The 57,671-nt window shown below is 62.4% G+C and carries 46 protein-coding genes and 10 pseudogenes (2 of these 56 cut by a window edge); 20 read left to right on the forward strand and 36 right to left on the reverse strand.

The features are described from left to right. From L6444_RS07905 to L6444_RS07915, 3 genes are all read right to left on the reverse strand, one after another. Window positions 1–177 carry the beginning of a nitric oxide reductase activation protein NorD gene (locus L6444_RS07905; protein ID WP_370653156.1) on the reverse strand. 1,326 nt of this gene lie to the left of the window's left edge, so only the first 177 of its 1,503 coding nucleotides appear in the window; its start codon is at window positions 175–177; its stop codon lies beyond the left edge, outside the window. Window positions 178–344: 167 nt separating this feature from the next. Further along, window positions 345–1,073 (reverse strand): hypothetical protein, encoded by a 729-nt coding sequence (locus L6444_RS07910; RefSeq protein WP_236981611.1) that lies wholly within the window; start codon window positions 1,071–1,073, stop codon window positions 345–347. Between the two features lie 60 nt (window positions 1,074–1,133). Continuing rightward, window positions 1,134–1,736 (reverse strand): TetR/AcrR family transcriptional regulator, encoded by a 603-nt coding sequence (locus tag L6444_RS07915; RefSeq protein WP_236981612.1) that lies wholly within the window; start codon window positions 1,734–1,736, stop codon window positions 1,134–1,136. 164 nt (window positions 1,737–1,900) lie between these two features. Here L6444_RS07915 and L6444_RS07920 point away from each other — a divergent pair. Both L6444_RS07920 and L6444_RS07925 read left to right on the forward strand, forming a co-directional pair. Beyond that, window positions 1,901–2,912, forward strand: a pseudogene (locus tag L6444_RS07920) (HNH endonuclease signature motif containing protein); the annotation flags it as partial. Window positions 2,913–2,934: 22 nt separating this feature from the next. Continuing rightward, window positions 2,935–4,376 (forward strand): annotated as a pseudogene (locus L6444_RS07925) (recombinase family protein). A 193-nt stretch (window positions 4,377–4,569) separates the two neighbouring features. Here L6444_RS07925 and L6444_RS07930 read toward each other — a convergent pair. The 3 genes from L6444_RS07930 to L6444_RS07940 all read right to left on the reverse strand — a co-directional run bounded on the left by L6444_RS07930 (window position 4,570) and on the right by L6444_RS07940 (window position 8,084). Beyond that, window positions 4,570–6,114 (reverse strand): replication initiator, encoded by a 1,545-nt coding sequence (locus L6444_RS07930; RefSeq protein ID WP_231752682.1) that lies wholly within the window; start codon window positions 6,112–6,114, stop codon window positions 4,570–4,572. An 80-nt stretch (window positions 6,115–6,194) separates the two neighbouring features. Further along, window positions 6,195–7,643 carry an FtsK/SpoIIIE domain-containing protein gene (locus L6444_RS07935; protein WP_055581552.1) on the reverse strand — a complete coding sequence of 483 codons (1,449 nt, stop codon included), beginning with the start codon at window positions 7,641–7,643 and terminating at the stop codon, window positions 6,195–6,197. 99 nt (window positions 7,644–7,742) lie between these two features. Continuing rightward, window positions 7,743–8,084 carry a hypothetical protein gene (locus tag L6444_RS07940; RefSeq protein WP_055581551.1) on the reverse strand — a complete coding sequence of 114 codons (342 nt, stop codon included), beginning with the start codon at window positions 8,082–8,084 and terminating at the stop codon, window positions 7,743–7,745. 94 nt (window positions 8,085–8,178) lie between these two features. Here L6444_RS07940 and L6444_RS07945 point away from each other — a divergent pair, with 94 nt between their 5' ends. Continuing rightward, window positions 8,179–9,450 (forward strand): hypothetical protein, encoded by a 1,272-nt coding sequence (locus tag L6444_RS07945; RefSeq protein ID WP_231752681.1) that lies wholly within the window; start codon window positions 8,179–8,181, stop codon window positions 9,448–9,450. Beyond that, window positions 9,447–10,166, forward strand: coding sequence for a creatininase family protein (locus L6444_RS07950; protein WP_055581550.1), 720 nt, complete (start codon window positions 9,447–9,449; stop codon window positions 10,164–10,166). The genes L6444_RS07945 and L6444_RS07950 overlap by 4 nt, the downstream gene beginning before the upstream one ends. A gap of 1,096 nt (window positions 10,167–11,262) precedes the next feature. On the opposite strand, the gene dapA is transcribed toward L6444_RS07950, so the two are convergent. Continuing rightward, window positions 11,263–12,138, reverse strand: a complete 876-nt coding sequence (dapA, locus tag L6444_RS07955) for a 4-hydroxy-tetrahydrodipicolinate synthase (protein WP_236983909.1) — start codon at window positions 12,136–12,138, stop codon at window positions 11,263–11,265. A 189-nt stretch (window positions 12,139–12,327) separates the two neighbouring features. Here dapA and L6444_RS07960 point away from each other — a divergent pair, with 189 nt between their 5' ends. The 3 genes from L6444_RS07960 (at window position 12,328) to L6444_RS07970 (ending at window position 13,712) form a co-directional block, all read left to right on the forward strand. Next, the gene (locus L6444_RS07960; protein ID WP_236981613.1) at window positions 12,328–12,651 is read left to right on the forward strand and encodes a hypothetical protein; all 324 of its coding nucleotides are present in this window, start codon (window positions 12,328–12,330) and stop codon (window positions 12,649–12,651) included. Window positions 12,652–12,679: 28 nt separating this feature from the next. Next, on the forward strand, window positions 12,680–12,874 hold the full coding sequence (locus L6444_RS07965; protein WP_236981614.1) for a hypothetical protein: 195 nt from the start codon (window positions 12,680–12,682) through the stop codon (window positions 12,872–12,874). Between the two features lie 67 nt (window positions 12,875–12,941). Next, a complete protein-coding gene (locus tag L6444_RS07970; RefSeq protein ID WP_236981615.1) occupies window positions 12,942–13,712 on the forward strand; it encodes a phenylacetate--CoA ligase family protein in 771 nt (256 codons plus the stop codon). 324 nt (window positions 13,713–14,036) lie between these two features. Here the strand turns inward: L6444_RS07970 and L6444_RS07975 are convergent, their stop codons facing one another. The 5 genes from L6444_RS07975 to L6444_RS07995 form a co-directional block, all read right to left on the reverse strand. After that, window positions 14,037–14,639, reverse strand: coding sequence for a proline dehydrogenase family protein (locus L6444_RS07975; RefSeq protein WP_236981616.1), 603 nt, complete (start codon window positions 14,637–14,639; stop codon window positions 14,037–14,039). A 409-nt stretch (window positions 14,640–15,048) separates the two neighbouring features. After that, window positions 15,049–15,702: a cytidylyltransferase domain-containing protein gene (locus L6444_RS07980; RefSeq protein WP_236981617.1), complete on the reverse strand. Its 654-nt coding sequence runs from the start codon at window positions 15,700–15,702 to the stop codon at window positions 15,049–15,051. Continuing rightward, the gene (locus L6444_RS07985; RefSeq protein ID WP_236981618.1) at window positions 15,702–16,532 is read right to left on the reverse strand and encodes a PIG-L deacetylase family protein; all 831 of its coding nucleotides are present in this window, start codon (window positions 16,530–16,532) and stop codon (window positions 15,702–15,704) included. The genes L6444_RS07980 and L6444_RS07985 overlap by 1 nt, the downstream gene beginning before the upstream one ends. Further along, window positions 16,532–17,887: an amidohydrolase family protein gene (locus L6444_RS07990; protein ID WP_236981619.1), complete on the reverse strand. Its 1,356-nt coding sequence runs from the start codon at window positions 17,885–17,887 to the stop codon at window positions 16,532–16,534. Before L6444_RS07990 ends, L6444_RS07985 begins: the two co-directional genes overlap by 1 nt. Before the next feature lie 3 nt (window positions 17,888–17,890). Continuing rightward, window positions 17,891–19,177, reverse strand: coding sequence for a serine hydroxymethyltransferase (locus L6444_RS07995; RefSeq protein ID WP_236981620.1), 1,287 nt, complete (start codon window positions 19,175–19,177; stop codon window positions 17,891–17,893). A gap of 433 nt (window positions 19,178–19,610) precedes the next feature. Here L6444_RS07995 and L6444_RS08000 point away from each other — a divergent pair. After that, window positions 19,611–20,639: pseudogene (locus tag L6444_RS08000) on the forward strand (SDR family oxidoreductase); the annotation flags it as partial. A gap of 51 nt (window positions 20,640–20,690) precedes the next feature. On the opposite strand, the gene L6444_RS08005 reads toward L6444_RS08000, so the two are convergent. The 4 genes from L6444_RS08005 to L6444_RS30475 all read right to left on the reverse strand — a co-directional run bounded on the left by L6444_RS08005 (window position 20,691) and on the right by L6444_RS30475 (window position 25,397). Further along, window positions 20,691–21,521: a class I SAM-dependent methyltransferase gene (locus tag L6444_RS08005; RefSeq protein WP_236981622.1), complete on the reverse strand. Its 831-nt coding sequence runs from the start codon at window positions 21,519–21,521 to the stop codon at window positions 20,691–20,693. 142 nt (window positions 21,522–21,663) lie between these two features. After that, window positions 21,664–22,836: a cystathionine gamma-synthase gene (locus L6444_RS08010; RefSeq protein ID WP_236983911.1), complete on the reverse strand. Its 1,173-nt coding sequence runs from the start codon at window positions 22,834–22,836 to the stop codon at window positions 21,664–21,666. 462 nt (window positions 22,837–23,298) lie between these two features. Next, entirely contained in the window at window positions 23,299–24,486 is a 1,188-nt protein-coding gene (locus L6444_RS08015; protein WP_236981623.1) for an acyl-CoA dehydrogenase family protein, read from the reverse strand. A gap of 413 nt (window positions 24,487–24,899) precedes the next feature. After that, the gene (locus L6444_RS30475) at window positions 24,900–25,397 is read right to left on the reverse strand and encodes a DinB family protein (protein ID WP_373877613.1); all 498 of its coding nucleotides are present in this window, start codon (window positions 25,395–25,397) and stop codon (window positions 24,900–24,902) included. A gap of 113 nt (window positions 25,398–25,510) precedes the next feature. Between L6444_RS30475 and L6444_RS30480 the strand changes: the two are divergent. Next, window positions 25,511–25,753 (forward strand): annotated as a pseudogene (locus L6444_RS30480) (hypothetical protein); the annotation flags it as partial. A 3-nt stretch (window positions 25,754–25,756) separates the two neighbouring features. Beyond that, window positions 25,757–26,164, forward strand: a complete 408-nt coding sequence (locus tag L6444_RS08020) for a hypothetical protein (protein WP_236981624.1) — start codon at window positions 25,757–25,759, stop codon at window positions 26,162–26,164. 551 nt (window positions 26,165–26,715) lie between these two features. Here the strand turns inward: L6444_RS08020 and L6444_RS08025 are convergent. From L6444_RS08025 to L6444_RS08065, 9 genes and pseudogenes are all read right to left on the reverse strand, one after another. Beyond that, window positions 26,716–29,594: pseudogene (locus L6444_RS08025) on the reverse strand (MMPL/RND family transporter). Then, window positions 29,591–30,019 carry an MmpS family transport accessory protein gene (locus L6444_RS08030; RefSeq protein ID WP_236981625.1) on the reverse strand — a complete coding sequence of 143 codons (429 nt, stop codon included), beginning with the start codon at window positions 30,017–30,019 and terminating at the stop codon, window positions 29,591–29,593. The pseudogene L6444_RS08025 and the gene L6444_RS08030 overlap by 4 nt, the downstream one beginning before the upstream one ends. Beyond that, a pseudogene (locus L6444_RS08035) lies at window positions 30,016–30,189 on the reverse strand (acyl-CoA dehydrogenase family protein); the annotation flags it as partial. The gene L6444_RS08030 and the pseudogene L6444_RS08035, both read right to left, overlap by 4 nt. Before the next feature lie 1,078 nt (window positions 30,190–31,267). Continuing rightward, window positions 31,268–32,089: a ThiF family adenylyltransferase gene (locus tag L6444_RS08040; protein WP_236981626.1), complete on the reverse strand. Its 822-nt coding sequence runs from the start codon at window positions 32,087–32,089 to the stop codon at window positions 31,268–31,270. A gap of 10 nt (window positions 32,090–32,099) precedes the next feature. Further along, on the reverse strand, window positions 32,100–33,044 hold the full coding sequence (locus tag L6444_RS08045; RefSeq protein ID WP_236981627.1) for a hypothetical protein: 945 nt from the start codon (window positions 33,042–33,044) through the stop codon (window positions 32,100–32,102). Beyond that, window positions 33,041–34,054: an SMODS domain-containing nucleotidyltransferase gene (locus L6444_RS08050; protein WP_236981628.1), complete on the reverse strand. Its 1,014-nt coding sequence runs from the start codon at window positions 34,052–34,054 to the stop codon at window positions 33,041–33,043. The genes L6444_RS08045 and L6444_RS08050 overlap by 4 nt, the downstream gene beginning before the upstream one ends. Continuing rightward, a complete protein-coding gene (locus tag L6444_RS08055; protein ID WP_236981629.1) occupies window positions 34,041–35,156 on the reverse strand; it encodes a CBASS cGAMP-activated phospholipase in 1,116 nt (371 codons plus the stop codon). The genes L6444_RS08050 and L6444_RS08055 overlap by 14 nt, the downstream gene beginning before the upstream one ends. 196 nt (window positions 35,157–35,352) lie before the next feature. Further along, entirely contained in the window at window positions 35,353–36,096 is a 744-nt protein-coding gene (locus tag L6444_RS08060) for a hypothetical protein (protein ID WP_236981630.1), read from the reverse strand. Next, entirely contained in the window at window positions 36,093–37,004 is a 912-nt protein-coding gene (locus L6444_RS08065) for a hypothetical protein (protein WP_309298752.1), read from the reverse strand. The genes L6444_RS08060 and L6444_RS08065 overlap by 4 nt, the downstream gene beginning before the upstream one ends. 300 nt (window positions 37,005–37,304) lie before the next feature. Between L6444_RS08065 and L6444_RS08070 the strand changes: the two genes are divergently transcribed. The 3 genes and pseudogenes from L6444_RS08070 to L6444_RS08080 form a co-directional block, all read left to right on the forward strand. Continuing rightward, window positions 37,305–37,580 (forward strand): hypothetical protein, encoded by a 276-nt coding sequence (locus tag L6444_RS08070; protein WP_236981632.1) that lies wholly within the window; start codon window positions 37,305–37,307, stop codon window positions 37,578–37,580. A 113-nt stretch (window positions 37,581–37,693) separates the two neighbouring features. Then, entirely contained in the window at window positions 37,694–38,125 is a 432-nt protein-coding gene (locus L6444_RS08075) for a hypothetical protein (RefSeq protein WP_236981633.1), read from the forward strand. 309 nt (window positions 38,126–38,434) lie between these two features. Further along, window positions 38,435–38,682, forward strand: a pseudogene (locus L6444_RS08080) (hypothetical protein); the annotation flags it as partial. A 12-nt stretch (window positions 38,683–38,694) separates the two neighbouring features. Here L6444_RS08080 and L6444_RS08085 read toward each other — a convergent pair. Beyond that, window positions 38,695–39,327 (reverse strand): TetR/AcrR family transcriptional regulator, encoded by a 633-nt coding sequence (locus L6444_RS08085; RefSeq protein WP_236981634.1) that lies wholly within the window; start codon window positions 39,325–39,327, stop codon window positions 38,695–38,697. Window positions 39,328–39,368: 41 nt separating this feature from the next. Here L6444_RS08085 and L6444_RS08090 point away from each other — a divergent pair. The 3 genes and pseudogenes from L6444_RS08090 (at window position 39,369) to glnA (ending at window position 43,612) form a co-directional block, all read left to right on the forward strand. Next, window positions 39,369–40,522: pseudogene (locus tag L6444_RS08090) on the forward strand (ABC transporter substrate-binding protein). Window positions 40,523–40,617: 95 nt separating this feature from the next. Next, window positions 40,618–42,079 (forward strand): annotated as a pseudogene (locus tag L6444_RS08095) (class I adenylate-forming enzyme family protein); the annotation flags it as partial. A gap of 96 nt (window positions 42,080–42,175) precedes the next feature. Further along, window positions 42,176–43,612, forward strand: coding sequence for a type I glutamate--ammonia ligase (glnA, locus tag L6444_RS08100; RefSeq protein WP_236983913.1), 1,437 nt, complete (start codon window positions 42,176–42,178; stop codon window positions 43,610–43,612). A 5-nt stretch (window positions 43,613–43,617) separates the two neighbouring features. Here glnA and L6444_RS08105 read toward each other — a convergent pair whose 3' ends face one another. Further along, entirely contained in the window at window positions 43,618–45,426 is a 1,809-nt protein-coding gene (locus tag L6444_RS08105; protein WP_236981635.1) for an NAD-binding protein, read from the reverse strand. 187 nt (window positions 45,427–45,613) lie between these two features. Next, window positions 45,614–46,783 carry an NDMA-dependent alcohol dehydrogenase gene (locus L6444_RS08110; protein WP_236981636.1) on the reverse strand — a complete coding sequence of 390 codons (1,170 nt, stop codon included), beginning with the start codon at window positions 46,781–46,783 and terminating at the stop codon, window positions 45,614–45,616. Window positions 46,784–46,970: 187 nt separating this feature from the next. Between L6444_RS08110 and L6444_RS08115 the strand changes: the two genes are divergently transcribed. After that, window positions 46,971–47,906, forward strand: coding sequence for a TIGR03619 family F420-dependent LLM class oxidoreductase (locus L6444_RS08115; protein WP_236981637.1), 936 nt, complete (start codon window positions 46,971–46,973; stop codon window positions 47,904–47,906). A 19-nt stretch (window positions 47,907–47,925) separates the two neighbouring features. Here L6444_RS08115 and L6444_RS08120 read toward each other — a convergent pair whose 3' ends face one another. The 4 genes from L6444_RS08120 to L6444_RS08135 form a co-directional block, all read right to left on the reverse strand. Further along, entirely contained in the window at window positions 47,926–48,522 is a 597-nt protein-coding gene (locus L6444_RS08120) for a DUF732 domain-containing protein (protein WP_236981638.1), read from the reverse strand. A gap of 31 nt (window positions 48,523–48,553) precedes the next feature. Continuing rightward, a complete protein-coding gene (locus L6444_RS08125) occupies window positions 48,554–50,272 on the reverse strand; it encodes a patatin-like phospholipase family protein (RefSeq protein ID WP_236981639.1) in 1,719 nt (572 codons plus the stop codon). Window positions 50,273–50,423: 151 nt separating this feature from the next. After that, on the reverse strand, window positions 50,424–51,623 hold the full coding sequence (locus L6444_RS08130) for a cytochrome P450 (RefSeq protein WP_236981640.1): 1,200 nt from the start codon (window positions 51,621–51,623) through the stop codon (window positions 50,424–50,426). Beyond that, complete coding sequence (locus L6444_RS08135) at window positions 51,620–52,453, reverse strand: mycofactocin-coupled SDR family oxidoreductase (RefSeq protein ID WP_236981641.1); 834 nt, start codon at window positions 52,451–52,453, stop codon at window positions 51,620–51,622. The genes L6444_RS08130 and L6444_RS08135 overlap by 4 nt, the downstream gene beginning before the upstream one ends. Window positions 52,454–52,529: 76 nt before the next feature. Here L6444_RS08135 and L6444_RS08140 point away from each other — a divergent pair, with 76 nt between their 5' ends. Next, on the forward strand, window positions 52,530–53,123 hold the full coding sequence (locus L6444_RS08140; protein ID WP_236981642.1) for a TetR family transcriptional regulator: 594 nt from the start codon (window positions 52,530–52,532) through the stop codon (window positions 53,121–53,123). Here the strand turns inward: L6444_RS08140 and L6444_RS08145 are convergent. After that, a complete protein-coding gene (locus L6444_RS08145) occupies window positions 53,104–53,532 on the reverse strand; it encodes a nitroreductase family deazaflavin-dependent oxidoreductase (RefSeq protein WP_236983915.1) in 429 nt (142 codons plus the stop codon). The two genes, L6444_RS08140 and L6444_RS08145, sit on opposite strands and share 20 nt — an antisense overlap. Window positions 53,533–53,636: 104 nt before the next feature. After that, the gene (locus L6444_RS08150) at window positions 53,637–53,870 is read right to left on the reverse strand and encodes a hypothetical protein (protein WP_236981643.1); all 234 of its coding nucleotides are present in this window, start codon (window positions 53,868–53,870) and stop codon (window positions 53,637–53,639) included. Window positions 53,871–54,138: 268 nt separating this feature from the next. Between L6444_RS08150 and L6444_RS08155 the strand changes: the two genes are divergently transcribed. Beyond that, the gene (locus L6444_RS08155) at window positions 54,139–54,603 is read left to right on the forward strand and encodes a DUF5994 family protein (protein ID WP_236981644.1); all 465 of its coding nucleotides are present in this window, start codon (window positions 54,139–54,141) and stop codon (window positions 54,601–54,603) included. Window positions 54,604–54,644: 41 nt separating this feature from the next. Here L6444_RS08155 and L6444_RS08160 read toward each other — a convergent pair. Together L6444_RS08160 and L6444_RS08165 are read right to left on the reverse strand one after the other, a co-directional pair. Beyond that, a pseudogene (locus L6444_RS08160) lies at window positions 54,645–56,446 on the reverse strand (sulfatase-like hydrolase/transferase). Next, complete coding sequence (locus L6444_RS08165; RefSeq protein ID WP_236981645.1) at window positions 56,439–56,888, reverse strand: SRPBCC family protein; 450 nt, start codon at window positions 56,886–56,888, stop codon at window positions 56,439–56,441. The pseudogene L6444_RS08160 and the gene L6444_RS08165 overlap by 8 nt, the downstream one beginning before the upstream one ends. Before the next feature lie 124 nt (window positions 56,889–57,012). Here L6444_RS08165 and L6444_RS08170 point away from each other — a divergent pair, with 124 nt between their 5' ends. Next, window positions 57,013–57,671: the beginning of an aldehyde dehydrogenase family protein gene (locus L6444_RS08170; protein WP_236981646.1), read on the forward strand. 796 nt of this gene lie beyond the right edge of the window; the window shows 659 of its 1,455 coding nt (coding positions 1–659); its start codon is at window positions 57,013–57,015; its stop codon lies off the right edge, out of view.

The raw sequence follows: 57,671 nt of genomic DNA on the forward strand, positions 1-57,671 counted from the left end.
ACATGTCAACGTCCGGCGCGTCCAGTCGTGCACCAGTGGTGGGTAGGGGACGTGCACCAGGTCCAGTGCCGGGCTCACACCGAAGCCGCGTTTGGTCCCCGTCGTCAAGCGGGCGCCACCGCGGCGCCGTTCACTGAGCGCCACTGCGGTCAGCGCGCAACTGCGCTCGATTGCCATCGCCGACGGATTGGTCGTCGCGGTCACGGAATCAGAAGGTTCCGATGTTGGAGAACATCCAGTACCAGAACCAGATGATCAACCCGGTCCCGCCCCAGGCCGCGACGTAGCGCAGCAATTCCCACACCATGTCCATACGTTGCAGCTCCTTTGGAATTGAAAGACGGTCAGTCGGAGAAGATTTCGCGGTTTACGGTGTGCAGGTAGGGAATGGCCAGGAACGGGGTGATGTAGAAGATGTCGTAGAGCCACCAGCCGACGACCGGAACTACGACCCCGGCGAACCGCACGTCGGCGTACATGGTCATGTTGAAGACGTAACCGATCCAGATCACCGCGCCCATCCAGCAGGTCACCACCATCCACTGGTGGCCCCAGCGCTTCATCTGTAGAAAACCGATGCCCGCCGCGATCCGCATGGTGAAGACGGTGAAGATCAGCCCGACCTCCCAGCCCTTCTCGCCGGGGCCGGCGGCACCGCCGATCCAGAGTTCGTTGAAGTGCCAGAAATAGCCGGCATCGAACATGTTTCCCCAGCCCACCAACAACACTCGGCCGAGCAGGGTGTGGTTGCCCACCATGTCCAGTGCCCAGCCGACGGTGTTGATGGCGGCGTCGATGACGACCAGATAGCCCAGCAGGGTGACCAGCATCGGCCGCACCGACAGCCCGGCCCGTTGCGCTCGGCGCAACAGCCAGACCCCGCGCAGGAACAGCGGCAGGCCGAAGACGCCCAACGCGGCGGTGCCGATCAACAGGGAACCCGAGATCAACCACTTGTCCGCCTGTCGCTGCGCGAGCTGCGATTCGTCCAGGTGCTCGTCCAGACCCAGACCATCCCGGGTTGCGGGAGTCTCCCCGGCTGCGCGGCGGAAGTTCACCGTAGGCAGATTCAAATTCGCCTCCCTCGACCCGCCAGTTCTAACCCAGAAACTGACTGAGGTCAATAACGAGGGCTAGCGAGCCGCCAGGCTCCGCATCGTCGTGGTCAGGTAATCATCGAGCATCGCGTCGCGGTTCGGCCAGGTGTTCGTCGTGATCAGCAGCGCATACAACCCGAGTAGGAAGAAGACCGCACTGTTCATCGGGATCACGTCGGCGGCCACTGTCCCGCGTTCTTGCGCTTGCTCGATCTCGCGGGCGACCGCGACGATGATGGGGTGGTCCCGGCCGTCTTCGACCGGCGGCCGGGTTTGGGAAAAATGCAGTGCGAGAAAGTCTTTGAATAACTCTTCGCCCAACCGGCGCTCCAATCCGGCGATCAGCCTCACGGCTTCGCCGAGGGCGTCCGCAAGGTCGGGTTCGGATTCCAGGAACCGGGTGAACTGGCCGGCGATGCGCTGTTCTTCGCGGTGCTCCAATTCGAGGAGCACGTGTTCCTTGGTGGGAAAGTGAAAGAAGAAGGTGCCGTGCGCAACTCCGGCGGCACTGACGATCGCGCCGACATCCGCGTCGGCCATCCCGGACCGCTTGAATTCGGCAACGGCCGCTCCCAGCAGTCGCTCTCGGGTCTGCAGACGTTTTGTCTCGCGCGCGGAGTTCTTGTTGGTTGCCGCCATCATTCCGTTCTGTTTCGTCGATGGGACGTGAGTGCAAAGGGTAGCGCGGCGCGTCCGTCCGGGCCAGGAATCGGCTAGTGCGGACTCGGCCCGTATTTGGATGACTTGAGTCAGTTAAAACGATCCTTGACCGGGTTGTCGGTGGTGGCTGCTTGGATGTTGTTATGTCCTCTTGCACCGTTGAGCCTCGGGCGGTTTCGCCTGGTGAGCGGTTGGAGGGGTTGTTCGAGGAGCTGGCGGAGCTGACCGGTCAGCGCAATGCGATCGATGGGCGGATCGTGGAGATCGTCGCCGAGATCGACCGTGACGAACTGTGGGGGTCCACCGGCGCACGCTCGGTCTCGGCGTTGGTGGCCTGGCGCACCGGCGTGTCCCCGCGCAACGCGAAAAGCATCGCCGCGGTGGCCCATCGCGCGCAGGAGTTCCCGCGCTGCGTGGCCGGTCTGCGCGACGGCCGGCTCTCGCTGGATCAGGTCGGGGTCATTGCCGAACGCGCCGCCGACGGCTCCGATGAGCACTACGCCGAGCTGGCCGCGGTAGCCACCGTCTCCCAGTTGTGCACCGCGATCAAACTCGAACCCCGACCCGAGGACCCCTGCCCCAAGCCACGCCCGGGTCCGCAGCGCTCGATCTCCCAGACCGGCGACGAGCAATCCACCACCTGGCGGATCACCCTGCCCCACGCCGAAGCCGCCCTGTTCGACACCACCCTACAGGCACACCTGGACGCGCTGGTAACCGACTGGAAACGCGACCACGCCGCCACCGCAGCATCCCAGCGCCCCCCCGCTGCCCGACACCGTGGATGCGTTCCTAAGCCTGGTGACCGCCGGCTGGGACACCGAAATCGCGCGCCGCCCGCACGCCCAACACACCACCGTGATCGTGCACCTCGACCTCGACAAACCCGCCGCCGCCCTGCACCTGGGGCCACTCCTGTCGGCGGCCGAACGCCAATACCTGACCTGCGATGCCACCTGGGAAGCCTGGTTTCAGCGCGACGGACAGCTCATCGGCACCGGGCGGGAGACCCGCCAGAACAGCCGCCGGCTGCGCCGCGCCCTAGAACACCGCGACCGCTGCTGCGTGGTACCCGGCTGCGCCGCCACCCGCGGCCTACACGCCCACCACCTGCAGCACTGGGAAGACGGCGGGCCCACCGAACTGCACAAGCTGAAATGTTGCTAATATACCCTCTATGGGAAAAGTGAAACCGGCAGGTCAGCGAGTTGGGGTGCGGTCGGCGGCGGTCTATGCCCGGATCTCGGCGGATGTCGAGGGCGCCGGCTTAGGGGTGGCGCGCGGCAGTTGGAGGATTGCCGCAAGCTGGCGGCCGATCGAGGCTGGCTGGTCGGTGATGAGTATGTCGATAACGATGTGTCGGCCTTTTCGGGAAAGCCGCGCCGGGAGTATGTGCGGATGCTGGCCGATCTGAAATCGGGTGCTCGGGACGGGGTGATCGTCTATAACTTGGACCGGTTGCATCGTCGCCCGGTCGAGTTAGAAGAATTCGTCGCTTTGTGTGAGTTGGTGGGCGTGCGTGACGTGGCCACCGTCACCGCCGATATTGATCTGGGCAATGACGACGGGTTATTCATGGCCCGGATTTTCGCCGCGTTCGCGGCCAAGGAATCCGGCCGCAAATCCGCCCGCATCCGCCGCAAGATGTTGCAGAACGCCGAACGAGGGCTGCCGCACGGCTCGGTGCGCCCGTTCGGCTACGAGCCCGACAAGGTCGCTGTGCGTTGCGATGAGGCCGCGGTGGTGTGCGAGATGGTGGACCGTTATCTGGCGGGAGCGTCGATTCGGTCACTGACGATGTGGCTCAACGACTCCGGTGTGCCTCCGGCGGCGTCGAAGGCGTGGCGGACCTCGACGGTGCGCCAAATCCTGTGCTCGGGCCGCATCGCCGGGCTGCGCGAGCATCACGGCCAGGTGATCGGTGCGGCAGCGTGGCCAGCGATCATCACCCCGGCGCAGCGGGATCAGGTGTTGGCCCGCATGACTGCCCGCGCGCTGACGAAGACCCGCGCACCGCGCACCTACCTCCTGTCGGGGTTGCTGCGCTGCGGGCGGTGCGGCAACCGGTTGTATTCACAAGCCCGCCATGTCAATCCAGACAATCGGGTGCGCCGCTATGTGTGCCTGAGCGGCCCGGATCAGGGCGGCTGCGGGCGACTGACGGTGGTGGCCCGACCCGTCGAGGAGCTGTTGACCGACGCGGTGCTGACCCGGCTGGACTCTCCGCAGCTGGCCGATGCACTGGCGGGAAAGGCCAGCGTCGATGCCGACGTCGCCGCGTTGTCGGCCCAGCTCGATGCCGACACCACCCGCTTGGATGAGTTAGCAGCGCTGTATGCGAATGCAACCGTGACCGCGCGGGAGTGGATCGCCGCGCGCGACCCCATCACCGCCCGTATCGCCGAAACGCGCCGAGCGATCGCGGCTGCCACCGATACCACTGATGTTCAGGAGTTGGTCGGCACCGGGCGTCTGCTACGCGAGCAGTGGGACAGCTTGGACATCGACCGCCAACAAGCGGTCATCAAATCGGTGCTCGATCACGCCGTCATCGCTCCGGGGACCGCGGGGTCGCGCAGCCTTGACATCGACCGGGTGCGACCGCTGTGGCGGGTGTGAACCGGTGGCGTCTTCGGGTTCGCTCCGAGCAGGGTGGCGATGCGTGCGATGACGGTCGGATCGGTCACGGTGACTGGCAAGTTCTGGCGTTCACATGAGGCGGTCAGCCACGCGATGAACTCAGGACCCTCATACAGCGGGACCGCACCAGCATCGTGGTTGCCGGCGGTGCCGTCCTCGGGTGTCGTGGCCATCACCCGGCCCCGCGTGACGCTGGCGGGATGCGCGCACCGACACTCCGGGATTCGGTGATACCGGCGATACGGGCACCGATGTGGCGCAAGGCTGCTGAGATGACCAGGACGCGATCCCCGGCGCTGGTGTGCCCGGCGCGGTCGAACCCCCACAGCATCTCATTGGTGTCGATCGGTTCGTGCCGGCCGGCAATGGCGCCGGTCAAGTGTTGGCCTGGACGGGCAGATTGTGTATCGTTTTGCCGCCCTGAATGTTTGGCCATCTGCTGGCGGGTCCAAACGGCGCGGGCGGTGCGCAGGGCGCCCATTGTGGTCGAGTAGTGCCGGGATTTGGTGGTGATGTGGCCGCGGTAGCCCAAGGTGTGCAGCCAGCGCCCGATCCCCGCCAAAGGTCCTCCCTCCGCGGTGTGTTCGGCGAGTTCGGCGATTGTGGACAGGATGGCGCGCACGTGTTCGCTGACATCCAGGTCGCCGATCGCTTCTGCGGTGAGGCGCCGGGCGGTGATGCCGAAATCGTGTAGGGATTTGGTGACGTATTTCGCCAGGTATGCCGCGACCCGGCGCGGCGAGAGCCGCGTTGCCGTCGTGCGCGCGGAACAGTTGGTTGTGGGATCGTTTGCGGCTGTGGTGGTTTCGGGTGTCAATGGTTGGGTGTCGATCTGGGCGCCGAACCGTAGCGCCCGCACTGCCCCTTGGTCGGGGTCGCTGTCGCCGGTCGCAACATCGATCCTGATGCGGCGGGCGGCCTGCTGGATCAGGGCGGCCAGCTCGGTGGAGGTGATCGGTGACGACCAGTCGGTGTGCTGGTCGACTATCGGGCGGGGCTCCCCACCACCCCACGGGGCGGCGGGGCCGTGACGATCGTGGTCACCTGATGTCGTGGCGTAGGCCGGTGGCGGGTCGAGGCGGATCAGGGCGTGGATGTGGGGGATGGCGCGGGCTTGAAGTTCAACGACTTTGACGAAGCTGACCCGCACCGAACCCGGTGTGACGCCAACGGCTTTCAGGTGTGTTGCGACCGCTCGCCGTAGCGCGATGGTGAACCGTCGCCACAGCTCGGGCAGATGCCAGGTGAACAAGACATGCCCGCGGTAGTCGTAGCACTGCCGGCACAGCGGCTGGCCCACCGCCGGGTCATCAACGGCGTGGGTTATGTTGCAGCGCAGGGCATTTCCATGCCGACACCGGACAGTCGACCCGGCAGGATTGCGCGCGTGGCAGGGTGTGCCGGTCGCGTTGTGCACCGCCCCGTAGCTCGGCGCGGTCAAAGTGGCGAACACCTGCGGACGGCTGGAAACTTCAGCGGCCACATCGTGGTGGCCGCCGGCGGCTCCGGCGTGCACCAGTTGCCAGGTGTCACGGGCGTAGAGGTCTGAGCATGACGGGCACACCGTCGCGCGGCGGTTGTTACAGCGTGTCCACACGGTGTGCCGACGCCCGAAGGTGTCAGCACCGGACAGCTGGATCGGGCTGGCGCAAAAGCCGACCGATTCGGCGCGGTGCCACCACGACCCGAAACTCGGTGAGGAGGCGCGGCGCAACATCTGGGTGATCACCGGCTCGGCATCCACGGTGGTCGGTACCCCCGGCAACACGATCACCGGGCTGTCCGCCACGGCGGTGCTCACCGCTTCCCCTGACCGTCTCGGTTGTCCGTGCCAGGGGCCGTGTTTCGCGCGGTGCCCGGTGTGCTCGGGCGGGGTGCGGGGAATGTTCGGGCCAGCACAGCGATGTCGCGGTCGGTGACGTGAAACGCCCGGACCCGTATCGGGTCGGCGGTGCCGTCGATCATCACGTACCCGACACCGGGTGTGGCATCGGCGATCAGGTCGCATTCGGCGCCGGCATCGCGGGCTCCTTGGCCCAACACCATCGCGGTTTGGGTGGCCTCGGTCATGCGCAGGCCGATCCGCACGGTGAACAACTGCCGCACCGGCAGGGTGTCTTTGGCCGGGTCTTGCACCGCGGCCACCACCGATATCCCGACCGCGCGGCCCTGGGAGAGCAGCAGGCCGAGCAGTTGTTCGATTTCGGTGCGCAGTTTGCGGTCGGTGAGATAAGCGGTCAGCGCGGCGATCTCGTCGATGATCACCACGATCAACGGTTCGGTGGTGCTGGGAGTGTGCAGGCGGGTGTGTCCCCGTAGCCGGTTGGCCCGCGCCTGCATCACCGCCACTAACTGGCGCAGCAGCTCCAGGGTGGGTTCGCCGTTGTGGTGGCAGAACACCGAAAACATCGGTGCGCCGGCGCCCAGTTCCATGCCGCCTTTGGGGTCGATCACGCATAACCGCACCCGCCCGGTCCTGACGTGCGGCGCCAGTCCGGCGATCAGCGACCACAGCACCGAGCCCTTCCCGGCTCCGGTGGCACCGGCGACCAGGATGTGCTGCCCCAAAACGGGTAGCTGCCAACAGGTCCGTGTCTCGGTGATTCCGATCCGCACCGCGGCCAGATCGACCGGGGCTGCGCGTGTCGGCATCGGCAGGGCAATGGGTTGGGCCAGCACGTCACCGCGGCTGATGATGATCCGCAGCTCGCCTGGGATGGTGGCGCGGATCGTCAGCCGATCGGCCCGCCACGCCGCCGCCAGAGCGTCACTTCGTTTCTGCCAATCGTTGATCGACTGGCCTGCCACCACCCGCGCGATGAGCACGTCGGCGGGGCTGCCGATCTGCACCGACCGCAATGCCGGGACCAGTGCGCGTTCACCGAGCCGGGCGGTCAAACCGTGCAGGGTGCACACCGAGGCCCAGTTGCGGTGATACCGCCACCACGCCAGCCAGCGTTGGCGCACCGGCTCGGTCACCCACGCGGTGAACGATGACGGCTCCACGACTGCCCAGCCGGTGTATGCCGCGACGGCCAGGGCGGCGGTCAGCAGGCCCGCGCGGGCGCCGTGGGCGATGGCGACCCAGATCGTGAGAATAGCCGGGACACTGAGCATGGGGAAGAGGATTGCCCACCAGAGCAGCTGCCCGGCGGCTTTGACCAATGCCCAGATCAGCTCGCCGATCCAGTCATCGTCAGAGGACTGACTAGTGTTGTGGTTCTTACGGTTTGAGGTGTTCGACATGATGGCACGCTTTCCAGTGCGACGGGTTATGGTGTTGCCGGGGAGGCTGGCCCGACAGCCACACCGCGCTCATGCGGGTGCTGCCGGGCCAGACCTCGGTTAGCGGGCCTGCTGGCTCGCCTTCGCGGCGGCCGCACCCGGGTCGGCGGCGGTGATGGTTTCGGCGCGATAGGCGATGCCCGAGCGGCCGTCCTGTGACCACGGCAACGCCACCAGACCAGACACCGCAACGGGTTGCCCGACAATCACTTTCGGCTCACCGACCACGGTCACCGCCAGCACCTCGCCACCGGTAGCGTCCAGGGCGATCAACTGCACCTGCCACAACACCTGCCCAGTGGCTTTGTCGATGCGTGGTGCGCCGGTGTCGAAATTGGTGCGCTGCTCGGGAATTCGGGTGCACAGGAACGTCACGCCGGTGGTCTCGATTCGTAACTTCATGGATTGCTGTCCTTCCTTGTGGTGTCACGCGGTCTGTTCGGCCGCAACTCAAGGACAGCGCCACCCCGGCTGCCGCCGATAGTGACAGCCAGTGATGGGGGTGATAACCGGAAACGCGCACGCACAGCTGACCTGCGCCGATGTGTGCGGCATGATCAAAGCCATGGCCGCAGCCGACCCGATCCGGGCACGCAACGCCCAACGGCTGCGCGCTGCCATGGACCAGTACGGTTACAGCCTTCGTGAGCTGGCAATCGAGGCCGAGAATGTTCGCCGGCTGCGCGGCGACGACGACGTCCCTACCCACGACACCCTCAAACGCGAAATCTCTCACGTCTTGGCGACCGGCAAGATCGGCCCGATGTGGCGTGACGACCTGGCCGCAGTGTTCGGCGTCGAACCCGATGAGTTCTTCGTCGTGCCGATCGAGAGCCAGTTGCCGCACCCGCTGTTGCTGCAGCTTCCCATCGACAGCGACGTACTTGACGTCATCCAGGCTCAGCAACATACCCATATCCGGGCCGAGCACGCCTTCGGCCCCCAGCACGCCCGCCCGCTCGTCGAGTCCGATCTGGTCACGATCGAATCCCTCATCGCCCATGCGCCACCACAGCTCAAACCGCAGATGCGGCACGCTGCCGGGACAATCGCCGAGGTGGCGGGGTGGATCGCCCAAGACCTCGGCGATCACACCGCCGCTGAAAAACTCACCAACACCGCGGCCCTGCACCTACGGTCGGCCGGCCCGGAACTGAATGCAATGATCTTGATGCGGCAGTCCAACATTCTCGCCCGCACCAACCCCGACCTCGCCGCTGACCTGGCCGCCGACGCCGCCGAACTCATCGACGGGCAAGACGTGGGTCGCCTGGCCGCAAGCATCGCCCGCCAACAAGCACTCGCTGAACTGGCCAACCACAATGAGCGGGCTTTTCACCGCCACGCCGCCGCAGCGTTAGAACTCAGCGACATCACTCCCACGGCCCACGACCGCGCGATCTACGCCCACGGTGCCTACGTTGCCAGCGAGATCGCCTCCGGGTACCTACGCATCGACCAGCCGGACAAGGCGGTAACCCTGCTTGACGGGCACCATCACGCCTGGACATCAGACCAGCACCGCGACCGGGCGGTGGCCGATATGCGGCTTTTGCACGCCTACATCGCCGTTGGCGAATACCAGCAAGCGCTGGCACTGACCGCCACAGCGATCCCGGGCTACCTGTCCGCACCCTCGCAGCGAGCCCGACTTCATCTCGCCAAAGCAGGCATAATCGTCAGGGACCGTCGACGACGCAACAAAAGCTCTGTCCTGCAACAACTCGCCGGACGCATAAAGAACGCCACCCAAGGAGTCACCGCATGAGCCGCCGTGTCATCCCCGACACCACCACCGCAGACTCCGATACCACCAGCTCCGTCGCGGTCCTGCCGGTCGGATCATTCGAGCAGCACGGCCCCTACCTGCCGTTGGGCACCGACACTCTCATCGCCTGCACTATCGCATCATCAATCAGTGAGCACCACAACGTGTTTCAGCTATCGCCCGTGGCATTCGGCTGCTCCCACGAGCACGCCGCCTATCCCGGCACTGTGAGCATCAGCGCAACCACGCTAGCCGCCGTCGTCGCCGACATCACCGAATCACTTGCCCACCAGAACATCACCGCGTTGATCGTCGTCAACGGTCACGGCGGCAACGCCGTACTCACCAACGTCGTGCAGCAAGCCAACCACCCGCGGGCCCCCATCAAGGTCGGGCTATACCCCAGCCGTGAAGACTGGGCTGAGGCGCGCATCGCCGCAGGAATCCAAACCAGCAACCACGACGACATGCACGCCGGCGAACTAGAAACCTCCCTGCTGCTCGCCGCCTGGCCCGACTACCTGCGCGACGGATGGCAAACCAGCGATCACATGGCCAGTGACCGCCGCTACCTCACCACCCTCGGCGTCCGCGCCTACACGCCCACCGGCGTCATCGGCTCCCCATCGCAGGCCTCCGAAACCAAGGGCAAAAAAGCCCTCGACCACCTCGGCCGCAACGCCGTCACCCTGATCGAACTCCTCACCGGCCAGTAAGCCGAACCAGGCGCCCAGCGGGGCGGCTACCGTCCGCTGGCGCTCCCGTCCGCCGCCCCGCAACACCCCGGCCGGTACACCGCCGAAGCCCACCAGTGACCACATCTCTGACCTGCCACGTGAGAACTTTCTTTACTGGTATCAAGTTCCGAAGAGTCAAATGCTATGCCTGATCGCACTCGTTCCCGCTATGTGCTTGGATTCGCCTATGACAGAGGAGGATTGGTCGACGATTTCTGGGCTGCGAGAGATTAGTCGGCTGCGCAGTGCTCGCATAGCTGGCTGGGTACGGCCGCTTGCGTATGCGGTCGGATACCACAACGGACAAGTCTGGTCTTTTCCATATATCAACCCGCCGGGTCAAGCGCACACGCTCCCAGCAGTGATTCTTGCAGAGACCACCGGATATTCCGGGGGCACCCGCGAATTTCGGATAACGAGTGCTCAGTTAGCGGCTGCAATTAATAGGCTCGCGCCTGCAGAAGTTGTCACGCACGTCGAACATCCCAACATCCAATCGTGGCGGAAGGTGCTTGCCCGACACCCGACCGAGATCGCGGCGGTGTTTATTGCTTCACTTGATGACCCTCCCGCCGGCTCTGCCGACGAAGCGCTGCGCAAACTTCTGGGATCAAGGACGTTATCGTCGGGCGAGTCCCGTTGCTGAGTTCACTCAAACAGAGTCGGGCTGCATGTCCGGGGCCGCGTTGATCTCACAGACGTCTACGTATGCCAGCATGCGCCAGGGTATGGCAGGGGGTCCCCTCGCCTAGCTCGAGTGGCGTTTGCTGACCGGACATGTGTGTCATCACATCTTTCGGCCGACATGAGCTACAGGAACGAAACTCCGCAACCTCAATCACTGGGAGAAAGCCGATTGGACCGCTTGAGTGTCGTCCTTGCGGGCTGAACAGGGATGACGCTATATCGCAACGAAGCACGAAATGCCTCCCATATTCATAGTTATTCATAGTCGAAAGACTTTGTGATCGTCGTCCCAGTCGCCCCTCTTCCGATGCAGCGCGGTTGCTGCGCTGTCGTCGACACTAATCACCGTCAATTGATACGTAGACTTCGAGTCGTCGCGGACAACGCACTAATTGCAATCTCTACGACCCACGATGCCGTCAAGCACCTCAGCAAGTCCCGAAGAGACGCTTGTTAATGGCAGTCTGCATTCCGGCGACCGAAGCAGGCCCAAGCGCCAGAGACAGTATTTGAGGGGGATGGGATTAGACTCCGCAAATAATGACGGTATTATCCCACTGATTTCACGCCAAGACATTCTTGCCCGGACAATTTCCTCTTTGTTAATGGCGTCCGCAACATCGACAAATGTCTCGGTCCGGAGATGGGCTGACGCTAGGATGCCGCCAGCAGCTCCGTTGGCGAGACTGGTGAAGTACAGCGGGTCTTCACCTGTGAGAACGTCCAGCTCGTCCGGCGCCCGGTCAAGAAGGTCCAGGCTTTGCAGGATGTTCCCTGTGGCATCCTTGATCGCCCGCACGTTCGGTACGGTTGCCACAATTTCCAGAAGAGCATCGTTCGGCAAATTTATACCCGTTCGATAGGGAACGTTATAAGCGATAATTGGTCGACTCGTACTTGAGGCGGCGTCACTAAAGTGTTGGATCAAACCGTCGATTGGCGGCCGATTGTAGTACGGCGTAACAAGTAGGTAGCCGGTTAAATCAAAGCGTTCGAATGCCTTGATCGTGTTCCCAACCTCGCGTGTCGAATTTCCGCCAACACCCATGTAAACTGGCAGCGAGCTACCGATAATTTCAATAGCGGCGTCAATAAAAGCTTTTTGTTCACTGAGCTCAACAGTGGGAGCCTCACCTGTAGTGCCTAAGAGGACGAAGCCGGCGATGCCCGTTGCTTTGTAGTGATCGAGGAGCCGGTGCAGCGATTTAAGATCCAGCTCACCATCATAGAATGGCGTGACGAGCGGGAGGTATACACCATTCATCCTGTCCAATGGGTCACCCTCCTTGAGTCGCAGGATCGATAGCGGCCCACCCACGGCGTTCCGCTCCTCTCCGGGAGGCTATCATCAGCCACGAAGCCCCCCCCCGCCGGATGCGGCTCTGCGATGTAGCGGCCGGCTCGACGGATGGTCGCTTCACATCGCCACCCACTACTTCGAGGAGGCACTCCCGTGGATGCGACCGAATGGCGCGACTTTATTGACCGTTGGGATACGGACAAGGTCTCGACTGAAGAGCTCGCAGACTGGCATGAACGATCGCTACGCAACGTCGTTAGGCATGTCAAGGAAAGGTCGCCCTTCTACCGGAAACGTCTGGCGGGGATAGATGCAAACAACTTGACCCTGGCAGATCTTGGCGAGATTCCATACACGACCAAGGACGACCTTCGCGACGCGATGTATGACCTCCTTTGCGGCGGTGTGGGTGATGCAGCGTTCTACTTCACTACCACGGGGACGACCGGCCGCTCGACCCCCTTGCCCCAAGGCTGAGATCGACTTCGACCTCGATGTCCTACCTATGGCGCAGGCTCTTGATAAGGTCGTGAAGGAACACTTCAAGGAAGGTGATCCTCGGCCCGTGTTGGCTGTGATTGCCCCAAACGAACTGCACATGGCTTGCGTATCGATGTCGTTTGCCGCCAAGCAGATCGGTATAACGAAGCTCGACTTATTTCCGATTTCACCCGTTATCGGATTCGACCGCTTTTTTTGAAGTGATGCTCGAGCTAAAGGTAAACATGATCCTATGCTCACCGGGCCTTCTTATGGCGTTGGCGGAAATGAGTGAAACCTACGGGGTTGACGTGCGAGCAGATCTCTCGCTTCGGTGTCTCCTGACGACCGGCGAGATGTGTACGGATAGCATGAAGGCACTCCTTGAGGAGACTTGGGGCGCGACTGCATACGACTTCATGTACGGCTCCCAGGAAGCCGGCGTCTCCATTCGAACGAATCCGGACGGAAGCCTAGTTCCAGTGCAGCCCACTTACCTACTCGAAGTACTCGACCTTGACACGGGGAAGACGCTCGGCTTCGAGGGGTACGGAGAGCTGTGCTTGACGACGCTAATTCCTGGCATCAAGCCCTTGATTAGGTATCGCACCGGCGACCTGGTTGAAATCAGCCGCAGCGGTTCGGGGAGCCTCACGGTCCGTCAATTCGGACGAGCCAAGGACATGGTCGACATCGGCGGACATAAGCGCACCGCCGCGGAAATCGAGAATGAGATTCTCGTCGATCCGACTCTCGTCTATGGGTACGAGTTGGAGATACAGTCCGACGGTGGGCAGGACCGCTTGCTAGTACGCGTAAAAGCAAAGAATGATGCCGACAAAAATAGCCTCAAAGCTTTGATAGCCGGGCGTCTTACTACTGCATTCGGCGTCCCCGCTGATGTCGAGATTCATCCATTGCTCGATATGAGAACCGCTACTGGTGCATGGGTTAGTTGGAAGACTGCCCGCGTAAAGGACGTACGTATTGCGGTCGCCGACGAAATCGAAGACCGATCTGCTGCCGATCTTGCAAGGGCGGCGAATGAAGCGATCTGAGGATACGTCGGTGCCACCATTCGGCATCTCAAGCTTTCGGCTCGAGCCTCAATACGCGGCTTGTTGGTGACACGGCATTTTCCATGTCGACATCGCCGAACGGAACAAGGATCATAGTTTAAGTCTGCCTCGGCACGCGCGCGTGTGAGGACTAAGCTTTATTGAGCGCGTTAATCGCCTCTGCTTTGCGCTCCGTCGTGTCGTCACAAAGGAATAGCAGTCCGAGGGCACCAGACATTATGTCTCTATTAGAGAAATGCACTTGGTTTTGGAGTTGGCTGGCGGTTGATCCGAATCCTGTTGATCTCGCAGACGAAACGACGGTTAAGACAGCAAAGATCTCAGTATGAACTTAAAGTTGGCAGGGCGTTCAGCAAGGCGGCGAACGAGGTATCCATACCAATCCGCTCCATATGGGACATAGGCGCGCACCTTGTGCCCACTGGCTGCCAGGCGTCGCTGTTCGTTGTCCCGAACTCCATACAGCATCTGGATTTCGTATTCACCGGGTCTGCGACCATTTAACGCTGCAAGCCTCTCCGCCGCCTTTAACATACGGGAATCATGGGATGCGACCATCGGGTAGCAATCACTGGCCATGAGGATCTCGACACAGCGGACGTATGAGTCGTCGATCGAAGCCTTGTCTTGATAGGCAACTTCTGCCGATTCTCCATAGGCGCCCTTGACGAGGCGGATTCTCGCCTGTTGAGCAGCCAGATTAGCGACGTCTTCCGCACTGCGGAACAAATACGACTGCACCACCACTCCAGTGCGCGGGTACTCGGAATGCAGCTCGCCAAAAATTTCAAACGTGGAATCTATTGTGGAGTAATCTTCCATATCCAACGTTACGGTTGTACCGATCGCGTCGGCTTTGGCGCAGATCGCACGTACGCCCGACAGAGCAACGTTAGTGCCACTCACCGCAAGTTTTTGCCCGAGAAGCTGACAATTTCACGGACACCTCGGCGCGACTGCCGAGCCCCTCGCGCTCCAGCGCATCGAGCAGCTCTAGGTACGCATCCCGCGTATATCGAGCTGCCGTAACAGTGGAAACATTTTCGCCGAGGTAGCCAATCGTAGAGTCGACTTCATGCTGAGCCAGAGTTCGCGCCACCGCGATCGCTTCAGTGGTGGTTTCCCCAGCTACGAAACGATCGGCGAAAATGTTAAGTGTGCGTGTTGAGGTCGCCAAGCGTCGAAGGTAGCCGCTCCGCGACGCGGAACTCATCGAATGCCGATAAAGTGATCCGAATGGCGTCATCGGTCGAGCCTTAGCACTCGTACGACACAGGACAGTCACGCTTGTTAGGTGACCCTAAGCATATAGGCGTCATCCCGCGGCCAAGTGCTGGTATATCGCTTGGGCGAGCACGAAGTCGGTTTCATCGTCGATGTCCACAGTGCGGTTAGTTGCATGGAACCAAAACGGATTGCCTCCAATAGGGCCGGCAGTTACTGCAGTTTTTCGATGGAGGAGTGAAAGTGTGAATCCCAGCAGGTATCGCGTCGGCAAGAGTTGTGAACGTACATGTCGAGGGCCGAACCCGAAGCCCATCGGACAGTGGTTTTCATCCAATAGGTATCCGCGAAAAGGATAGACCACGACAAGACAATCGTTCTCAAGACGTGCCTGTTCCCAAGCAGTCAAGCAGCTGCCATAGTCATTGAAGAGCGGATCGGTCAAATGACACCACGCGATATCGTCGTCCCCCGGAACCTGCTTGCAAATCTCGCTCACCACATAGGGGTAAGGTGTCTCATTCTTAGCGAGATACGGCTCCCGGATAAGAAAGTTCAGTCCCCATCGCTCTGCGTGTTGCGCCACAGCCGGGTCCTCGCTGCTGACGTAGATCTCGTTCGGTGCGAAACTGAGTAGCAGCTGACTTACCTTGATATCAAATAACGATTGACCCTCATGAAAGGGGCGAAAATTCTTGCTGAGGACACGAGTTGACGAATTCTTTGCTGGAATAACGACTTTCATCAAATACTGCCATGGGCTGCGGGCTCGGCGATGTGAGGAACCGGGCCGGCGGACGCATGGCTATCGGTCACAATACGCTTAAACGACTCGGCATAATCAACGCTGATACCGCGGCCATTATTCCGCATCCGCTCGACAACCCAACTTATCTCAGCGCGCGGGTCACCGGCGCCGACAAACTGGCTACGGTGCTTGAGGATGGCCTGTAATTTGCGTTCCGCGTGCGGCCCTACATCGATAAGGAGATCGGTATGCTCGTGGCCAGGGACCCATACCTCCGTAACTCGGTGCGCGCTCAAGCCTTCCGCCAGAAGCTCTGGAAACGCTCGCGGATTACGGGCGTCTGGATAAACTGCCGCCAAAGCCGCTTCTCCCACTGCTAAATGGTCCGGGTGCGAAGCACCAATCGGAAACGAGAGCGATCGTAAGGGCTGGTGGGTTAGCACCAGATCGGGGCGATAGCGTCGGATCTGACGTGCTAGTTCCCGCCGCAACGGAAGGCTCGCTGTCAGATTCCCGTCAGGAAAGCCAAGAAACACGACTTCACCAACGCCAAGGTATTCAGCGGCGTTCCGTTGTTCCGATTCTCGAATTGCGCCAATCTTTTCGCCTGGCATGGTTGGGTCGTCGCCCCCGAGCCGACCGTCGGTACAGATTGCGTAGGTAACCTCCACACCCTCTGCCGCAAGTCGGCTAACCGTTCCACCGAAGCTGTACTCTGCATCGTCAGGGTGCGCGACGATCACCAGGGTTCGCTCAAACACGTGCGGCAACGGCTCTAGCTCAACGGCCGTTCGCGGATTGTCACGCTGCGGCTCCAAACTTGCCATCAAGTCCCTTTCGGAAAGCGGTCTCGAAAATGATGGGGGCTGCATGGCACGCTGCCATCCGTCTGCCGTGAAGGAAGAATTGGGCCATTCGCGATATCTAGGGCAAGCGCATCCAGATTAATTAAACGGCCACCACGAACCACCGCCACGACTTTGCGGACCGCTGATATGTCATTAAGCGGATTATCGCTGACCATTAGCAGATCGGCGCGCTTTCCCACAGCGATGCTACCCGTCTCGGCGCTAACGCCCCATAGTGCCGCTGCATCACAGGTGGCCATGCGTATGGCCTCGGCCGACGCAACACCTCGCGCCACGTATAGTTCTAATTCGCGCATCAACGAGTCGCCCGGAAACGTATACCATGTCCCTGCGTCGGAACCAGCCACTACCGTTACTCCGGTTTCGACCATTTCCTCCATGCAGCGGAGCGACCCATCGAAAGCCTGGCGGTACAGATGTAGCTGGCCGTTAAGTTCATAGAACGTATTTTGCATTTCGGCGTAATACTGAACGACCTCTGGGGGGGATATCGCTGGAAGAGCCATACGGCTGCGCTCGCGTGATCGTGATTCATATGAGGCAAGCGTGGGAATCATCGCAACATTGCGGTCCACCATTTCGCTGATGAGACCATCGGGAATCTCGTCGACGATTCCATGGCCAAGGATATCGGCGCCGGCCTCGACAGCCGCGATAGCTTGGGCGCCGGTGGCCACGTGCACAGCGGTTCGAAAGCCTCTCTCATGAGCGGCTGTGACGAGATCCCTCAGAAGGTCCTTTGTCAGGTTGGGTAATGTGCCGAAAACATCGTCATAAACGATCTTCATGAAGTTGGGGTTGAGCGCCGCAATGCGGTCGATTTCGCGGTCAACGTCTTCCCGAGTCGCTACTGCGGATGCTGCATCGCCCACGGAGCAATCGCAAAAGCCACCGGGCGCGTTAAGACATCCGTATGATGTCAACATGTAGGGGCCTAGGAATTTTCCGCTATTGACATCGTCACGGATTGCCTCGGGCGATGACCCTGGAAAGTCGCCACCCACCGTGAAGAAGTCCACTACCGTGGTCACTCCATGCAAGAGGAACTGTTTTAGTGTTCGAGTGAAGTCGGCACGCACATCGAGCAAACCATTAAACGCCACATGAACGTGCGAGTCGATCAACCCCGGCAAGAGGAACTTTCCTCGTCCATCTATCCGGGAGATGTCCCGAGTTTCCCCACTCATCTGGGCTTGTGGTGTGATGGCCGCTATCAGGCCCAGCTCATCGATCTCGACAGCACATCCCTCACGGATCGTGCCCGCCTCTACCTCAACGACAGCGACATTGTCGATAATTATCGACGCAGCCATGGCTCAGTCCAGCCCCTCCGCCTCGAGAACGTGGCTCCCGGCATTGACAAATCGATTGCGAATCTCTGCTACCTGTAGCCGAACTTCATTTGCTTTCTCCGGACATCCACCGTTCTGAAGTATGCATGCGATCAGTGCTGCGATTTCCGTAACCTCTGAACGTCCTATGCCAAGTGTAGTGACAGCCGCGGTCCCGAATCGAAGACCACTAGGGCGGCGCGGAGGGTTCGGGTCGTTCGGTATCTGATTCCCATTAGACAAGATACCCGCAGACGCAAGCCAATTGGCTGCGACATCCCCGGTGACATCCATCGATCCGACGTTCAGAAGGCACGCGTGGTTATCAGTCCCACCACTAACAAGGTCAAATCCCCACGAAGCTAACTCGTTGGCCAAACAACGACTGTTTTCGATGACTCGGAGAGTGTATGCCTTAAACGCGTCGGTGAGCGCCTCTCCAAGTGCTGCCGCGACGCCCGCGAGGGTCCTAACATTGGTGCCACCCTGACAAATCGGATACACGGCGCGATCTACCTGTTTTGCGAAACTTTTTGTCGATAGGATTAAACCGGCGCGCGGTCCGCGTAGTGTCTTATATGTAGCTGCCGTAACGATGTCCGCATAGGTTACGGGACTGGGTATCGCACCTCCCGCAATTAGCCCGGCCGACTGGGATATATCAGCAATTAGTACAGCTCCGACATCGTCCGCGATATCGCGCAAAATCTCGAAATTCCATAATCGCGGACAAGACGTGTCACCACAGAATATGGCCCGCGGACGCTCGTCTCGTGCTATAGCCGCAATCTGCTTGTAATCCACCTCGGATGTTTCAAGCGTCACTCCATATGGAATCACACGGAACATACGTCCGATAAGGTGAAGAGGGCCGCCTGTAGAGTAATGCCCTCCGGCTGCGGTCTCCAGTCCAAGCAGCGAATCGTTGGGCTTTAATACGGCCATAGCCGCGGCAAGATTCGCCATGGTGCCACGGTAAGGCTGTACGTTTGCATGTTCCGCGCCGAAGAGTTGGCATGCTCGGTCAATCGCGAGCTGTTCAATTGCATCCGCAGCTGCTTGACCTTCGTGATACCTCTGGCCAGGGTAGCCCTCGCAGTGAACGGATTCGAGCGCTGGATGCATCGCTGCCGCTACGCCCGGACTGAGGTAGTTAGCCGCCGCAATCAGATTTATCGTGTTTGCCTGCCGATCAAGTTCCTCAGTGATCAGGAGGTCGATCGTGCTATCGATGGGCGCATAAGCGCGATGGCCAGTGAATCTCGCAGACATCGCGAACGTTCCTAGCAGCCATCGACATTCGGCACCAGGAGACCATAGATGTCCAAGCTCCCGTTTGCAAGTCATTGAAGGTCGCCTACGCAAGTGCGGCTTACCGAACTGTTCGATTCTCGAGCCGGCGAGACACCCACCAGCCGATTGGTGCCATCAACACCACGCGGTCGGCGCCACCCCGCCAAAGAGTGGCCGCCGCCAGATGTGCTATGTTAACTCGCCTTGTCGCACTGGACCGAACTAGATCGGGCTCTCAAGATTGCGTCTGCCTGACTGATTAGCACCACAAGGAGTGAGCATTCAAGTGGTCGAGAGTAAACATATAGAAGATGGTCGGCGGATCTGCGGATGCGATGATTGGCATCTCGCACGAAGGGCACAGGGGCGGGCCGCAGTATGACAACTCACGTGATGACCGGGGGGCACCGGTTTTGTAGGCAGCCATATGTTGGCACGGTTGCTGAGTGAGCCATCTGACTCAAAACTAGCTGTGTTAGCACGACCCAATTCAGCTTGCTCCTGCGAGGAACGTGTCGGCTGGGCGCTGAAACTTGCTGGACACACGCGCGGCGACCGTGATGGACGGATGTCAATCGTCGAGTCTGAGCTCTCGCAGCCGCTATGCGGTATCGAGCCGGGCTCAATCAGCTTCGGTAGTGAACCCCTCATTTTTTGGCATTTTGCAGCTTCATTGGAGTGGAGCCGCGGCCGTCGAGAGGCCGTATTCGCGACCAATGTCGACGGAACTCGAAACGCACTCGAACTCGCTACGCATGTCAACGCTGATCTATTCATCTATATTTCGACTGCCTATACCTGCGGATCTCTTAATGGCGACCTACCAGAGGCACTGCATGTTCCACCAACGTTTCACAACGCTTACGAGGAAAGCAAATGCGCAGCGGAGCACATCGTAGCGCAATCTAAAGCTTTCAGGACGCTTATTTTACGGCCATCGGTTATCGTCGGAACTTCGCATGACCATAAGCCAAGCGGTAGCTATACTGGCCTATACGGCTTTATCACTGAATTGCGTCGGTTTAAGGACATGCTCGGGGACTCTAAGGACGTAGTTCGTTTCGAAGGTGATCGCGCAGCTCGGATTTCTTTTATACCCGTGGATCATGTTATTGAAGATTCGCTTGCGGTGGTAAATTCAGAAATGCAGACGCCGAGGCAGGATGTATACCACATCAGTGGCGAGTCTTGTTCGGCGGTAGGTGATATTTGCGACTATATCATTGAAAAATTAAGTCTTAGTGACCGCCTAGAAATGGTTGACGAACCACTCACTAACCCGACGCCGCTCGAAAAGTTTTTTGCGAAGAGGCTTGATTTCTTCGCCGGATACATGCGAAACGAGAGACGATTTACCCGTAGCATCGGCCCCAGCCGCTCAATCGTCATTAGCGATCTTTACAAGTTCATCGATGCCGAGATGCAGCAATCCGCGCAATAATATCAAGCGGTTAGTACTAGTCCAAACCTGTCGTCTAATCCAGACCGAGTTTCAGCTCTTGTTCCCTATAGCTAGGATTGCAGGCATCGGTATAGCGACATGCCCGTTGGTGGCCCGAAAAGCTAGTGCCGCATCGCGCACCTGGGTGGCTATAGCCGTGCGAGCAGTATCGTCTTGCGCTTGAAGCAGCCCTCCTGTGCGCGCCGTGCCGTAGAGAAACGCGTCGAATATGTCGTCCACATCCTGCAGATGCCAGGTCAAGTCAATCGGCATAACCTCTATCCGCGTGAATCCGGCCGCGGTGAGCGCCTTGCGGCATTCGCTGCTGCTACTGTAGTGAAAAAAATCTGGACCATGGGGAATCACTGCTGTTCTACCGTACTCAGCCACGGACTGTAGGATCACGGAAAATATTAAAGCCTCTTCGGGCGATGCCCAGACAGTAAAGCCCAACCGTCCATCACGACGCAATACGCGAAAGCTCTCATTGATACAGGCTTGCGGATTGCCGAGATGTAAAATCCCAAAGTTCATAGTTACCCGGTCAAACGTCTCGTCGACAAATGATAGGCTTTCCGCGTCTCCCTCTTCGAATCTGATGTCCGGATATAGATTTCGGGCTTTCTGGATCATTTGCGCAGAAAAATCGATACCAACTACATCGGCACTTCGCTCGTACGCCATTGAAGCCACATAACCTGGTCCAGTCGCTAAATCTAATAGCCGCGCGTTTCTTGTGACACCAACCGCATCGAGCAGCGCGCCTGCCGCTTGCTGGGTAAGCCCTCCCCATGCATCGTGATAGCGGTCCACCGCTCGTTGCCAACCGGCTAGCTCAAATTCCCGGAATGCCTTCGGATCTTGTGCCGCGTGGTCTGACATGATGCTCCATCTAGCTAGATCTGACTAACCGGCCAAACAGGACTGACAATCGCCGCTGGTCCTTCGTACCACGTAGCGCTCCGGTGGTGGAGGGTGATTAAAGCTGACAATTCTCAGGTAGCGAAAGTGAACCCCAAACCAATCACTTTAGCGCCTCTTCAATATCGCATATCAGATCGCCCGCATCTTCGATTCCAACCGACAGCCGCACCAAATTCGCCGGCACTTCAAGTTCTGATCCCGTGTTCGCGGCATGGGTCATCGCAGCGGGGTACTCGACCAACGATTCGACACCCCCGAGAGAGGCGGCCAGCGTAAATATCCTAGTTCGTGAGCAAAAATTGCGTGCAATTTCCGGGCCGCCAACCAATTCAACTGAAATCATTCCACCGAATCGGCGCATCTGCTTAGCCGCCACCTTATGCCCAGGGTGACCGGTTAAGCCAGGGTAAATCACCTTCTCGATTTTCGGGTGCGCAACCAGCATCTCTACCAATCGCTCTGCGTTGGTGCAGTGCTGTTCCATCCGCAAAGCGAGCGTCCGCACGCCACGCAGAGTTAGGAAGCTATCAAATGGTCCCGGCACAGCTCCCGCACCGTTCTGGAGGAAGGCGAATTCCGAGTCAAGCGTCTCGTCGCTAGTGATCAGCGCACCACCAATGACATCAGAATGACCACCGATATACTTGGTAGTGGAATGTATGACAGCATCTGCGCCAAGTCTAAGTGGCTGCTGCAAATACGGCGAGGCGAACGTGTTATCTACGGCCAGTTTAGCTCCACTTGCGTGAGCAAGCTCCGCAAGTGCGGCAATGTCACCAATATTGAGAAGCGGGTTGGTGGGAGTCTCGATCAATAGCAGCTTAGTGGTTGGCCTGACTGCGGCGCGCACATCATCGATATCGCTAATCGAAGCAACGCTGTACTCGACACCCCACCGCTGGAAGATTTTATCGATCAGCCGAAAGGTCCCACCGTAGGCATCGTTTGGGAGCACCAAGTGGTCGCCCGGTTTCAGGACAGCACGAAGAAGACAATCCGTCGCAGCCATGCCCGATCCAAAGGCCCGCGCGTACCCTCCCCCTTCCAGTGCCGCGAGGTTTTGCTCCAGCGCAGATCGTGTAGGGTTCGCCGCCCGCGCATACTGGTAACCCCCGCGCAGTTCACCTACACCATCTTGCGCGAACGTCGAACTCGCATAAATCGGCACGTTCACCGCACCAGTCAGCGGATCCGGAACGAACCCGGCATGGACTGCCTTTGTTGAGAAGCCCTGCCATGACACATTATCCACGTTGCTGCCTCGTTCATTCACAGACAACGACACTAATACATGTTTCGAGAGTCTCCACGCCCGGTCGTTCTGAGGAGCGCAATTTGTCTGAGTGCACTGCATGTCGGATCTGAATGCGGTTGTCCTTGCTCCGGTGGCCGAGCGGCCGAAGGTCGTGGGCAGGCCTGCGAGGTCGTGCGACATCAATCGGACGCGCAGCTACCGGAGCTACTTTCGGTGTCTCGGCGCGGACAGGAGTGTTTGGACGTGCCCAGCCGCGACGATCCATTAGGCGGACGTCCTCGCACGGCCGCCTCGCCGCCGCCCACAACAAACCAGATATCCCCCACCGTTAATGTTGCTTAGGCTCACCCCTGCAAGCACGCCGTTTACCGAAGTACACAATTTCGGTTTAAGGAAGGCTACACCGATCGGGTCATTACGCGGAGCGCGATGTGAGCTCGCGCCTTGGCCGGTCTCGCGTTGCATAGCACAGGCTGGCGGTCAGAAGTACCCATTGGCGGGTAAGGCCGTTCCATTCACGACGTGATCGCCAATGGCAACGGCCTTATAAGACGTTGGATTATGTAAAGTGAGCGTCCGAATATTGCGCCAATGCCTATCCAGATTCTTCGCACGGCTCGCGGACGACGCTCCGCCTACGTTGAAAATCGCGCTAGCTGCGGAGAGTCCGGCCTCGTCCACATGCACTTTTACCTGTGCCGCTGCGAGGGACGCGCGAGCGAACAGTTCGGAATCAGGATTACCAGTACGCTCGCTCGCGTAGGCTGCGTCGATATGCGATGTAGCCGAGAGTACTGCGGCCTCAGCAATATACGCAGTCGAGGCAAGTTTGCCGATTGTTTCCAGGAGCAGAGGGTCTCGCCTTGGACTTTGCGAAGGTGCATGGTCGAATGTACGAGTACGTGACCTGAGCAAATCAGTTGCGTCACTGACCACTGTGCGCAGGATCCCGGCCATGATCGCTTGCAAATACAGCTGCATCAACGGGACGTCAGAGGCAATCCGCTCGACCTTGGGGCTGGTCACATTGAGAAAGTCATCTTCAGTGACCCACACATCGGTGAACTGTGTAGTGCCTGTTCCAGTTCGGTGCTGTCCGATACCATCCCAGTCATCCAGTACTTCGATCCCTGGCCGGTCCAGCGGTAGGTTCACCCGGACGACCTGGTCTTCATCTAGCTGCGCCACCACAGTCACCCAGTCTGCATATGCCGTACCCGTGCTGTAGAACTTCGCACCAGACAATAGCCATCCAGAACCTGACGAGACTAACTTGGTCGCATACTGGTACGTGCCCAGGGCGCCGTCTCTTTCGCTGGTGGCATTACCGAAGATCTTGCCCGCGGCCAGTTCTGCGGCCCACCGATCCCGGATTGGGCCATCAGGGAGCCGTGAGATTTGTCGCACTTGCAAATAATGGGACCGCAGGATGTGAGCGACAATTGGGTCAGCCTCAGCCAACTCGATGATGAAACTTACAAGATCGCCGATGGTGCCACCCGGGCCGCCAAGCGCTGGATCTAGTGTTAGAGCGGTCAATCCACTATCACGGACCATTTCAACTTGTTCGCGAGGGTCTATCCCGTGGCGTTCTCGGTGAGCAGCCCCTGAAGCGATCTCCGCGAGCATCGCGGCGCGCTTCTGCAGAGTTGGCGTGAAGCTAGTCATGACTGTTCCTTGGTCGGACTTCCAGGTTTTGCCTAGTGTGTCGACGCGCGACTTCAATCGTCCCCCTCATACGCCCGGTACGTCACCCCCCGGTGCATCCATTTTCCCGTAGCCACTCCACGTATGACGTTGTTCTTGTATGGCTGGCGATATCATCGCAGGAATGGAGTTAAATGAGGACCTCGTGGTCCCGTGGGAAAATACCGACCGAATCCGATCGACCCGCATTTCCGGCGCACAAACGCATTCAGACCCCAAGGGCCGCCAGCCATTCATATCGGGCGCGGAGCATGCCAAGGCGATTAGCTGCCAACAGTGGCGAATACGGCGCAATTTGCGGTATGAACATGGTCTGGTAACAGGCCCGTTCCGGACGCTCAGAGAGCTCGACACGCCCGATCGCATTCAAACGCCTATGCGTTAACCGCAGGCTGTTCTACGATTCCGACTCTGCCAGTGGACCGCCAAAACATCCAGCCGCACAAGAATGGAACATCGAGTCCGTTGGCGCCAAGCACCGAGCAGACATGCGTCCGATGGTCGTTACCGTGTTGAATCGCTTCTAGGAGTACGAGACCTTCCGCGTGGGGTACTTCTGGCCATTTCCCGCGAGCAGGCAAAGTTACCGACAGCTCGTTAACGCGAGCGATCACTTCCCGCCACCGTCTGGCCTCGCCCTCCCACACGGCTTCAAGCTCCTCCAAGCGAAACGCACCTTCCTCAGTGACGGATGTGGCAGCTGACTCTCCGGTGAGCCGTTCAAGGAGCCGTTGGTCCTCCGCAATGAGGTGCGTTATCGTCGGTATTATCGCGCCGTACGTGCCGGGTGTCGAGTACTCCAATTGCTCTGCCGTAAGTGTCTTGCAGTGCTGGATGAGGAACTGCGTGGCCCACAGGTGATGTTCGAACATGATCTCTAGCGGCTGCACAACGCGACTTAAGCAGCGATCAACAAGATTGTCAACGGGCGCGCGGATGACAATCTGCACTTTCTCGGCGTCTGGAATACCGTCTAATTTGAGGGATGGCTAGGCCTCAAGGCGCAGATCGAGGTGGCGCGGTGTGCGTTTACGGCGGACTCCCCAACGTAGCAGCGGCAAAGCATGCCCTCGATGAACGCCGATGTCCGTTTGCGACTACCGTTTCGACGCCGAGGCTGTCACGGCGCCTGGTCCGGCGATTGCAAGAGCGACGGTCCGCCGGTGTGCATGGCGATATCGGAGGCCAAAATCGAGACCGCGACCGGCCCCGGGATATTGCATTCTCATGGATGGCCAAAAACGCCCAAGCCGCGAGACCTGCGGTCAATGCGAAGCTGTACCGGCAACGCGTCCGGGTCGATTCGACGATGACCTCCCGCCGACCATATGTCGGGGTGATCCTTCCTTACTACCGCTGGTGGTGGCTGGCTCGAGGATGGCACCTGCGCCCGATCCAGCCTGACGACGAGTTAACTAATCGCATATCGTTTGCCGCTGTGCGCGAACATGTTCCAACAGCCATGTTGAGTCATCGGCTGAAGCACCGCCGCGGCCACCTACAAGCCGGCCTGTCGGCATCGGACTCACCGAGGAGTGGTTCGTCGAACCCGCTGGACGCGTCGTCACTGCGGCGGTGCCGCATGGTCGACCGGCTTTGGATGATGATTTACCAAGGGATTCCAACATTCTCATCCTAGAAGGCAAAGAAGCCTCACTGGGTAAAGACGAACTGATCGATCTTCACATCGACTTTGGATTGCAGCAAATCGGTGGTCATCGAGGCATTGGCCTTAAGTAGATTAATGAAAAATGACGTGATTGCCGAGGCTGCGGTGAGCGCCTGCGCGGTTGCGGTTCGGTCCTAGCAGCGTTCGTTCGTCAGGTCTTATCTCCTCGTCGCACTCCTTACTCGGCAAAGTCAATCGTAGATCACTACATATGAACACCAACTGCTGTAGCCGAACCGGCGCCGTCGCCAAATGATTCGCGCATGGGCTCCCGGCCACGGCTACCCTTGGCTCGGCACGTACTCGTCGAGACTCAGTAGCGGATCACCGCTGAGGGGCCGGGATGGGAAGCCAGATCTGCTCGTCGAAGACATCCGGAATTCGGTTAGCTGAATCAATCACAGCGTTGCGGCGGGCGTCTGCCCGATTCGAGTATCTCTACCTACACTAGTTGCAACTGCAGAGTCAGAAATTTTCGTGTGCGTCTTGCGCAAGACGACGGTGTCGCTCACCAACGCCATTCACGCCACGGGTGCGTTCGTCGGGAAGTCCGCCGCTCGGTGCGCGATCGTGCGCGTGCCATTAGGACTCGAATCCGCACGAGAACGAACGCGGCGGGGCCACCAGAACCAGCGGCCCAGCAGTGTCGCGGCCGCCGGCATCATAAATGACCGCACGATCAGGGTGTCGAACAATAGTCCGATCATGATCGTGGTGCCGATCTGGCCCACGACGCGCAGGTCGCTGGTTCCCATCGTGCCCATGGTGAACGCGAATACCAGGCCGGCGGTGGTGACGACCGCGCCGGTGCTCCCCATTGAGCGGATCATCCCAGTCTTGAGGCCGGCACTGGTTTCTTCTCGGAACCGCGCGGCCAGCAGCAGGTTGTAGTCCGATCCGACGGCCAGCAGGACGATGATGGCCATCGCGAGCACCAGCCAGTGCAGCGGCATATGCAGCATGTGCTGCCAGATCAGCACCGACAAGCCGAATGACGAGCCCAACGAGATGGTGACCGTTCCCACGATGACCGCAGAGGCGACCACACTTCCGGTGATGGCCAGCATGATCATGAAGATCAGGCACAGCGACGCCACCGCGGCGATCATCAGGTCGTATATGGAACCGTCGTGCATGTCTTTATAGTTCGCCGCGGTCCCGGTCAGGTAGATGTTCGCCGCCGCCAAGGGAGTGCCCTTGACCGCCTCGTCGGCGGCTTGTTTGATGCTGTCGATGTGCGAAATTCCCTCGGCTGTTGCCGGATCGCCCTTGTGGGTGATGAAAAACCGTGCCGAGCTGCCATCGGGCGACAAGAACATGCTCAGGCCGCGCTTAAAGTCCGGGTTGTCGAAGGCTTCCGGCGGAAGGTAGAAGAAGTCGTCGTTCTTCGCGCCGTCGAAGGCTTGTCCCATCACGGTCGTGTTACGGGTCAACGCGTCCATCTGGGTAATCAACCCGGAGAAGGTGCTGGTCGCCGTTTGAGCGAGATCCTTGACCATCTGCATTGCCGCGATCAGCGGGGGCATCTGCGCCAGCATTTGCGGCATGATCTTGTCGAGTTGGTCGGTGCTGCGTGCGAGGTTGCCGACGTTCTCGCTAAGTCGGTCGACGCCGTCGATTCCCTCGAACAGCGACCGCAGCGACCAGCACAGCGGAATGTCGAAACAGTGCCGCTCCCAATAGAAGTAGCTTCGAATGGGCCGCCATACGTCTTCGAAATCGGCGAGGTGATCTCGCAACTCGCCGGTGGTGTCCCGCATCTGCTGGGTGTCGCCGGCCATGCCGTGCGTCACGCTGGTCAGCTGTCGCGTCAGGTCTTCCATGTGCTGCGAGATGTCGATCATGCGTTGCAACTCGTTGGTCATCCTCGACATGTCGGCGACGCGTGCGCGAAGCGTCTTGAGGTTCTCGATCGCGACCGCGCTTTGCGCGCTGATCTGGAACGGGATCGAGGCGTGGTCGATCGGGGAGCCCAGCGGCCTGGTAATACCTTGCACCCGTGCGATACCGGGGGTATGGAAGACGCTGCGGGCTATCCGGTCCAGGACGAGCATGTCCGTCGGGTTGCGCAGGTCGTGATCGGCCTCGATCATCAGCAGCTCGGGCGCCATGCGGGCCTGGGGGGAAGTGCCGGTCCGACGCCTGGAAACCAATGTTCGAGGGGGGTATCGGCCGGCAGGTAGTAGCGCTCGTTGTAGCCGGTCTGATAGCTCGGCAGGGCGATCAATCCGATCAGCGATACCAGGATCGACGCAACGAGCACCGGGCCGGGCCACCGGACGACAATGGTGCCGATTCGTCGCCAACGTCGGGTGCTCACTGTACGTTTAGGGTCGAATGCTCGGAATCGGCTGGTGACGCCAATGATGGCCGGTGCCAGGGTCAACGAGGCCACGGTAACCACCAGGACCGCGAGCGAACACGGCCAACCAAGAGTGTTGAAGACGGGAAGACGGGTGAAACTCAGGCAGTACATCGCTCCCGCGACGGTCAGCCCGGAGGCGAGGATCACGTGGGCCGTTCCGTGAAACATGGCGTCGTAGGCGGCCTCTCGGTCTAGGCCGGCCGCGCGAGCCTCCTGGTAGCGGCCGATCAGAAAGATGGAGTAGTCCGTCGACGCTGCTATCGCCAGTGCCACAAGCACATTCACAGAGAACGTGGAGAGGGCGATGACGTTGTTGTTGGCCAGCGTGGCGACGACGCCTTCGGCGGTGAGCAATTCGACGCCCACCGTCAGGAGCACGAGCAGCACGGTGCTCATCGAGCGATACGTGATGAGCAGCAGGATCGCGATCACGACGACGGTGATTACCGTGATCTTTTCCAGGCTGCGATCGCCGTAGGTATGGGTATCGCCATTGAGCGGACCCGGACCCGTCACATAGGCCTTGATCCCAGGCGGCGCTGGCACTTTGTCCACGATGCGCTCGACGGCGGCGACGGATTCGTGGGCTGCCGCGCTCCCTCCATCGCCGGTCAAGTACAGCTGGACGTAGGCGGCTTTGCCGTCGGTGCTCTGCGATCCTGCCGCGGTCAGGCTGTCACCCCAGAAGTTCTCGACATGCTCGACGTGAGCTCTGTCTTCGGACAGTTTGGCGATCAGCGTGTCGTAAAACCGATGCGCGCTGTCGCCCAGCTTGTCTCGGCCTTCGAGCAACACCATTGCCGTGGTGTCGTAATTAAATTGCTGAAAATCCTTGCCGATGCGCTTCATCGCGATCAGGGACGGCGCATCGTGGGCGCTGAACGAGACTGCATGAGTTCCGGCGACTTTGGACAGCGGCGGCGTCAACGTATTCATGAGGGCGCACAACGCGACCCAGAATAGGATGATCGGCAGCGCCAACCACCGGATTGTTCGGCTGGCGACCACCCGCCCGCTGTCAGGTTCGCCTCTCATGCGGACTTCACCAGGCAGCTCGTCGCGGCGTTGTGCGATTCCACCGTAAGTTCGTCACGCACAACGCCGTTGACGGTGATACGGCACCCAAGTCGTTCACTGTCGCCCTGCGCCACCACATTGGCTACGACCGCGCTGAGCGTAGTCTCGATCCGCACCGACCACGGTATAGCCACGTTATCAACCTCCTGCGGTTGGGCATCGGCATCGAGATAGTGGATGGTCGCCGTCGCTCCAGTCGGACCGAAGATCTCGTAGACAACACGCTTGGGATTGAACGCGACGATCGCGTCAGCGTTGCTTCCGCTCGAAACATGTTGATCCGAACCGAAAACTTCGCGCAGCCGCGATACGGTGAAGGACCCGACTGCTACGACAACAACCATCACGATCGGGAGCCAGATGCGTTTGACGAGACCCGTCATGCAACAAGGGCTTTCCGGCCACGAACCGAGATGTTGCGGCGACAGAACGCGGCCAATGATTCCTTCATGATCCGAGTGGATCCGCGGTAAAGAGTTGGTACGCGGGAATCAGTGAACGCGCGGGAGACCCGCGATTCACGCATGTATCCGTAACCGAACAACAGCTGTAGGCAAGCATGGACTTCATGTACCTCGTGGAGAACCTAACGGAAGAGGGCTTGTTAATTGCAGCGATGACCGCCGCGGTTATGGGACCCGTGCTCAACGACACGATCGCCTATACTACTGACCGGAAAACGTTTCGGAATGCCCACCACGCATATTCAGCACGCCCGTCTCTCCTCGCCGATCTCGCGAACCGAGGCGACTGCGGTCCGACATCATGGTTGACGAGTTCACTCACTTGCACCTTGCAGAACAATTGTCACGTGCAAACCGGCGATGGCGAAGTGGTATCGCACTGAAACGCAGGCGCATCTCATAGACCGCATCCTGGCCAAGATCGTTAGCAGCTGGATACCTGCACGTCGACGAAATACTGCTCGGGGTTCTCCTGCCCGTCTTAGCACCACTTTCTTGAGATTTCATCCGGGGGGCGAAGACCCCATCACATGCCGTGACGCGAGTGCCATATGCATCCTGTTTCCGAGGAGCCGCACCGAGCGGTAACGCAATCGAGTGGCGAGTACTGAACAGACGATGCAGGTGACTAGCAAGACATCCCGTGACGGCGCCACGAGTGGTCTCAGCTGGGCGCTCCCCAGTGGCCTGCGACCTGAAGGCGCCGAACTGGTCCCGGCACGACGCCGCGTCGATCAGCTCCGGTCAATGGCTAACCACCTCGGTTCTACCTTCGTCAACTCCCCGAGCCGAGCCAGCGTGAGGACGTCATGCGCCTGACCAGGTCGAGGTTGTACTGATCAATGTGCTCGCTGACGTTCCGCGGCCTAAGCAGCGAAGGGGCGTCGATGTCGACGCTCCGCAACCGTGTGGTGAGCGGACCACTAAACCCGGGCATGCGTCGAGACATCCGCTCGATGCATCGGCGAAGGTGTACCGCCGCCACCAAGAAGCAGTGAAGGTCGACTTCAAGGACCTGAATTTCAATGTCGGCATGCTGCCTGCGGAAGCGCCGTAGATGCGTCCTGATTGAAGTGGCACTGCATTGATCCAGTTGGTCGCCCTCGGTGCGCAGTCGCTGGACAACTACACCCTCAGCAGCGCCGCAGCCATGGCGTAGGGTTGCCCTCATTCTGTCCCTGCAGTGTGATCCGTGGCTTGCGGTCCGGCCGGGAGGAAGTGGTGTCGTGGGCCGTCGGCTGCGTGTGGCAGAGCGATGACGTGTGTCCCCGAGATCGCGGGATCGGCTTGTTGGAGATGGCTTCCTATCAGGTTGACGAGGGTGGCCGCGACCGCCGCGAGATCGGCTGCCGAACCGTGGAACGTAGGGACCGAGCAGCCCCTCGTTGGTATGAGTTCATCGTCATCGCCGGCTTCCTGCCACAGCGGGTGGTAGAGCTCAAGTCCACTGTCGCACTGGATTGTTCGGCCAGCGTCTCGATCGATATCGGATACTGTCACTCCTGACTTTGCGGCGCACAGCACAGCCAGGCCGAGCGTGCCGGAGCGAGCATCGGTGGCCACCTGAGCGATCAACGCTCTCCGGTCAGACAAAGTAGTTAATCCATCCAGATAGCTTGTGATGCCGTTGTTCACAGTGGCGTCAATGATGAGATCCGCTGCCAGGCATGAGGTGAGATCCCCGGGCAGGTGTCCTTCCGCGACGGTCACGGTCAGGTCATCGCGGATAGCGCGGAGGCGACTAGCGAGTGCCTCGGCTTTGGAACGGCCAATATCGTCTTCGACGTAGTTCTGTCGGACTAACAGACCGCCGGTGATGACGCCGGGGTCACACACGGCGATCTCCGACACTCCGGCGCGGGCAATGAATTCGGCGATCCATGATCCGAGTCCGCCGCAGCCCCAGATGTGGACAATCCTTCCTTGAAATCCGTTGACGGGGCGGCCAGCGTCGCGACGGGTTGTCACTTCGGGTCGTTCATCAGACATCCTGCACCACTCAATCGGGATTTCGGTATTGATCCTCGCGGGGTCGAGAACGACGCCCACGCCGCGTTGCTGGGCGACGGCGCGGAGCGCATTCGCTGTCGGGACGGGAAGCCGTCCGCCCAAGAGGTGGGGTGGGCCTCCGGCGGGGTGCGGCACGGCGAGGACGAAGTATTGCTCGGCGTCGTCGTGATTTCGTACCGCGCTCGCCAGGAGGGCAGTGAGGAACGCCGGCGACTGCGGTGCGATCCGGGGTGCCCGTCCTTTTGAGGCGGTCCTTGTACGGATCGTCCAGCAGAGCGAGCAACAGCGCCAATGTTGACGCGGCGCCGAATGGCAGCGCGGTGGCCAGAGTGAACACCGGTGTGCGATACCCGGCTACAGGCGAGTACGTCAGGTCATATCGGTGGGTTGATCGGGCGATCAGGCAAGCCGTTTGATGGCGCTTTGCCGGTCCGGCTTCTCGGATGACGATGGTGGGTGTGTCGGCTGCTTGGTGAAGCACGCCGCCGACGGCGTGGTACATGGCAGTAGAGGCATCGAAGTTTCCGGCTGCGGCGTCGACGAGCCAGTCCCAGAGTCGGCTGAGCAGACCGGCCACACCGAGCGTGGGCTGCCATTCCCGTGAGGGGTCCAAATAGATGCATAGTCGTTGGCCCGCGAGCACATGGGGGTAGCCGAGGAACCGGATGTGATCGACGTCGATCGCCGGTAGCGAGTAGGGAGATGGGCAAAGCCGAAGAATGAACTCCTCGGTCTCTTGTAGCTGCAGGCCGCCCGGATGATGTGGGATGTCGGCCGTGCGTAGCGCGATGCGGAGCACCGCCTCACCATCACGGTCCAGCTTCGGTCGTCCGCGGACCTGGATGTCGTCCGGGCGTTGTTGGGCTAGCGATTTGAGTTCGGCGAGGAGATGTTTCTGCCAGCCTGTCAGCGCGGGCTGGTGACGTCTGGTCACCCGGCGCGACCAGAGCGCCCCACAGTTGAGGCCACGGCGAGGGCGGCGGCCGGAAACTTCGCGCTAGCTGAGACAGTGGCCGGCGCCTTGAATCCGTCGCCGAAGATGTTCTGCCACAGCTGAATGCTGCGGCCTTTGTCTTTCTCCTCGTAGGCCGCCTTGATCTCGCCAGCGTGCACGTGGATTCGGTCACGAAAGTAGCTGTAGGTCGCCTGGGCGCTCTCGGGGTCTGGTCCCCACCGGTGATCGAATGTCACGCCGGAGCCGGACGGGTCGGCGATAGAAGGCTTGATTGGGTTCGCTTGCAGCCAGGTGTCGAGGTCTTGCACGACATGAAGAAGGGTCGTGGGGACGTTGCTGTAGTAACCCGGGTCGAGCAGCTTGCGCAATTCTGTCACCTGCTCACCGAGCATGGTTGTCAAAAGGACTGAACGGGTGCCAGTGAACGAATTCTTGTGGTCGCGAAGGTATTTCATCAGTCGGATCACTTTGCGCAGGTTTCCATTAGCGAGGGAGTCCTTGTTCTTCATCCAGTCGGTAAAGCCCTGCGGGTTGGTCAGCTCCCATTGGTTGTCGTCACGGTTGACGATGACTTCGCGGCCGTCGGCAAGGTTGAGGTGGGGGACGATATCGACGTGCATGGAGTTGGCGTAGACGAGCCGCACGCAGCGGCACTTCCGTGAGTGCGGCATGGTGCCGTAGGTGCTGTGCCGGTGAAGGGCAGCGTAGACCTCATCGAGGTAGGCCTTGGGGCTGTCGGCCCAGTCCGGCTTCTCGGTCATATCGAGCATGAAGTCGGCGTCAAACTCGTTGTTGCCGACGGGGTCGATGATGGTGCGATGCGCCCACGAACCTTGCGGCCTCTTGCCGGTAATCACCGCGCCGATTTGGTCGTCGGCTTTGAGCGCCTTATAGATTGCATCGACGCGATCGCTGAGTAGGTCCAGCTTGAACTGGCTGAGGTTGACCGTGTCCTTCAGCAAGACGTTGAAGTGGTCAGCGAGTTGCATGGGAGCCCTCCATGTGTGAAGTGCCGCTCGGATCACCGCGGTGGCGGTCTCCGTTCACAGGCGTGTATGCGGGTGCGTGGTGGTTGGCGAATTTCGCTGTATAGGTGGGACTGAGTTCTCGACTGACTGAGGCCGCAAGTCCGGCCACGTCCTTCGGGTCCGCCGAGTCGAGTGCGTAGAGCCCGCCGGGCACCAGGGCATCGAAGCGGGTGTAGTTCGATTTGCCGATCAGGTGTTCGGCGAGCCCCTGGCCGCCGCGGCTGCTGGCGCTGAGGATCAGCGGAGCGATCGGTTTGGCCCAGTGCAGTAATCCGCCCCGATCCAAGCGTTTTGGGTGATCGGTGAGCTGATCCATGGTGCCGACGTTGAGGACTGTGATCGCCTCAAGGGGGACATTGAGCATGCTGACGGCCTCGGCAATCGCCACGACGGCCGGGTTGTTGGCCCATACCCCACCGTCAATGAGCCGGTGTCCGTCGATATGCGCCGCGGCGAAATACAGCGGCGCCGCCGAGGTTGCCATTGCTACGTCTACCATCGGTATCTGCCCGTCGCGCCTCAGCCGTGTGTGGTGCGGAGTCTTGAAGATATGTACCGCCCCGCGTTGCGCATCCCAAGCAGGGATGACGAGTCGTTTGGTGCTGTCGCCGAGCAGTCGCGCGCCGAGGACGCCGGTCAATGCCTGCCGCAGCGCTTTCGCGTCATAGATGGGCGATCTCAGTTGGCGTGGCCGACGCCATACTCGCCGCCTGGATGCCGGAAAGACCTTTTCAACCAATTCTTCGTAGTGAGAAACGATCTCGCTCGGCCTCAGGCCCGCACCGAGACCCAGTGCGACGATGCCACCCGCCGAAGTCCCAGCGATGAGATCGAAGGAATCGCCGATCGCGACGCCCAAGTCCTGCTCCAGACGCGCAAGCACATGTGCGGTGAACAGCGCCTTCGCGCCCCCTCCGTCGAGGGCGAGGATCTGGAAGCGGTCGGCGCACGACCCGGCCGGCTCGGGTTCGGTTGCTGGATGGACCTGCGCGGCGGATTCGCCAGTTCTCCCCGGCGACGTATCCTTGCCGAGGTTGGCGGGCGTTGCAGGAACTACATCCATGTAACTAGATTACGCCGCTGGGCCGACAAGGCCCTAGCCGTTATTGACACCTAGCGTTGACCTGCGCAACGCCCGGCGTATGCTTCCGTGCTCCTGCTCAGCATTCTTTTCTTGGCTCCCGTTGTCTCAGGCCATTCACAATGGCACTGGACACCGACACGACCCGAAGTGCGAAAACCTGCAGCATGCCGCTACATCATCGCGACACGATGGCGACATGGCGCCGGAGCAGAGCCCGCACTCTGGCCGGCACCCTCGTCGGCGGACTGGAGATCATCTGCGCTGCCACACGCGCAGCATCGCCGCGCTCGCCGGCCTTTGTGATCTTCGGGTCGTCCAGGCGCCACGGTGATGCGCGGTATTCGGGTTGTGACGCCACGATCTCCAGCAATGTCTCGATGTCCTGGAGGTCACGTTCGGAGTCGCGAACGGTACGTGCCAGCATCTTCAGCACGAATGCTGCCTCGACGTCGGGAACCGGGACTTCGAACTCAATCATGTCGCCGTCGGTGAGCCGGGCCGTAACAGCGACTTTGATCGGCGGCAGGGCCAGCGCCACGCGCAGTCCTGGCGCTCCGTCGAAGGCTCGTTCGCCGATGATCTGCTTGCCCGGTTTGGCTGCGGCAGGAACCAGGAGGTCAACCGCTTGCTCACCTCGCTCGTAGCGGTTGCCGCACTCAGCGATGTACCCCAGCGCGGTGAGCCGATCGTGGAGGTCGTCCGTAGTCACCACGTTTACATCGATCCCGGTGTCTGCGTCGGAGGTCAGCCGCGGTATGCCTGGCACGTTGTAGACATGCCGCAGCAGCCGCACCATGTGACCGCCGATGACGCGGTACTCGATGTCGGCGGCGACAGCGGCCACGTCGCGCAGCGCACGCATCCCGTTGTCTTCGGCCACCGCGGTGCATGCCATCACGACCGATGCTGTTCCGGTCACCGGTGCACGATCCAGTCGCCAAGACGCTGCGGCGCACCGTCGCCGAGATCGGCGCCGTCGCTGAGGTCCTGAAGCGCAATCACTGGATCCACGGTGATGATGTCGGAACGCTGCCTATCACTAACCCGCAGCCACCAGGACGCGGTGGTCCAGACTGTCGGATCGGCCGGAACCCGCACGGTCAAGGTCGCTTCCTCGGCGGTGGCCTCCACCAGGCCGAAGTCGGAGAGGTCAACCAGTTCTTTGGCGTAGACCAGACCTCTGGTTGGTACCCGCCACGGTTGCAGGACGTCGGCGGCGACCTCGCCGCCGGCAAGGATCCGTACGGTGAGCTCCGCGCCGAGTCGGGTCGCGCTGCGCACCTGCTCCACTACCGGATCCATTCCATACCAGTACGTTTCGACGAGTCCACTGTCTGCGGGTACCGATGCCAGTTTCATCAGGATTTCCCGGCGTGCAGCCGAGGTCATGGGCGTGTCCGGCAGCGGATCCTTCTCGGTCATCTTGGACACCGCCTGCTGGCTGACCGCGATGGCGTCAGCGATGTCGCGTTGGCGGAGCTGGTCGCGCGTGAGCACACAGACCCGTTCGGCCGCCCGCCGGCGCCAGCTGCGCTCGCTGGCTGCGCGGTGGGGCCGTCCTGGTGTGGGCGTTCGGTACGCTCGCCCGGAGAGCACCAGTTCGCCGGTGCTGCCGACGCTGAGATCCACGTCGATGTGAGACAGGAGCGCTGAACGTGCCTCGTCTGAGATGGTCTCGCAAACCACGAAGACGCGGCGGCCGGGATGGCGGCGCACATGACCGAGGACGGCGGCCGGAGATGGCACGCGTTCTGCCAGTACTAGGTCCGCTACCACTGGGCGGTCATCTATCCGGTATGTGATGCTGTGTGCATCGCCAGTCACCACCTGAACGCCGGCGTCGACCAAGCGAGCAGGAATCGAAGCAGGCAGCATGCCTATACTCTAGCAGCGGTCACTTATCAAACAACCATTTGTCGAGAAATCTAGTTCTGGTTGTTTGACTTGATCCAAGCAGTGGCGTATAAGCCAGTGGCCGACACGTCACACGCCGGGTCGAGTTGCACGAGGCGAGCGTTGAAGAAGCCGGGCGCTAGCCACCGGATACGACATTTCACGGCGGCCAAATCAAAATGTCGCTATCGAGCATGTTCGACTTCTGGTCTGACCCGGAGAAGCATTAACGGCATGACAGCAGAATCGCACGAACTGGTCAAGCACGACGACGGCACCTGCACGGTGCACCTTGTCAGCCTGAACGCCGGCCTTCTCTCAGTCGACCGCTTGTCGATTATCGAGATGTACAACCTTCTCCGCGAATTCGATGAGTGCGACGACGGGGAGGCCGTGCTGCTGAAGTGGGCGCAGGGCTATCGCGACCCGGACATCTACGAACTCGCGGACCGCGGCGACGACGGGGAACAGGTTCTGGCCGGCGATACTTGGAGCTGCTGCGGCGACTGATGAACCTGCGAGGCGTCACCACAAGCCGAATCACTATGTAACGCTAAAAGGAGCAACCGGCGATGGCCCAGAATCGTGACAGTACTTCTGGACCCGTAGTCACTTTGCAAGACGTGAGAACTGTTCTTTCCGGCGACACCGGTGACGTTCAGGTCAATTGGGGCTTCGCCTCGGCTGTGCGTAGCTTCACGAAGTGGCCGGTCGCCATATGGGCTGCGGTCATCGAAGAGCACGCAGGATACTCACCGCTGCTCCGCACGTTCTACTGGATTCAGGACAACGTACTTGGGCAACTGACCATCGACCCTGAAACCAGTACAGAGAGGCCCACTATCACCGGAACCGTGCAGTCCGTTTCTAACATCGACGTCGTCGACTTATCGGCCACTGTGGTCGATGACAACTGTCGGGTAGTCCGCACGATCACGGCGCGATTCAGGGACGGCAACCATGTCACCGTGAGCGCCGCGCACTCGAGGATGTATTTGAACGATCAGGCCAACAAGTTCATCGATGCTCTGCTCGACGCTGTGGCCAGTTGTTAGTCGCTGCTCGAGTGGGCCTTACTACTTCGCCCCGGATCACTCACGCCGTAGACTCGACTAGGTCAGTTCGGACTCAATTGAAAGACCTCAACCCGTGTCGTAGGTGGCCAAGTCCCCCCTCGGACACGTCCGGCGACACGACTCAGGTCGGCAGTCCCCGTGACTCGCTGAAGATGCGTGGTCGTAGTTCTGCGTATATGCGGCCACTGTCTCATCGGAGAAGTTCGGCAGGAAGTCCTGAAAGCGGGTTCAGGGTCGCTTGCGAGCCAGGAGTGCTGCTTGAGGGGGGTAGTTTAGCGACTTGCAACAAATCTGGCCCTGGTCTGCCCCTACCACCACCGCGCACATCACCGCGGCCTGATCACCCTCACCGGCCCCGCCGACCAACTCACCGTCACCGACAGCAACGGCCGACCCCTGCCCACCGGCTCACTGGCCCGACCCCCACCACCGCACCACCCGACGTCAAACCCTGCACCGGCCCCACCGGCGAACGCGCCCAATGGTGGTGGTACACACCCTTCCAACCCCAACCACCACCCACCGCGACGAACTAGGCGGGCCTTTTACTAACGCCGCAATGCTTTTCGATCGTCCACCGCAAAACTCAGCAGCAGGCGATCGAGTACCTTGGCCGCCCGTCGGCGCGCCCGGGCGGGATCGTCGGCGTGCGCCACCAGTAGCGAGGCCTCCTCGAGCGCCGCCACCAACATGTGGGTCAGCTCCGCGACCGGTTCATCGTCGATGATGCCGTCCGCGATCGCCTCCCGGACTTTGTCGTTGATCAGCGCGAAGCTGTTGCTCTCCTGAATGGTGCGCAGCGCCCGCCAACCCAGCACCACCGGGCCGTCCAGGAGCATGATCCGCTGCACTTCGGGTTCCAGTGCGGCGTCGAGAAACTCGTGTAACCCCCGGCTCAGCCGCTGCCATGGGTCGGCGTCAGCAGGCCGCGCGGCGATGGACCGTAAGGTGAGGTCGTTCTCCACTTCTTCGAACACCGCCCGAAACAGTTCGGTCTTGTCCTTGAAATGGTGGTAGAACGCGCCGCGGGTGCCCACGCCGGATTTGCTCACCAGGTCGGCGATGCTGGTCTTGAAATACCCCGGCGCCACGAACAGTTCCCGGCCGGCGTCGATGAGGTCACGGCGAGTTCGGTCGCCACGCGCGCGACGATCATCGTCGGACCCGCCGCGCTTCGCCATGGCGGCGATCCTATCAACATGCGTGCTGTATGTTGCCGACTATGGCAGACGACGTCCCTCGCGCGTATGGGTCGGTGGCCCCCGGTGAAAGTCGGATTGCTCAATGATTATCCGACCAGTGGCGCCGTGGACAACGACACCGTCGCCACACTGCAATTGGTGATGGAAGAAGCGCTCGCGTCGAACCTGATCGACCGCCCGGTCCAGCTTGTCCAGCGCAACGTCGTCGGGTTGCCGAACGGCACCTATCAAGCGGTCGCGCGTGCCTTCGACGAACTGGTCGAGGAGGGGGTGCCTGGTCATCTTCGGACCGTGGGTCTCCGACAACGTGGTGCCGCTGCGCGCACGCGTCGACGCGACGGCCAAGGTGCCGATCATCACGCTGTCGGGATCCGAAGGCGCGCTGGGCGAATGGTGCTTCGCACTGAACAACGGCTCGATGGCCGAGGAACCGGTGATGCTGGCCGCGGTGCTGCTCGGCGATGGCCGCTCGCGGATCGCGATCGCCCACGAAGCGTCGCTGATCGGCAAGGAATACCTATCCTTCGCCGAAAAGGCCTATGCCGCAGCAGGGTTGAAGATCGTGACAACTGTGGGGATCCCGCAGGTGGAGGCCGACAAGGCTGCGGCGGTGGCGGCGCTGCGCGCGGGGGACCCAGATGCCCTTGTGCATGTGGGTTTCGGGCACGGGCTGTGGGGATTCACCGACGCGCTGCTCGCCGCGGGCTGGGATCCGCCCCGGTACACCACCACCGCCTTCGAGATGGCCCACATCAATGCCGAATGGATGCGCCAACTTTCGGGCTGGATCGGACTGGACAGTTACGACGAGCGCAACGAGGTCGGTCAGGCGTTCCTGGACCGATTCGAAGCCGAATACGGCCGGCGGCCGGGACATTCGATGCCCTGCCTGTGCCGTGACGCGGCAACCGTCATCGTGCGGGCCCTCGCTGCCGCGCGCCCGCTGACGGGGGAGGGAGTCAAGCTGGGACTCGAACAGGTCAAGTTGATTCCGGCGGCCAGCGGCGCGCCCGGAACGTTCCTGCGGTTCGGGCGCTACGTCCGCCAGGGCTGGTTGGGCTCGGACTATCTGATCGCCCGCCGGATACTGCCGGACGGTTCGGGGCACGTGTTTTACGCCGCGCCGAGCACGCACATCGCACGAGCGGTCGGCGCCGGCCTCGGCAAGAGGTGATTTTCATTCGCAGGAACGTTGACGCCGAAACACTTTCGCAGACGGACACTTTCTGGGGGTTGGTCGAGACTGCCGCGACAGCGCATCCCGACCGCGTGGTGCTCGCCGACGACTACGGACGCACCCTCACCACGACTCAACTGCGATCGGCCGCTCTGGACACCGCCGCTGCCTTCGCCGCGAACGGCATCGGGGCGGGCTCCATGGTGTCCTGGCAGCTGCCTACCACGCTGGAAACCATGGTGGCGATGGCTGCGTTGTCCCGGTTGGGCGCCGTGCAGAATCCGATCCTGCCGCTCTGGCGTGATCACGAGGTTGGGTTCGTCACCGCGCAACTCAACACCGAAGTGATGATCGTGCCGGGCCTCTGGCGGGGATATGACCATGTGGCTTTGGCGCATTCGGTCACCAGCGGCACAATCATCGTGGTGGACCACGGCGCGGTACCCGACACCGGCGCGCTGCGGCTACCTCGGGGGGACGCCGGTGCACTACCCGCCCCGCCCGCGTCGGCCGACGAACCGCGGTGGATCTACTACTCCTCGGGTACCACCGCCGCGCCCAAGGGCATCCGGCATACCGACCGGTCGGTGATTGCCGGCTCGGCCGGCGTAGTCGAGATGGTCGGGGCGACAAGCGATGACGTGAACCCGATAGCGTTTCCCATCTCGCATATCGGCGGCGCGGCCATGCTGGCTGCCAGCCTGGTGACCGGAATGCGCCTGGTGCTGTTCGACGAGTTCGACCCCGTGACCACGCCGCGCGCCATTGCCGCCCATCATCCCACCCTGCTGGGCACCGCCACTCCGTTCTTCGTCGCCTACCTCGCGGCCCAGCGTGCGCACGGTGCCGAGCGGCTCTTCCCGAAGCTGCGTGCCTGCCTGGCTGGGGGCGCGCCGATCACCCCCGAACTCGGACAACAAGTGCGCGAGACGCTTTCGGTGCCCGGCGTGGCCAATTCCTGGGGCTTGACGGAGTTCCCGGTGGTCACTTCCCCGGCATTCGACGCTGACGCTGCGGTCCTCGATCACACCGTCGGACCACCGGTTCGCGGGGTGCGGGTTCGCGTCGTCGGCAGCGCCGGGGAACAGCTACCTGCGGGCGAGGAGGGTGAACTGAGACTCAAAGGCCCGCAATGCTTCCTCGGCTATGTGGATCCGGCTCTGGACGTGGCCGCCTTCGACGGCGACGGGTGGTTCCGCAGCGGCGATCGGGGCCGCCTAGACACCGACGGAAACGTCCGCATTACCGGCCGCATCAAGGACGCGATCATCCGGAACGCCGAGAACATCTCGGCGCTGGAGATCGAGGGGAATTCTGGCCTCCCACCCCGCGGTCGCCGACGTCGCCGTGATCGGCGTTCCCGATCAGCGCACCGGTGAACGGGTCTGCGCGATTGTGGTCGCCGAGCCCGGGAGCCAAGTCACGCTCTCGTCGCTGGCACGCCACTGTGCGCAGCTCGGGCTGAGCCGGCACAAGACCCCCGAGCGGCTCGAGTTGGTACCGGCATTGCCGCGCAACTCGACCGGAAAGGTGCTCAAGGCGCAGCTGTGCGCGCGAGGTTCAGCTGAGCCGCCTGGACATGCAGAAACCACCGCGACGTGCGTGAATGGGAGGGTGCCGCGCAGGTCGAGCACAGCAAGGGAGCATTTCGTGTCCGACAAGACGCCCGACGACATCTTCAGGCTCATCGAAGAAGAACACGTCGAGTATGTCGACGTGCGCTTCTGCGACCTGCCAGGCACCATGCAGCACTTCACAATTCCGATCTATGCATTCGACGGCAACGTGTTCGAGGAGGGTCTGGCCTTCGACGGTTCCTCGATCCGCGGCTTCCAATCCATCCACGAGTCCGACATGTTGCTGCTGCCCGATCCCGAGACCGCGACCATCGACCCGTTCCGGCATGCCAAGACGCTGAACGTGAACTTCTTCGTGCACGACCCGCTCACCCTGGAGTTGTACTCACGCGACCCGCGCAACGTAGCCCGCAAGGCGGAGAACTATCTGGTCAGCTCGGGTATCGCGGACACCGCCTACTTCGGCCCCGAAGCCGAGTTCTACATCTTCGACACGGTCAAGTTCGACTCGAATATCAACGGCTCCTTCTACAAGGTGGATGCGACCTCCGGGTGGTGGAACACCGGGGAGGAGACCGAGGCCGACGGCCGTCCCAACCGGGGTTACAAGGTGCGCCCGAAGGGTGGTTACTTCCCGGTCGCGCCCGCCGACCACTACGTCGACCTGCGCGACGAGATGCTCACGAATCTGACCAACGCCGGATTCATTCTGGAGAAGGGCCATCACGAGGTTGGCAGCGGCGGTCAGGCCGAGATCAACTACAAGTTCAACACGTTGCTGCACGCGGCCGACGACCACCAGATGTACAAGTACATCGTCAAGCAAACCGCTTGGCAGGCAGGCAAAACCGTCACCTTCATGCCTAAGCCGCTGTTCGGTGACAACGGGTCGGGCATGCACTGCCACCAGTCGCTGTGGAAGGACGGCGTGCCGCTGATGTACGACCAGTCCGGGTACGCCGGTTTGTCGGACACCGCGCGCCATTACATCGGTGGTCTGCTCTACCACGCCCCGTCGCTGCTGGCGTTCACCAACCCGACGGTGAACTCCTACAAGCGGTTGGTGCCCGGCTACGAAGCGCCGATCAACCTGGTCTACAGCCAGCGCAATCGCTCTGCGTGCGTGCGGATCCCGATCACCGGTGCCAACCCGAAGGCCAAACGTCTGGAGTTCCGCTGTCCGGACGCATCCGGCAACCCGTACCTGTCGTTCGCGGCCATGTTGATGGCCGGGCTGGACGGCATCAAGAATAAAATTGAGCCACCGCCTCCGATCGACAAAGACCTCTACGAACTACCGCCCGAGGAGGCCGCGGAGATCGCCCAGGCGCCCACCTCGCTGTCCGCGGTGATCGACAGACTCGAGGAAGACAGCGAATACCTCACCGAGGGAGGCGTTTTCACGCCCGACCTGATCGCCACCTGGATCAACTACAAGCGCGACTACGAGATCGCGCCGCTGAACCTGCGACCAACGCCCGGCGAATTCGCGCTCTATTACGACGTCTGAGGAGATCATTGTTCGGCGTCCTGCGCCCACCTCGGCGGCCGCTTCGACGGCCGGCGCGGTGAGCGCGCCGCGGCCAGGGCCGCCGCGCGCTCACCGGTGATCACCGTCAGCGGCGGCGGCTGGCCCTTGCGCAGCGTGGCGATCAGCTCGCGGTACGGGCCGATCAGGTAGACGGTGTCGCCGGCGGTCAGCCGGGAATCGCGGCGCGGCCGCAGGCTGACCGGGCCCTCCGGTCTGGTGATGGCGATGACACGGGTTTGGGTGGACAGGTCCATCATCCGCAGTCCGTCCAGCTCGCTTCCCGCCGCTACCAGCATTCCGCCGACCATGAACGAGCGCTGACCGACCCAGAACGTGCCCAGCACCTGCAAACCCATCGCCGCGCCGATGAACCAGGGGGCCGCTAGGTCCACGATGGACCGCACGTTCTCAAAGCCGAACCGGCGATTCACCGCGGTGCCCAGCGCGCGGCCTTGCACCCGCATCACGATCGGCACCTCGGTGTCGGAGCCGAGGATCTCCAGCAGCACGATGCCGGTCTCGATGTTGCTCATGTCATCCTGGGTCACCACCGCCACACCGCGGGCATGGTCGACGCGGGCCTGCTCGAGCGTTCGGCGCATCGTCGGGTCGCCGAAGATGACCGGCACGTCGAGTTCGGCTGCGGTGGAGAGGAATCGGTTGTTCTCGTCGCGCTCGATGACCAGGACGTCGTAACCCCCGGCGGTCAGTTCGGTGACCACCCGGATGCCCACCGAACCGAGCCCGACCACCACGACGTGGCGGCGCAGATGGCGGGCCCGCCGGATTCCGGCCAATTGGACGAAGCGGCGCGACAGCAGCAGATCGGCGATGAACGCGACCAGGATCGCGGTGACAATCACGCCCGCCCACATCAACGCGATGGCGAACAGCTGCAGGAAGGTGGACTGCTGGGCGAAGCTGAAGTCGCCATAGCCCACGGTCGTGATCGTCTCGGTGGCGAAGTACAGCGCGTGGATCCACGACATCCGCGGGTGCTGGTAGGAGAAGCGCACGACCGCCGCCGAACCGAGGGTCAACAACAGCGTCAGCGCCAGCGAAGGGAACAGCAGCGGATTGAGGTCGTCGCGCATGGCGCGGGCGGCGTCGACCATGCGCCGGGCCCGGGAGTGGTGCGAACGCGTCGCGGTCGTGGGTGGCACCGCGATCCCGCGGGCGGCCAATTCTTCTTTGACGCCGATCATCGAGACCCAGTCGCGGGTGAAGACGGGCAGGTCCCGGCCCGGACAGGCCGCCACCTCGCCGGGCGCCGGCGCGTTGTGGCCGTGGACCACCGCAACCGGTGCCAGGTCACCGTAAATCTCCCGTAGCGTCCCGGTGTGCGGGACCTCGGCGCCCCAGACCACGAAGTCGATTCCGCCGGCGTTGAACTGGTGCGCGTTGCGCGACAGCACTGCCTCGACAAGAGACGGTGTGGCAAGTTCGGCGACGTCCAGGATCGCACCGGGACCGCTGACGTCGGCCACCGCTTCGCGCAGCACGTCGTTGGCCAGCCGGGCCACCACCCGCACGGTGGGGCTGTATTCTCGTGCCAGCAAGGCGATTTCGAGGTTTTCGGCATCGTTGGGGCCGGCGCAGACGACCGCGCGGGCACGGTGCACGCCGGCGCCGAGCAGGTCGGCGGCGGTATTGATCTTGACGATCCGGGCCCCGGCGCCGCGGAGTTCCTCGGCAATGGTCTTCGACAGCGTGTCGTCGCCGCTGACGATGATCTCGCGGTGGAAGACCTCGTCCGGCGCTGCCGCCGAATTGTTGTGGGCCTTGATATTCATCGCTGTGACCATGGCGCGCCGATACCTGCGTTTCACTCAAATTCTTTGCTGTCGCTATGACTATCGGTCACCGCACCGCATCGTGCCACCGGAACGGCGACAATGAGCAGCCAACGGCAATGTCGCGCAACAGGTTCGACTCAAGCAGGAAACACCGGCGAAACGGGGAGGGCGTACGCCGCACGAATCAGGTCAGCGCGAAATCGATCACGCCACGGATGTTCTGCCCGGACTGCAAGTCCTTCATCGCCACGTTGACGTCGTCCAGCTTGTAGCGCGCGGTGATCAGTTCGTCGAGTTTGAGAGCGCCGGCCTCATACATCGACAACAGCATCGGCATGGCTTCCCTGGGGTTCATCTCGCCGTACAGGGCACCCTTGAGCGTCTTGCAGGAATACACCATGTCGGTCATCGACAGCGGCACCATCAGGTCAGTGGTCTTGGCCACCCCGGTGATCACACATGTACCGCCCTTGCGCACCAGCATCATCGCCAGGATCACCATGTCCGCCGGTACCACCCCCGGCGTCAGGATGACCCGGTCGGCCATCACACCCCAGGTGATCTCCTTGACCAGGTCCAGCGCCGCGATGATGTCGATCGCGGTGTGGGTGGCGCCGAACGACGGTGCCACTTCCCGCTTGAACTCGACCGGATCGACCGCGACGACGTGCTTGGCGCCCGCCGCGCGTGCCCCCTGGACCGCATTCATGCCGACGCCACCCACTCCGACGACGACCACCGTTTCGCCGACCCTGGTGCCCGCGGCCACTGCAGCGGAGCCGAATCCCGTTGTCACACCACAGGAAACCAGCGAGGCAACCTCCAGCGGTATCCAATCGTGCACCTTGACCACGGAGCGCTCGGAGGCCACGACGTACTCGGCGAACGTACCGACCTGCATCATGGCCATCAGGTCCGCGTCCCCGAGATGGCGGCGCGGGGTGCCGTCGGTGGTCATGCCGGTGCTGTAGATCTCGGCACCCACGTCGCAGAGATAGGTGTGCCCAGAGGCGCACCAACGGCAATCTCCGCAGGCCGGCAGGAACGAGAACGCCACGTGGTCACCGGGTTTGACCGTTCGCACCTCGGGTCCCACTGCTGCGATGACGCCTGCGCCTTCGTGCCCGCCGAGCAACGGAAACCAGTCCGGCACCCGCTGGCCCGCGGCGCGCATCATGTCTTCCATCTCCTTGGTGGGCACCGCATCGCCGGTGGCGAAATGCGCGTCGGAATGGCAGACACCGGCGAACGCCATCTTGACCAGTACCTCGCCGGCGTGCGGCGGGTCCAGTTCGATGTCGGATACCTCCCAGTCCATGCCTACCCCGTGCAGCACCGCACCCCTGGTTTTCATGGACGTGCCCTCTCGCCGTTGCCGCGCCTGAACGTGCCCGGATCATAACAACATGCATGCTGTAGGTTGCGGTCGCGTCGGACGGCGAATCGCGTGTCGACGATCCCGCCCCGGCGGCGGAGGCGACGGAGTTCGCCCACTAGCGTGGGGCCTACCGGAATGCTCGACACGCGACGGGAACTGCCTCATGACGGATCGTCCGAAACTCTCGCTGTATGTGCGTAACTTCAGCGACCACGCCGGCACCGACTGGAACACGACACTGGAGACCGTGCGAGTCATGGACGCCGTGGGTGTCGACCGCGTCGTGGTGTCCGACCACGTCGTCTTCGGGGAGAACCTGTCCGCCTACGCCGACCCGGCGGTGGGCGGAACGATCGGCGGCAAGCAGCCGACGGGACCGGACGGCGAGTGGATGGAGCCGCTGATCTTCCTGACCGCGGTGGCGGCCACCACCAGCCGGATCCGGTTGGGGACCGGCGTGCTGCTCGCCGCGCTGCGCCGGCCGGCAGTGCTGGCCAAGCAATTGGCCACCATGGACGCCCTGTCCGGCGGGAGGGTCGACCTCGGCGTCGGAATAGGTTGGCAGCGTGAGGAATACGAAGCCACCGGGTTGCCGTTCCAGCGCCGCGGGCGGCTGCTCGACCACACTCTGGAAGTGTGCCGGACATTGTGGACCCAGCAGCGCGCCTCCTACAGCTCGCCCGAGCTGACCTTCGACGGCATCCATCAGATGCCCAAGCCGGTGCAGCCCGGCGGCGTGCCGATCTGGGTCAGCGGAACGGTCAACCCGGCGGTGGCCCGACGGTTGAGCCGGTTCGGAAATCGTTGGATCCCATGGGGTCCGGCCATCACCGACCTCAAGGGTTCGATCCCGGCGATGAGGCAGGCGATCGCCGACGCCGGGGGAGACCCGGACGGCCTTCAGGTTCAGGGCTCGGCAGGGCTGGTGCGCGGTGCGGATCGCTCCATCGACGTGCGGGCCTCGGTCGCCGTAATTCCGCAGCTGGTGGCCGACGGCGCCACCGACATCCGGTTCAGCGGGTCGCTGCCCGCTGATCCCGCGCAGGCGCGCGCCGTGTTGGCGGAGCTGGTCAGCGCCTTCCGGGCGGCTGCCGGCTGAGAGCGTGCCGCGGCGCTTCCTAGATTCCTGCGACGAGCTTGCTGTACTGCGGACAGTAGGCACGAACCGACACCGCGACGATGTCGTCGGCGTGATCGCTGAAGTCGGGACTGACCTGCTGGAACTGCGCCACCACCTGCTCCAGCGAAAGATTCGCCGCGAAGCTCTGGCACACCGCCTTGCCGTTGGCGACGGCGGCATCGGGGTTCTTGAAGACGATGCCCTTTTCGTTCAGGGCCGCGATGAACCGGCGGTCCTGTTCGGGTGTGGAGACGATCTCGGTGGTGGTGGCCGGCGCCTGCGGCGCCTTGCTGGTGGGTTGTGTCGCGGTGACGGTCGGCGTCGAGTCGTTGCTGGCCAGCAGCAGACCTGCTACCACGATGACCGCTGCCAGACCCAGACAGATCAGCAGCACCGCCAGGGCTCGGCCCCAGGCGGTGCCCCAGGACTGCTCGACGACGGCGGGTTCGGCCGCGGGGACATCGCGGGAATCCCGTGCGTCACCCGCTGGCGTGCTCTGGATGTCGGGGACCTCGGTGCCGCTTGACCACGCCAAACTCGACGAATCCGCATTGGCGCCGGTGTTGGAGTCGGCGCCCCCGACCGGGTCGACCATGACGTCATCGTAGTCCGCGGCTGTTGGTGCTTCAGGTCAGGTGGCGGTCGCGCCACCGGGCCAACCGGCCGCCCGGTGCCTGGATGGCGGCCATCACCGAACTCATCGACGACGCCGCCGACTTTGCCCGTTGATGCTGGCCCGCCCGGGTGGCCGCGGGCGCGTCACCCTCCCACCAGGTCGGCCGCAACAGGGCGGTGGTGATCGGCAGGGCCTGCTCGACGCTGTTGCGTCCCCATCGACACGCGCGGTCAATGGCCGCCGCGGAAGGGGCCAGGTTAAGCGGTGACAGGGTGGGCTCAAACCGCACCAGGCGATCGGCGTAGGGCAGATTCCGCAGCATCTGCAGCTGGATCGCCTGCAGGATCGGGGCCATCCACAGGTGTCGCGAATCCCATTGCGGGTGAAAACAATCGAACGCCAGATAGCAGGCGTTGCGGGAGCCTAGCTTGCCGTCGCGTACCCGCTTCCAGGCCAGCTCGACCGGTACGTTACTGGCCGCTCCGCCGTCGACGAGGGCGGCGATGTCGCGTTCGGCGCACAACTCGTCGAGCAGGGGCACCATCCGTGGATCGCTCGATTCATGGTGCAGCACACCGGGAATCGCTGAGGAGAAGGAAGCCGCGTCGAGCACGTCGAAGTCCAGCGCGGGATCGTCGCCGCTGACCACGATGGGTTTGACCACCCGCAGGTCGATGAACGCCGCGACCCGCCACATACGCGCCGCAACCACCGGCCCGGCCCCGATGGGCCGGAACGGAAGTGCCCGCCCTTGCAGCGCGGCCAGCTCGGGGCGGCGGAAGCGCGACGGCAGCGCGGCGTACGGCTGCTTGCGCACCCCGGCGATCACCACGTCGAAGGGGATCGCCAGGTCCGACATCCGCATGCGTTCGCCGTCCTCGCGGCTGAGCAGTGCCTGGGCGAACTTGTCGAAACGCAATGCGAACAGGCCGGCCATGCCGTGCCGGCGGCGCAGCCGCTCGGGTCCCAGGATGGCCCGGTAGGACACCGTCTTGGCCCAGGCGATGTACTCGTCGACCGGCACCGGCAGTTCGCGGGCGACCAGGCTGCCGATGATCGATCCGAACGACGACCCGATGATGTAGTCGGGCAACTGGTCGGCCTGCAGCAGCCGCTGTATGCCGCCGATGTAGACGAAGCCGGCGCCGCCGCCACCGCCCATGATCGTGACGAGCTTCTTGTAACCGACCTCGGCGTCGAGTTCGGCGGCGGAGAAGTCGTTGCGGTGCCGATCGATCAGGACGCACCGCTGGTCGTCCTGGTCGTCGCTCAACGCGTCCAGCACGGCGCGCGCCGCCGTCAAGGCCTTGACCGGGTCGGGCTCCTCGCGCAGCGGCTCGAACAGCGAGTCGACCACGCGGGAGCGCCACGGGCCGATCTCCGCGCCCACCGACACGTCGCCGCGCCCACGCTGCCCACCGGGTCCGGCCGCCCCGGGTTCGAAGTCGCCGAGCCGGGCGAAGTTGAGGATGTAGCGCAGCCGACGCAGCTGGTCCGCATTGAGCACGTCGTTGGCCAGATGGTGGCGGACCAGCCGGTTCTCCATCTTCTGCAGCAGCAGCACCGGATCGGCGGACGGCAGGTCGACGGTGTCCAGCGCGGCGTCGGTGGCTTTGGTTTCCTCGTCCTCGAACTGGGTCTCGGCGTCCTCGAACTCTTCGCGGCCGTGGACCGAGGGCGCGCGCCGGCCTAACCGGCCGCGCACCGCGTCTGCGAACGGGTTCTGCATGAGTGCCACCTTCTCATGGCGGCAGCCCGTGGCCGCCGTCGAGAACGGTCCTTTTCTGCGCGGGTGAGTCCCACGCCAAGCTCGCGTCGCGTGGCGATCGATCGAGCCGCGCTGATCCCCTCAGCCAGGTGACCTTTCCGGCCGAAGCGGATCAGACCTTGATGCGCAGCCGCTCCCACCCGCGGACGGTGGATGTCGGTGCCAGCCTGAGGCTTTCGTAGTCGACCTCCCATTCGGGCCAGCGGTTCAGCAGTTCGTCGAGCGCGACCCGGCCCTCCAGCCGCGCCAGGTTGGCGCCCAGGCAGTAGTGCACGCCCTTGCCGAAGGTGAGATGCGAGATGTTGTCGCGGTGCAGGTTGAAGGTGTCGGGATCCTTGTAGCGCAACGGATCCCGGTTGGCCGCACCGAACAGCAACAGGATGGCACTGCCTTTCGGCACCGTGGTGCCGTAGAGCTCGAAGTCCCGGATGGTGTAGCGCCCCACGTGCGGGCCGGTGGGCTCGAAGCGCAACGTCTCGTCGACCGCGCGGGTCAACAGTGAACGGTCCCGCTCGATTTCGCGGCGCTGGTCAGGATGTTCGGCCAAGACCTTGGCCAGCCAGCCGATCAACCGGCCCGTCGTCTCGTTGCCGGCACCCGCCACCACCTGGGTGTAGTGCAGAACCTCCGTGCGAGTCAGCTTTCGCAGCACACCGTGCTCGTCCTCGAATTCGACGTTGAGCAGTGCGGTCATCAGGTCGTCGGAGGGGTTCTTGGCGCGCCAGTCCACGTAGTCGGCGTAGATGCGCCCATCGGCGATCGCCTCGGGATCGGCCACTTTCATCGGTGTTCCGGCTCTGGTGCGCAGGTTGGCGTCGTTGGCGTCGCGCACGCCGATCTGCTCTTCCTCGGGAATGCCCAGCAGCATGCCGATCACCCGCATCGGCATCATCGACGCCAGTTCGGCGATGATGTCGAAACTGTCCGAACCGACCAGGGGGTCCAGGCAGCGCACACAGTAGCGCCGGATCTGGTCCTCGATCGCGGCCATCCGTCGCGGCGTGAACACCCGGGACATGACGCCGCGCAACATGGTGTGCTTCGGTGGGTCCTCGAACATCATCACCCCGGGCGGCATGTCGAATTTCGACTGGATGAGCTCCAGGATGTCGCTGCGGCTGTTGGAGAACGTCTCCCAATTCGACAGTGCCGCTTCGACATCGGTGTGCCGCGAGATCGCCCAGAAGTTGTAGCGCTCGTTGTGATAGAGCGGAGCCTCGTCGCGCAACCGGGCATAGGTGGGGTAGGGGTTCGCGACGATGTCGACGTCGTAGGGGTCGTAGTAGACGTCGGTGTCGTGCGTCGTGGTCATTTCAGGCAGCTTCCTGCGTCCACGGGCAGGGTGACTCCGGTGATGTAACGCGCTTCGTCGGAGGCCAGGAACAGCACCGCGTTGCTGATGTCCTCGGCGTTGACCCAGGGGATGGGCAGGATGTGGAAGCTTTGGCAGATCGGGGCGAGGTCGTCGGGCCCGGGGTTTTGCAGGTCGGGCCGGAAGAGGTGAAACGTCTGCTCGTTGATGAGCAGTGGGGTGTTTACGTGGGTGGGATGGACCGTGTTCACCCGAATGTTCCTGGGCCCCAATTCGACTGCGAAGGACCGCATCAGCCCCACCACGCCGTGCTTGGCGGCGTTGTAGTGGCCGGTGTGCGCGTAGGCCTTGAGTCCGGCAACCGAACTGGTCAGCACGACCGAGCCACCTCCCGCCGCCAGCAGATGCGGAACGGCCGCTTTGACCGACTTCCAGACACCGCTGAGGTTGACGTCGATCATCTGCTGCCAGAGGTCCTCGTCCATCCGGTCCAGGCGGGGAGCAACGGTGCCGATACCGGCGTTGGCCACGACGATGTCCAGCCGGCCGAGTTGCTCGACCCCGGCGTCAACCGCCGCCCTGAGCGCGTCGTAGTCGCGGACGTCGACTTCGGCGGTGACGATCCGCCGGTTCAGGCCCTTGACCAGAGCTGCCGTCTCGGCCAGGTCTTCGGGCGTCGACGCCGGCGCCGGGGAGTTGTCGAACGGCTGACAGATATCGACCGCGATGATGTCGGCACCCTCCTGCGCCAGCCGCAATGCGTGACTGCGGCCTTGCCCGCGCGCCGCGCCGGTGACGAATGCGACCTTGCCTGCAACTCGGCCGGGCATGGTGTCCTCCTCGTTGAGCCGTTGAGTAACCTTGTTACTGCAGGTACCGTAACCGTGTTACCCGACGAAGGCAAGGATGAGTGTGGCAAGCGCTGAAGCGGTCACCGGCGGCTCGGAGAGCCGTCACGACCGCATCATCGAGATCGTCGTGGACATCCTGGAAACCGACGGCTACGACGCCGTGCAGCTGCGTGAGGTCGCCAAGCGGGCACGCACCTCACTGGCGACCATCTACAAGCGTTTTCCCACCCGTGACGCACTGATCCTGGCCGCTCTTGAATGCTGGATGGAGGAGAACCGGTACGCGGCGCTGGCGGGCCTGACACCCGATCCGGACGAATCGGTCTACGCCGGGCTGATGCGAGTGTTCCGGACGATCTTCGAACCGTGGGAACGCCATCCGGACATGCTGCGGGCCTACTTCCGGGCACGCTCGGCGCCCGGTGGGCAGCGGTTGGTGACCCGGGGCGTCGATGCGGTCATCCCGGCCACGGCCGCCGTACTCGCCGGCGCGGACCCCGAGCTGGTCGAAGAACTGCCGCCGATCGTGTCCAATCTCGCCTATGGCCTGGTGGCACGGTTCGCCGCGGGCGAGATCGCCATCACCGAGATCTTGCCGACGCTGGATCGCGCGCTATTCCGGTTGACGGCTAACGCGGCGAAAGAATGACGACCGGAATCTCGCGCTCCGTCCAATGCTGATACTTCGCGAAGTCGGCATAGAGATCGACCAATCTCGGCCACAGTGCGGCACGCTCCGCAGGCGTGGCGACGTGCGCGGAAACCTCGATGTTGCGCCGGCCCGGCACGTGTACCCGGGTCGCGGGGTGTGTCTTGAGGTTGAAGTACCACTGCGGATTCTTCGGGTGACCGCCTTGCGACGCGACGATCACGTAGTCGTCGCCGTCCTGCAGATACACCAGGGGGGTGGTGAACAGCTTGTTGGATTTGCGGCCGCGGTGCTCGAGCAACAGTGTCGGCACCGGCTTATGGAAACCGGCCCCGATCCGCCACTTGTTGCCGACCCGGCCGTTGGTCAGTTTGAACACCGCGACGTGCGCCTTGGCGGCGTACTTCATCACTTTGGTCGTCACCGGTGACGCAAGGCCCTGGGGCGCCTCTTCGGGCAGCGAGAACTTGGAAATCCTTATCTCCTTGTTCGAGAAGGCTTTTCAGTAGGAGGTCACGAAGCCTTGGCGTACCGGCGAACCAGGTCGTGGTCGCCGAACGTGCCGTTGTGCTGCTGGCCGTGGGTGTCGCTGCCGAAGAACGTCCATTTCTTCGGTCCGGTCTGCGGACCGCTGATCATCTTGACCACGTAACGCAATTCGGTGGGGCGCAGCGTGCCGATCGTGTCGCCGACTCGGATTTCCGATGGATGAATTTCGGGCGCGTCGGACCAATTTTCGATAACCATCTCTACCCGTCCTCATCGTTGTTGCCGCTACTTTACCCCCGATGTGCGAAGCGGCCCATCGCGGTCGGGGTTGCGGCGATGGCGTACCATCAGCAGCGAGCCGTTTCGTTGTCAGCGGTGGTCTGCTGTGGATCAGGCCCACGGGCAATGTGATTCCTCCGTCGTCCCGCACCCGTGGGACGGTCGAGTTCGACCGTGAAGGAATAGCACCCGTGAGAACTCCGCATTCGCGCCAGCTGATGTGCGCGCCGCTGATCGCAGCGATCCGGTGACTTACCCGTTGAGCGGGCGACGCCGCGCCACCCCCATCCGGCTCACCCTGGCCGGCGAACTCGGGCGTGACATCGACGGCGCATGGTGGCCCCGGACCGATCGGATCAGTGGCGAATTGCCCGATCTCGTCGCAGCCCTGGGCTCCCGGCTCGGCGAAATCTGCGGAATCACCATCAACTGGCCGCACCTGCAGCGGCCACCAGACTTGAATTGGCAAGGTTGGCAGCACAAGAACCAACATGTGATCGTCCTGCAGAGCGAAAAAGGTTGTGCCAACGTATTGATCGTGCCGTACACCACCAACAGCGCACTGGCGATGATGGTGCTGCGTCGCGCTGCGAACCTTCCCATCGCCCTCGCCGAGCAGGAAAGCACGCCGTTTCGCACCGCTGGGTCGATCCTCTGCGCCGCACAGCAACAACGTGCCGCGGACGGTGCGGTACCTGTACCGGCCACCTGAGTGTCCGGGCCGCCGGGCCCCATTCCTGCTGGGTGCGTTGTTCAGCGGTGGAAGCGGCCGAACACGCGCCGCACCAGGCTTTCGCCGACGGCGGGCTGGCGGTCGGCGTACGGCCACGGCTGATTGCGTTCGGGCACCGACGCCGCCCTGGCCTGCTTGAGCTGCATCCGTAGGTGCTGACGCAGGTCGTGCAGTTGCGGCTCGTCCCAACGGTTTTGGGCTTCTGTCGGGTCATTCGTCAGGTCGTAGAGTTCCCACTGGTCGTCGATCGGATCGGTTCGGTAGGCTTCGCCGCCGATTCCGTTGGCGGCCAAGTGGCGCACGCCGGGCTCGGTCCAGGTGCCCGGGTCGTCAAAGGTGCGCACCAGTTTCCACAGGTGGCCGGCCCCGCCGTCGGCGTCGTCGACGCGGACCACCAGGCCCTCGAAGTTGGACGCGACATGGGCTGGCAACTTGATGCGAAGCGGCGCAGGCGGGTTCGCGTTTCTGCCGAGCATGCGGGCAAATGCCGAAGCGCTGGAGTCGCCTTCCAGCATGTTGTCACGCGTCAGCAGATAGACCGCGCGATCCTCGTCGGCCGCTGCCCCCGCCACCACCGGCATCAGGTCCCGCCCCGGCAGTGGGTGAACCTCGGAGAACGACTCGGCCAGCTCCGCCGCCACGGAATCGACGTCGATACCGGCCGCGCTCAGCAGCGTCGGCACCAGGTCCACGTGCGACGTCGGCGCCGAAACTGACCGCGGCGCAGTGGCTTTCGTACCGATACGGGCGACGACGAACGGCACCCGGGTGGCCTCGTCGTAGAGGTTGAACCATTTCTGATGCAGTCCGCCGTGCGCCCCCAGCAAGTCGCCGTGATCGGACGTGCGCACCAGCACGGCGTCCTCGGAGCCGCCCTCGGTGACGGCGCGGCGCACTCGGTCGATCGGCCCGTCGACCTCGGCGTGCAGCCGGTAGTAGAGGTCGCGGTAGCGCTGCGCGCCGCGCTTGTAGGTGCGGCTGACCGCCGGTGACGGGCCGTAGCCGGAGTAGTAGGCCTCGCGGAACGCGATCTGCGCGGCCGGTTTGGCGGAGAGGTCTTCCTCGGCGGTGGGCGCGGCCGCGACCGGCGGCGGGTCCACCGGCGACGGCTGCACGGGGCAGCGCAGCACCCAGCCCGGGAACAGCACGATGTCGTGCGGGTTGACGAAGCTGGCCACCAACAGAAACGGCCGCTGGGCGGCCGGGTCCCCCGGCCCGGCGCCGGGCGTAGCGGTCTTCCAGCCAGGCCACCACGCGGTCGGCGATCAGCGGGTCGCGTCGGTAGCCGCTGTTGGCGTCGCCCGCGCCGTGCGGCTCCGGGCCTACCCAGCCCGAAAAGCCATATGGGGCAAGGGGATCGGCATCGAGGTAACGCTGAACCGCGTCTGGGTCGACGATGCCGTCGTCGTCGTTGGTGGCCAGCGGGCCACCGGTCTTCGGGGTCCTCGAGGTCGGCGTGCGAGATGTGCCACTTGCCGTCGTAGTGGGTGTCATAGCCGGCCGCCCGGAACCAGTTGCCCAGGGTGGGTACCTCGCCGGCGCGCAGCCAGCGCAGCCGCGAATCGTCGAAGCGCTTGCCGATGCCGTCGGTCTGGGTGACGCCGTGCAGGTCGGGATAGTGGCCGGTGAAGATCGTGGGACGACTCGGCACGCAGGCCAGCGACCCGGTGTAGTGGCGGGTGAAGTTGACGCCGTGCTCGTCGAACCACCGACGCCCGGTCAGGGTGCGCTGCCGCCAGTCCCGCAGCTCGGCCGATTCGTAGGGCGGGATCGCGCGTTCCTCGTCGGTCATCAGGATGACGATGTCGGGGCGCTCAGACATGGGTGGTCTCCAATCGTCGTGCCAGCCCGGCGAGCAGCTTGTCGGATTGCTTGGCCAGGACGCGCAGCGTCACCCACTCGGCCATCCGGGCGGGCCGGCTTGCGCCGACCTCGACGCTGGTGTCCAAGCTGACCAGGGTTTCCGGTCCCGACGGGCGTAGTGTCCAGCGGTTGGTGACCGTGCCCAACCTTTTGGGCAGGCCGTCGATCTGATAGGCGAGGGCGACGGGCGGATCGAACTCAGTGATGCGTTCCACCAGCGCATTGGGACCCACCTGTACGCGGCGGGTGGTGCCCACGGGATTGCCGTCCGGGCCCCTGTTGAGCACACAGGAGTGGTCGACGCCGTCGGCCCAGCTGCTCAGGTGACCGAAGTCGGCCAGGACATCCCAGATCTGCTGGGGAGGTGCCGCTATGGTCCGGCTCCGGCTGATGGCTGCCACCTCGACATCCAAGCACCTTTCGGCGAGGAAAATGTCGAACGGGGTTCGGCGAGCGCCGCCTTGACCCCACACTATCGATAATGCTAAGCAAGTGCTCAGCATCCGATGATGGAAGGGATCGACGATGACCCTGCAGGCAGTGCTGGACGAGCTTCGCGACCGCCCGGGTACCGGCGATGTCATTCCGGTCATCGACCCGGCGACCGAAGAGCGGATCACCGAGTTCACCGACTGCGGCCAAGAAGCGGTCAACGAGGCCGTTGCGCGGGCGAAGGCCTCCTTCGAGTCGGGTGTGTGGTCGGAGCTGCCGGGCCGGCAACGGGCCAAGATCATGTGGCGCATCGCGGATTTGATCGACGAGCACGCCGAGGAATTCGCCCAGCTCGATTCGCTGAACACCGGCATGCCGTTGATGCAGGCGCAGTTGCAGATGTCCACGTGTTCGGAGTTCTTCCGCTACTACGCCGGCTGGTGTTCGAAGATCAACGGCGTCGCCTACGACGTCAAGACCGACGGCATCGCGACCGACGCTTTCGTCAACATGCACGCCTACACGCTCAAAGAGCCCTACGGCGTGGTGGGGCTGATCTTCCCGTGGAACGGCCCGATCTTCAATGCGAGCGCAAAGCTGGCTCCGGCGCTGGCGGCCGGCTGCAGCATGGTGGTCAAACCGGCAGAGGAGACGCCGCTGTCGGCGCTGCTGCTGGACCGGTTGATCCACCAGGCGGGCGTGCCCGACGGCGTCGCCAACCTGCTGACCGGCTACGGCCACACCGCGGGGGC

The sequence above is a fragment of the Mycobacterium kiyosense genome (assembly GCA_021654635.1).
GTDB classification, from domain to species: Bacteria; Actinomycetota; Actinomycetes; order Mycobacteriales; family Mycobacteriaceae; genus Mycobacterium; species Mycobacterium kiyosense.

Excerpts from the sequence above, each read along its gene's own strand:
- L6444_RS07915 (WP_236981612.1), bottom strand. The coding sequence starts at position 1,736 with ATGGCGGCAACCAACAAGAACTCCGCGCGCGAGACAAAACGTCTGCAG.
- L6444_RS07930 (WP_231752682.1), bottom strand. The coding sequence starts at position 6,114 with ATGTTGCGCCGCGCCTCCTCACCGAGTTTCGGGTCGTGGTGGCACCGC.
- L6444_RS07935 (WP_055581552.1), bottom strand. The coding sequence starts at position 7,643 with ATGTCGAACACCTCAAACCGTAAGAACCACAACACTAGTCAGTCCTCT.
- L6444_RS07940 (WP_055581551.1), bottom strand. The coding sequence starts at position 8,084 with ATGAAGTTACGAATCGAGACCACCGGCGTGACGTTCCTGTGCACCCGA.
- L6444_RS07945 (WP_231752681.1), top strand. The coding sequence starts at position 8,179 with ATGGGGGTGATAACCGGAAACGCGCACGCACAGCTGACCTGCGCCGAT.
- L6444_RS07950 (WP_055581550.1), top strand. The coding sequence starts at position 9,447 with ATGAGCCGCCGTGTCATCCCCGACACCACCACCGCAGACTCCGATACC.
- dapA (WP_236983909.1), bottom strand. The coding sequence starts at position 12,138 with ATGAATGGTGTATACCTCCCGCTCGTCACGCCATTCTATGATGGTGAG.
- L6444_RS07965 (WP_236981614.1), top strand. The coding sequence starts at position 12,680 with ATGGCGCAGGCTCTTGATAAGGTCGTGAAGGAACACTTCAAGGAAGGT.
- L6444_RS07970 (WP_236981615.1), top strand. The coding sequence starts at position 12,942 with ATGAGTGAAACCTACGGGGTTGACGTGCGAGCAGATCTCTCGCTTCGG.
- L6444_RS07980 (WP_236981617.1), bottom strand. The coding sequence starts at position 15,702 with ATGAAAGTCGTTATTCCAGCAAAGAATTCGTCAACTCGTGTCCTCAGC.
- L6444_RS07985 (WP_236981618.1), bottom strand. The coding sequence starts at position 16,532 with ATGGCAAGTTTGGAGCCGCAGCGTGACAATCCGCGAACGGCCGTTGAG.
- L6444_RS07990 (WP_236981619.1), bottom strand. The coding sequence starts at position 17,887 with ATGGCTGCGTCGATAATTATCGACAATGTCGCTGTCGTTGAGGTAGAG.
- L6444_RS07995 (WP_236981620.1), bottom strand. The coding sequence starts at position 19,177 with ATGTCTGCGAGATTCACTGGCCATCGCGCTTATGCGCCCATCGATAGC.
- L6444_RS08005 (WP_236981622.1), bottom strand. The coding sequence starts at position 21,521 with ATGTCAGACCACGCGGCACAAGATCCGAAGGCATTCCGGGAATTTGAG.
- L6444_RS08015 (WP_236981623.1), bottom strand. The coding sequence starts at position 24,486 with ATGACTAGCTTCACGCCAACTCTGCAGAAGCGCGCCGCGATGCTCGCG.
- L6444_RS30475 (WP_373877613.1), bottom strand. The coding sequence starts at position 25,397 with ATGTTCGAACATCACCTGTGGGCCACGCAGTTCCTCATCCAGCACTGC.
- L6444_RS08020 (WP_236981624.1), top strand. The coding sequence starts at position 25,757 with ATGGCCAAAAACGCCCAAGCCGCGAGACCTGCGGTCAATGCGAAGCTG.
- L6444_RS08030 (WP_236981625.1), bottom strand. The coding sequence starts at position 30,019 with ATGACGGGTCTCGTCAAACGCATCTGGCTCCCGATCGTGATGGTTGTT.
- L6444_RS08040 (WP_236981626.1), bottom strand. The coding sequence starts at position 32,089 with ATGTCTGATGAACGACCCGAAGTGACAACCCGTCGCGACGCTGGCCGC.
- L6444_RS08050 (WP_236981628.1), bottom strand. The coding sequence starts at position 34,054 with ATGCAACTCGCTGACCACTTCAACGTCTTGCTGAAGGACACGGTCAAC.
- L6444_RS08055 (WP_236981629.1), bottom strand. The coding sequence starts at position 35,156 with ATGGATGTAGTTCCTGCAACGCCCGCCAACCTCGGCAAGGATACGTCG.
- L6444_RS08070 (WP_236981632.1), top strand. The coding sequence starts at position 37,305 with ATGACAGCAGAATCGCACGAACTGGTCAAGCACGACGACGGCACCTGC.
- L6444_RS08085 (WP_236981634.1), bottom strand. The coding sequence starts at position 39,327 with ATGGCGAAGCGCGGCGGGTCCGACGATGATCGTCGCGCGCGTGGCGAC.
- L6444_RS08105 (WP_236981635.1), bottom strand. The coding sequence starts at position 45,426 with ATGAATATCAAGGCCCACAACAATTCGGCGGCAGCGCCGGACGAGGTC.
- L6444_RS08110 (WP_236981636.1), bottom strand. The coding sequence starts at position 46,783 with ATGAAAACCAGGGGTGCGGTGCTGCACGGGGTAGGCATGGACTGGGAG.
- L6444_RS08115 (WP_236981637.1), top strand. The coding sequence starts at position 46,971 with ATGACGGATCGTCCGAAACTCTCGCTGTATGTGCGTAACTTCAGCGAC.
- L6444_RS08120 (WP_236981638.1), bottom strand. The coding sequence starts at position 48,522 with ATGGTCGACCCGGTCGGGGGCGCCGACTCCAACACCGGCGCCAATGCG.
- L6444_RS08125 (WP_236981639.1), bottom strand. The coding sequence starts at position 50,272 with ATGCAGAACCCGTTCGCAGACGCGGTGCGCGGCCGGTTAGGCCGGCGC.
- L6444_RS08130 (WP_236981640.1), bottom strand. The coding sequence starts at position 51,623 with ATGACCACGACGCACGACACCGACGTCTACTACGACCCCTACGACGTC.
- L6444_RS08135 (WP_236981641.1), bottom strand. The coding sequence starts at position 52,453 with ATGCCCGGCCGAGTTGCAGGCAAGGTCGCATTCGTCACCGGCGCGGCG.
- L6444_RS08140 (WP_236981642.1), top strand. The coding sequence starts at position 52,530 with ATGAGTGTGGCAAGCGCTGAAGCGGTCACCGGCGGCTCGGAGAGCCGT.
- L6444_RS08145 (WP_236983915.1), bottom strand. The coding sequence starts at position 53,532 with ATGAAGTACGCCGCCAAGGCGCACGTCGCGGTGTTCAAACTGACCAAC.
- L6444_RS08150 (WP_236981643.1), bottom strand. The coding sequence starts at position 53,870 with ATGGTTATCGAAAATTGGTCCGACGCGCCCGAAATTCATCCATCGGAA.